This window comes from Paenarthrobacter sp. AR 02 (genome assembly GCF_021538675.1).
Lineage (GTDB): Bacteria > Actinomycetota > Actinomycetes > Actinomycetales > Micrococcaceae > Arthrobacter.
The window spans coordinates 282,683-340,353 of sequence record NZ_JAJUKH010000002.1; the positions used below are offsets into that span (position 1 = coordinate 282,683).

The following is a 57,671-nucleotide window of genomic DNA, read 5'->3' on the forward strand; positions in this document are numbered from 1 at the left end:
CCGACGCCAAATGCAGAGGCTCCACTTACCGTGGGAGTTCACAGCCCAGATAGGGGGACAATCATCCGAGCCTAACCAACCGGTTACCTGAATCGCAGCAAGTTCAGGATTCGAAAATGAGCCGGACACTAAGATACGGTCAAGACCTTGGTTGGTGAGATCCCATCCTGCTCGATCCACGGCGGCTTGAACATCCTTTAGGGGGTTGTCGCTGAGATCATTCTCGATCAAATCGGTGATGTGATCAGCTCGCAGTGTGTTGCGATCGCGGCCAATAAGATACTTGCAGTACTCGGCTACTAATTCCAAGTCCACTCCGCCGACGAATCCTGCTGCGTCCTTGATCGCTTCACGATAGATGAGTGTAGATTCGCTCGTTGTTTGTAGGTCTGCCGCTTCGCGAAGAACAGCACAACTGACAAGGACCATGCTTGCAGCCGGGGCATAGATTTCCTCCGGTATTTTGGACTTAGCGAGTTGGTCTATGATCGCCGCGATGAGCCGGAGGGGGACCGGATCTGAGTTCTTCCAGTTTCCGGCGCTAAAGAGGCACGTTACGATTCTGAGCACGGCCAACTGCACGAATGGTGGCTGGTCCCAGATGTTTTCCACCCACTCAGCACAGCGTCGCTGGCGCCTCCTCTTGACGGCTTCAGCAGAACCTCGATGGTCAAGTGTATCGAGGCGAGTGAGATCGTCTCTTGATGTCACTTCCTCAATTTGGTCGTCACTGTCCTCATCCAAGGCCGCTTCGTTGTCGTCGACTAGTACGTCCGCCCAGACAGGCTCGACAACGGAGGCTGTAGTCCGCGGGCCTTCTGGGAGGCCTAAAATGAACGCCGTCATGCTTGGCCCGTGAACGCGGGTCGCGGCCTCCAGATCCCAGAGCCATGGGCTCTCACGTCCAAATTCACCCACGACGTTCTCGATCGCTTTCGTAGAGGCCACCTGAAGACCCGCGCTGGCCGACGACTTGGACGAGCTCTTTAGGACCTCTTTCAGCTGGTCGAAGTCTTTGCTGAGGTGCTCTAGAGCCCTGTCGCCTTCTTGCCAAATGTCCTTGGACGTTGGGCTGCTGTAAGACTTCACCGGGGACGCGGCCCGCTTGGGTGCTGCCTCGATTTGGGACGGATTCATCACGAAGACGCACGGACCGAAAAAAATCCCCCCGTCAATACTCTGCCGAATCCTAACCCTGCTCACAGCAGCTACGGTGAGACTCACTCGGAATTCGCGCTCGCCCGCTGGCACTGACTCTTGGTATTCCCAGTGATCGAGTTCATGGGAAAAATGTGAAATTTCTAAGTCCACACCTTCGGGGACGATATGCGAGAAGCTCACAACTAAGTCACCCTCGACTATCCGAGCGGAGGTGATCATCGTGCCGACTGATAATTCGCTTTTTGCAGAACTGGTTACCCCAGGAATAAAAGACTCGGCGTCGATTGATGTTCCGGCGGGGACGGTTAGGTCACCGGCGGGACCGATTACGGCGGTCTCGTAGTTCCCGCCCTTTCGCCATGTTCGGAGCAGTGCCGCGCTGGAGAGATTTGGACTACCCATTAGGCAACGGGGCTCAGCATTTCCATCCCACCAAATCACCTTTCCATGCCGGTAGCGGCTTCGTTCCTGCGGCAGCTGGGCCTCGACAGACATCCCACTGCTTTTTGCGAACCCTTCTAGCGTGCTCGGGTTCAGGATCGTCAGGCCTGGTTGTAACAAGAGGGTGGAACTCGTGGGGCTGAAGCGCTCATGTAACGCGCTGACCGCAGCCATTTCTCCGTCTAAGAAGGGCGCGTGAAGACGCAATTCAGACGTGTGTTCGGTTGGTAGCTCATCAATGATGGAGCTGTGGGCTGACGTTACAAACTTGTGGCCCGTGTCAATCGGGTAACCCTGCTCCATCAGCCGTTGAATGAGGCGCCAAGTGCGCGCTGAGGCTTTGCAGGACTCTTCGTCCAACCACGTCGAAACAGAAAGATCCCTTAGCCAATTGCAAATTTCGTGAAGAACAGCGGGGTGACTGACGCCGTCAGCGTTGAAGCGAAGCCAGACTTCATCGTTGTACTGCCAGCCTCCTAGAGTGAGGTTTCCGGACCCGATGGCGATTTGCACGCGTTTCGTACCCGCGAGAATAACGACTTTTGGGTGAAAGGCGGCTGAGGAGGCGACGAGACCCACGTTGTAAGATCTCCCGGCATGCCGAACAGCACGCACATCCGGATTCCAAACGTTGCCGTCTGCAATCACGCTCACACGGGCGCCAGCCGCCAGGCAAGTGCCAAGGACGCGGGTCTCGAAGAAGGCGAGGTCAACATTGAACGTCAAAAAAAGGGCTTCCCTGGCCTGAACTTCACCTGTGCGTTCTTCCTCCAAAAGCATTGGGAACGGGCTAGGAATGTGGTCGACGCGGTTAAGCAAGGTCCATGGCTCCTTGTTCAGTTAAGTGCCAACGCTCGTCTTCATCTCGGATAACGAGATTGACGCCCGAGAGCACACTCATTAGAGGCTCCCATCGGAGAGATACATTGTCGCCACCTTCGTTAGAGTCCTTAAAGATCAGGTCGTCTCTGAAGAAGATTCTTGTCGGGACTCGGGTGATGCCTGATATGGCATCAAACCTGGCTTTCCTCAATGCAATCCTGTTGGCGCGAAGGAGCATTAACCGACACAAATCATGAGCAAAATCGCGCAACTGCCTGTCAGCCCAATCTTCGAGCGCGTTGGAAAACCATGAGGGAGAAAACTCCTGGGATGCGTCTCTTTTTGTTTCAAAGTACGGCCTAACGCCTTCGGGCATTTCCGGGAGACGTGCCGATCCAAGGAAGAGTGTCGCGAGGTGCCTTTCCGGAAGTTTGCGTGACGCGATGCCGTCTACTTCGGCAGGTAGAGCTTGTCCTGTGTGCATCCAGGTATCGGGCAAATCCTCAAGATATTGGCTGACGGTCTGAGTGGGAAGGCTGTCAACGAGCGGTGTGGAGAAGTCGTCACGATGACACAGGCCGGGGATATTCTTCACGAGGTAGGCCCAGAGTGCACGCCAGGCACCAACGGAGCGACTTCGGAGCGACACCCCTTGCCAGGCGCTGGTCACGGGGATCTCTGACAAGAGTCGGTCTTCCCGAACAGCCGGATCGAAGTTGAGCGTGTTTGAAAGGTCCTTCGTAATAAAGTTGGGAGGTGCCATTTCGACCAGTCGGAGAAACATCCTTATCGATTGTTTCCTCTTCCCGTCATCTGTTTCATCAGGGGCTGTCTTTGCGGTAAGAAGCTCTCGAAGCAGTACCCCATCATCCTGGTGGCGGGCACCGCAAATGCACAGATGCGCATGTTCCCGGAGCTCACTCAGGCTAACGCGAGACTTGCCGGCTAGCTCTATCAGACCCGAAAAGCCCCTTCTTATGCGCTTGTGATGGCTCCAGAACATTGAGTCCCCATCAGAAGCTGCGAGGCCAAGTAATTGCTCAGAGGCTTGATACGGACCCCTAAATCCCGTTGTAAGTGCTGCATACTTTCCAGGTTTGGAATGCAACTCTAGGTTGAGGCCTTCATCTGTAATTTTATCGGTCAGATAGTCCGCACCATGGGCCCTGGGTAGCCACGAGTGGTCTTGATCGTGAAGTATCGACACTGCGGCTACAACGGTCTCGGCACGTCTAAGTAGATCCAGACTTTCGACGTCATTCAAGTTTCGGAGCTGCGCTTCACCGGCCACATATCCGTGAAGGCTGTAATATCTGGCATTTCGGGTCACGGTTGTCACACCTGGCAAGAGTTCGGCTACACATCTAAGGACATGTCGTTCGACCGCCAGGGGGTACCTGCCGGCATACCTGCCATCTGTTCCTTCCGACCACTCCGGTCCCTGAACGACGTCCATGGTGATTCAGTACTCCTTGTCCAGATTTTGGTCAAATTACCGCAGGAAGTGCTTTGGTATGTGCAGCACCGAGGTACTTCCTTCTGATAGACGCCGGGCTTTGCTGTTCAAACAGAGATTGTCCAGTTCACGTGTGCTTAGGTACTTATTCTGGCACCCTCACCCGATACGCTGGCGCAGTGAACACATTTGATGGGGGAATCGGCCGCGAAGTACTTCCCGAGGGCCTTTACGAGCTTCTGCACACCACCGGCATCGAGTCTAGGTTGTCGTTGCTGCCCGACGTCGAATCGATCGTTGACGACGTTGACCCGGACGACAGCCCCGAGGTGCTTTCCCGCCATATCGCCGAAGCTGTGAGGAATGCACTGTCCGCCGCGAAGCCGGAAGAACGGGTGGCACTCGCCAACAGGCTCCTGTCACAGCTGCAACCTGACAACCAGGTCACGCCCGGTCCGCGTCAGTTGCTCTCCCTCCATAAGCTCGACGCGCTAAAGCGGCGTCAGCTCAGACGGCCAACCACAAAGCTCAGTGAGTCGGCACTTCTAACGAACGGCAAGGACGAACCGAACCTCGCCGCTGAGCTGAGGGCGGAAATCGAGTCGGCGAACACCGTGGATCTGCTCTGTGCGTTTGTCCGATGGACGGGGCTGCGGCTTCTCGAACCAGCTCTTGAACAACTGAACGAGCGTGGTGTGAAGTTCAGGGTCATCACCACCACCTACATGGGGGCCACAGAACGCCGAGCTATTGATGAGCTGGTCCGACGTTACGGCGCCGAGGTAAAGATCAGCTACGAAACGCAGGCCACTCGTCTCCACGCCAAGGCTTGGCTTTTCAGGCGCAACACTGGTTTTGACACCGCATACGTCGGCAGCTCGAACCTCAGCCGGGCAGCCCTGCTGGATGGTCTGGAATGGAACGTCCGACTCAGCTCAATCGCAACGCCAGATCTGCTCAAGAAGTTCGAGGTCACCTTCGACAGCTATTGGGAGCAGAAGGCCTTCCAGACTTACGGTCCTGACCGCGACGGCGACAAGCTCGACGCTGCTCTTGAACGCAATGGCGGGCAGAGAACGACCGCCCCGCATACCATCACGGGGCTCGAGATCGTTCCGTTCCTTCACCAAGGAGAAATGCTTGAGGATCTCGAAGCTGAAAGGTTAAAGGGGTTCAACCGCAACCTTCTTGTCGCCGCAACAGGCACAGGAAAGACGGTCATCGCTGCACTCGACTACAAAGGCTTATGTGAAGCGGCCGGACGCCCTTTGTCTTTGCTATTCGTGGCACATAGGCAAGAGATTCTCAAGCAGTCCCTTCGTACATACCGCAATGTCTTGCAGGACGGATCCTTTGGTGAGCTTTATGTTGGCGAACACAAACCAGAGCATTGGAAGCATCTTTTCGCCTCAGTACAGTCGCTGGCGTCCCTTGGGGTCCAGACATTCGAGGTCAACCAGTTCGATGTCGTTGTCATCGACGAGTTTCACCACGCCCTGGCACCCACTTATCGCCAGCTGATTGATTACCTGCAGCCCCAGCAACTTCTTGGACTAACCGCAACGCCGGAGCGTGGCGACGGTGGCAACGTAGCTAAAGAGTTCTTTGAGGGGAGAACGGCCAGCGAGCTCCGGCTCTGGGATGCCCTAGACGCGGATCTCCTCGTCCCATTCCACTACTTCGGCGTCTCGGATGACGTAGATCTCAGCCGGCTGGAGTGGAGGCGCGGAAATTACGACACTGGCCAACTCGATCGGCTGTACACGGGCAACGATGCGCGTGCGGCGAAGGTCATTCGCGAGCTTCAAGACAAAGTTGTCGGCACGGAACACATGCGAGCTATTGGCTTTTGCGTGTCAGTCCAGCACGCACACTACATGGCCAGAGTTTTTAACGATGCCGGCATTCGCTCAGTTGCGGTCGACGGCGGAACGGACGAAGTCGCGCGAGCAGACGCTCTTAATCAGTTGCGTAATCGCGAGATCAACTGTATTTTCGCCGTCGATATTTTCAACGAGGGGCTCGATATTCCTGAAGTGGACACGATCCTCATGCTGCGGCCAACGCAGAGCGCCACGATCTTTCTGCAGCAGTTGGGGCGCGGCTTGCGTCGAGCCGACGACAAGGCCGTTCTCACGGTCCTGGACTTTATTGGCCAGCAGCGTCGCGAGTTTCGTTTCGATCTACGCTATGGGGCACTCACCGGCTACGGCCGCAAGCAACTGGAAAAGGCTGTTGAAGAAGAATTCCCTTACCTTCCGTCGGGATCCCAAATTGTGCTGGATCGCGTGGCCCAGAAAGTCGTGCTGGACAACATCAAGGCCCAGCTCCGCTTCAACCGGAACCAATTGGTCGCCGACATCTCCTCTTACGGAGAAGTTGAACTCTCCTCATACCTGCGGAAGTCGGCCAACGACCTGAAGACAATTTACCGCTCAACCCGCGACTCGTGGACTGGCTACCTGCGCCAAGCCCAATTGATTGATGGATTCTCTCCCATTGAATCCGTGCTCAAAGGCATCCATCATCACCAAGCTGATGCTGAAGAGAAGAAGTTGCTCGGACGAATGGCAGCCCTCATCCACGTCGACGATCCGGAACGAGCCGACGCCTACTCCAAACTCGTATCTGCATACGCGCCGCGTTACGAGGACCTGGGTCCGCGTGAGCAGACGTTTGCACGAATGCTGTTCTACACACTTTGGGATGACGGCGGCGGTTTCAAGACGTACGACGACGGACTGGACCACCTTCGTGCCTACGGATTCGTGTGCAGTGAGATTAAGCAAATTGTGAGCCTGGGCGTCGCAAATTCGAGACATGCCGGTAAGGGCCTCGGTGCCGGGCTTCAGCACATTCCGCTGTTGACTCACGCGACGTATCGACGCGAAGAAATCCTCGCGGCCCTGCAGTATGGCTCATTGGAACTGGGGAAGAATGTGCAGCACCGTGAGGGTGTTGCGTGGTGCCCAGCCACAGCCACAGATGCCTTCTTTGTTACCTTGAACAAGGATGACCGAAAACACTCCGCAACCACCATGTACAAGGACTATGCCATTAGTCCGGAGCTGTTTCACTGGGAGTCGCAGAACAGCACAACGCCCTCCAGTCCGGTTGGGCGACGCTACTTGAATAGGAAAGCGAACGGCTCGCATATTCTGATGTTCACCCGAGACGCTGCCGAGGACGAGACCGGATTGACCGTCCCCTATACGTGCCTGGGACAGGTGGACTACGTCCAGCACGCCGGCGAGAAGCCGATCGAGATCACCTGGAAGCTGCACCGTCCGATGCCTGCCGACGTGTTTGCTGCTGCTGCGGCTGTAGCGCAGTAAACGGGCGGACACTGAGCCAGCTCCCGGGAGGCGTTCAAGTTCTTTGCTAGAGGTCAGGACGCAAAAGGATTCCCCAATGTAATCCGTTGAGCCTCCCGTGCCAGCGCTATGGGAAGCTGTCGGGAGTGGACGACAACAAGCTCCAAATTGGCCCTGGTTAGGGAAGTGTACAGCCTTCCATCTGACCCGGACTTGGCGCGGAATGTGGAAGGTTCGATCACTACAACGGCGTCAAATTCCAAGCCCCGTGCTTCTTCCGGGGTCAGGAACGAGTACGTCCGATCCGCGTTGTCCGCCCAGGTCCACTTATCCTTGGGCATCCAACCCGACAGCCTGGCCTCCCGGACCACCCCATCAATGTTTGGAGTGATAACCGCCACCGTGCCATCGGGCCGAGTTTGGGCCAACCGCTGACACTGTTCCAAGGTGATGGACTCGACGGTTCGCCGGATCGCTGCGGCGTTGATAATCCGTGGTGGAATACCACGGCCCAGAGGCGAAGCCTTCCGGAAACCAGATGCCTTCGGGAGGAGTGCTGCGGCAAAGTCTGCAATCGCTTGGGATGTGCGATATCCGGTGTTGATAGTGCTCACGTCCCATTGAGTACCGGGGATACGGGTTGTGATGTCCGACCACGTCTTGACTTGCAGTGAATGGCGCTGCTGCATGTCACCTACCAGCGTCCAGTTGCCGGCGTTCATTTCTTCCAGTATTCGCCACTCGAAGAGGTTCAGATCCTGGGCCTCATCAACCACCACGTGTTCGAAGACTTCACCTGGCTCGAGAAGGACCTGCATATAGGCGAGAAGAGGCCACATCAAGGGGTCCTTACGTGCGCTCTTGAAAGTAGCGGGAAGGTCACCCGCCCAAGCGCGGAATTTCGCCGAACGCCCTTCCAAGTGCATGGTTGTCACGAAGCCGTCGTAGAAAGCACCGAGCGCTTCGAGTCCCTTAATATCACTCCGGCGCGACTTGAGAGCTGCAGCCCTAACAACGTCGTCAGCTCCTTCTGGAACTCTCACGGAATCGACAGGCCGAGGCCGGTATGCATCGGGCTCAAACCCCAGCACTTCAAGGATCAGTCCGTGGACGGAGCTCACCAGAATCCTTCGCTTATCGATCCCTAAATCGGTCGACGCGGTAGATACGTGGGCCTCCCACGCTGGAGTAGGTCCGAGAAGCAAAACTTGCCCAAGGGACCCCTCACGATCCTCGTGTACCATCCAGGCGGCGCGGTGGGTGGCGATAATCGTTTTTCCTGTGCCTGCATGTCCTTGGACTACAAGTGACTTTTCCGTCGTACGGGTAACTAGGTCGTACTGTTCCGGCTGCAGCGTGGCCAGAACAGATGAGAGACCAAGCGATCGAGGTGCGGAGAGGGTTTCCCGAAGAAGCTCCTCCATAGTTGTCGCTGCCGCAAGTGCGGTAACGATGGGTTCTACGGGTTCAGCCAAAGGCATCCGCTTCGATGGTGTTCGCGCGCTGCCAGCGTTGGCTTTAACGCCCGCCAGCCACCTTGAGCCACCTTGAGATTTGGACTGGGGCGGTCTTTCCGCGTCGCTGCTCTGGGGAAATGCTTGGCTTTCCCGTGGACCGATCCAGAGGTCCGCATAATTGCTTAGTCGGCGGATCTTCTGAACAAAACGGCGCTGAACACGGACATTCTTCGATTGCCACGACTTGAGATGTCGGAAGAAGATTTCGGCCGCAGGGGCTGTCCAGCTGATGACAAAAAGGTCACCTTGATCGATGTGCATCGGCCCGATGTAGTAATTTTCGACTTTCCCTGGTTCGTCCCCCTCTATGGAAATGCGACCGGTTAGGGGAGTGAAATCAGTCCTTTTTCGCTGGCGGAGACCGGCAACACGAGGCCTTTCCTGCTTCCCCACCAGTTCGAGGTAGTGGTCGTTCATGGCATTTTCGTACGCGAGGACTTGCTTCTTGTCGTCCACCCGTTAGATCACTTCCAATTGCAGAAGTGCGAGGTTTTCCAGATCCAGGCTGGAATGAGCGCTCTGGGCTATCCTCGCAAGAGAATCGTTGCGTCGCTCCTCGGCTCTGCGTAGTTGTCCCTCAAACATGTGGGCGGTCTGGGGAGTGGACAGAATCAACCGCCCGCTGATCGACCTTTGATGATTCTTGAAGACTTCTTCTGCACGGATTTTGCGCTCAAGGATGAGTGCATCGTTTTCCGACTGACGACGGTCTTGCTCGGCATGGCGTCGCTCTTCCAGGTCTACTAAGAGCTGCTCGGCATACAGATCCGCATTTGCGTGCACGGGGCTAGTGGATGCTGTCAATGTACCCTCAGCCACGCTGGTCATGAATAGGGCTCCGGCTTCGAGGCTCCGTGACTCACCTGTCTCCAGATTGACCGCCTCCACCCACAGTTCACTGGTAGAGCGAAGCCCGGACCAACCGGCCGCCGCCAGAGCCAACAAATATGTGCCCGAAGGGCAGTCTGCACCGGACTTGGCACGAAGGGTCGAAAACCTCGGAATATGGTGGGGCTCGAAGTCGGTGGAGGCCACGCGGACTAGCGGGTGGTGTCCGTTGAGGAGTGATCCGCCCCCTACGCGTGCTTCCTCGGCATCGAGACTCATGACAAGGGGGGTTTTTGCACGCCCTGCCCTTTCTACCCGCGACACTTCTGCTGAGGTCTGACCCTCGTTCCTTCGCCAGCCCACAATTTTATGCAGCATCTCTTGGCTCACGTCGACACGTAGCTGCTTACCTTTGACGTCCACCTTCACAGAACCGCCTCGGAGTCGAGCCCAATCCGCCACAAGATGAGCAAGCTCAGTCTGGCCTAAGTATCGCCCTCGACTGATTCTGTCCTCAACGGAGTTGATGCCGAATTGATCCTCAGCCTGAAGTTTGGACGAATGTTCCTCGAGCTCCGCTGCATCAGCCTTGCCCTGTTCGACGGCGGCAATCGTCTCATTTATCCGTCGTTCCCTTTCGCTCTCCGATAGGCGGAAGTCAACGACGAGCTCATTCAGGCTCTCGAAAGATTCAGCCAGAATAGGCTCCAGCTCACCAATGGAGTGCTCAAAGACACCAACGCGAGCCATCAGTTTTTCCAGAATTCGCGACTCAATAGTTCCTGGAGTCGAAAAATTCAGGATTAGGATCTTGTCGGATTTCTGACCTATGCGGTCCAGACGGCCGATTCGCTGTTCCACCTCCATAGGATTCCAGGGCAGGTCGTAGTTGACGATGAGAGAGCAGAACTCGAAGTCGAGGCCCTCGCTGGCCACCCGGGTGGCGATCACGATATCGAATTCCCCTGCACGGAAGCGCCGCATTATTGATTCACGCTCGTCAGGAGTGACTCCTCCGTGCAGCGCGGCAACACGATGGGTTTGGGACAGCTTCTTGTGCAGGTAACTGAGTGTGTTTCGCGAGAACGTGAAAACGAGGGCGGAACGCCCGCTCATCTCGGAGCTTTGCAGAGCTTTGGAGAACGCATCGAATTTGGTATCGATGCTTTCGAGACGTCGAGCGAGAGCTTGGACGTTCGCTGGGGGGACCTCAGCCGAGAGCAGGCTGCCTCCTCTACCCGCAGCTGGTGAGCCGTCGCCGTCGTTCTCTTCCTCCTTTTCAGATGCCAGAACCTGCCGGGCCGTCGCGGGTAGGCACGAGCTTGCAAGTCTGAGAGGCATCTGCAGGGCAAAAGCGGGAGGCAGATTTCGTTCCTGTGCTAGCTGCCTAAGCCATTCCACATATGCGTCGTAAAATGCTTGTTCCTCAGGCGTCCACTCGACGACAGCGTTTACTGCTTCGCGAACTGACCGGGCTGTGTGCACCTCAGTTTTTCTAGTTCGTGTGATGGCCGAAGATAGACCGTGAAGCTGGTTGCAAGCATCGCGGATAACCGGAGCTGAAGTTACCGAATACTCATCCGTGTTGAGAAGTTCCTCGAGCTTCTTGAAAGCGGCCCGCTCGCGGAGGGCGCGCCCCATTCGAGCGCTGGCTATCTGGCTAAGCCATTTTCGTCGTTCAGCATTGGAGACTTTAGGATTAGTTGCACTCCTTCGCAACGCCTGGAGGGCCTCGTGGTGGTCGATTCGAAGGTCGAGGTCTGCTTTTGTCTCGATTTCTCCGGGCATGATGAGGCGCATCATTGACAGCAGATCGTCATTGCCGAGGTTGAGCGGGGTGGCGCTCAGCAATACCAGGGAACCAGAGACGTCACGGAGGAAGATCCCGAGTTTTAGACTTGCTGTTCCTTGATTGCGCATTTGATGTGCTTCATCGATGATGCACAGATCCAGTGCAAAATTCAGCTCCTCCATTTGCTGGAGACCCTCGAACGTCCGAAATGTTTGGATGGAGACTACAATCGCGAAATTCTGGGGGAGTGTCCCTGTTTCGAGCCTCTCGATGATCCGGCGGAGGTCAGCCGTTCTGTAATGCTCTAGCTCAAAGCCGAAGCGCTCGCTCATTTCACGCTGCCACTTCGGCACAAGCGCGGCCGGGCAAACCACCACAACTCGATTCGCTTGACCACGTGCCGCCATCTCAGTCCATAGCAGACCGGCTTCAATGGTTTTACCCAAGCCAACCTCGTCCGCAATGAGCATCCGCTCCATTGCCGAATCCAAATACCTCAAGACCGGTTTGAACTGGAAAGGGTTGATGATGGTCTTCGTGACGCCGTAGGAAAAAATTGTGTCTGTAACACCCTTATTGAGCTTGGCCCTGGTGACCATAGCTGAGAATGCCTCCGGGGAGGCGGGCGTTTCACGAAGCCAGGACTCCGCGGCAGGAACATCCGGAATCGGTTCTAGGTCTGACTCCGAAACCGTCACCGTTCGGCCGTCCTGACGTATGACGTAAGACCAGCGAGGTCCCGTCAACAAACGCCGCATGATGAGGGTATCTCTGCCGGTGCTCTTCGAAATCGCTCCACCGGAGGCCGGAAATTTGGGAGCGTCAACGTGAAGGGCTTCATCCCACCAAGATTCGAGCCAGTCCATGCCGATGACGCCCAGAGAACTTTCGTCAGCATCCTCGAGACTGACCTGTTCGGGGGGCATTGGCGTCCGACCGGGTACAGCTTGTCCGTCGATGACAAGGGCGTTCATCTCGCCGTTCACTTTTGCCCAGTAGATTCCCGGCCTGAGTGAAACTTCATGGTCGCGGCTGGGCAGGACTCGATATTCGTGGCTCAGGTTCAAGTCTTTTGGTTGAGGGGCCACAAGCAGGATTCTGCCGGCACTTCCGTCATGGAGCAGTCCGAGGTCCGAGATCTGCGGGTGATACCCACAGCTGTTGTCGGCTGTCATGAGCACTCGCTTACAGATGCCGCAGATCTATCCCTGATGAACCCCATGCACAACCCCCATGTCGAGAACGCGAACGTGACTTGGGACCTCGTCGCCAAGATATTTTGATTGTAAATGCAAGTTTTACAGGCCGGTGCTACGGGTGAGCGTGTCGCGGTTCGCTGCGTTCCGAGGCTCAGTCGATGTCCACGGAGACTGTATCTGCCACTCCTATCGGGAGGTGCCCCTGGTGACCGTTGTGCCTACGCAGCTGCGACGGCCTGTCAAGTCAGGCAAAAGACAACGCGCCTGATATAACCTTGTCTAGCGATGATGGGTAGTGGGGAACTTTGGAAGTCGAGTCTTGGTTGTCGGACGCTTGGCCTGCCGACAATTTGCGGGGCCACCGGGACCCTCGCGAGCGCTCGGGTCAGCGACGAGAGTTGGTCGTTTCCTCAACGGCCGACTCGGAAGTTGCCGCTAATTGAAGCCGACGGATGATTCCTGCGACAGGGTGGCGACGCACCCAGGGCGTTAGGCACGGATAACTGAGTCAGTGGCCTTGAAGAGTTGTCTATCGCGCAAGGGATATCGATCACAAGATTTGAAATGAGGCCTTTTGGTTGAGCAGCATGCCGCGGCACAGCGCTATGCGCTCTCATTTACCAGTGGTGCCCTACTTATGCGTGAGGCGGCGATCATTGCGCCGATTTACTTGCGTGAACGCGATTGGGCGAGAGTTCGCGCGGTGGTCTCGGGGGAGAACTTGCTTCAGACTCGTACGGTTGCTTCCGGGTTCAGGCTTGCGCGGGAGGTTATCCAACGGCTCGCCGTGCTGACCGACGACGAAATCAAGCTACTCATCGAGGCGACCTCCACCGAGCGGGGGCATTTGTTGTGGGCGGCGGCGTGCCGTCGATATGACCTGGTCGGAGAGTTTGCTGAGGAAGTCGTACGCGAGCGGTTCCTCTTGCTTACGCCTTCGCTCGATCACAACGATTTCGACAGCTTCGTGCGCAGCAAGTCTTTGTGGCACAGCGAGCTGTCTGAACTCAAGGACTCTACGCGGCTCAAGCTGCGTTCAAACGTGTTCCGGATGCTGAATGAGGCAGGGTTGCTTTCCAGCCGCGGGCTCATACAGTCGGCCATGATGTCCCAACGGGTTGTCAGCGCCTTGTCGGCGCGGACTCCGAATGACCTGCGGTTCTTCCCAACCGCCCATGATGCTGTGGAGAGGGCCCAGCCGTGACAAATTCCGACCTTTCCAAAGAAGAAGAGCACCTGTTCGGCGTTCTAAGCGGCAGACGGTTTCTCCAGATGGAGGGACTGAGCAACGAAGTGCCGTTCTTCATTTACCCCTACGATCCTGAGAATGCACTCGTGGTTTCAGGTGCGAAGAAGCGCATCAAGAACCGCCTGGCCAACAAGGGCATCGTCGTCCGCGAGGTCAACCTCTACGACCTGTCAGTAGAGATTCTCAAGGAACGCGGAGTCTGGGACCGGTTGATCGCGCTCGAACCGGAACAGGAAAAGGACGACTTTCGTGAGTTGCTCCAAGGAATGCTCGACCCGCAACTTCACATTGCGTCCGCGATCAGGGCCAAGCTCGCCGAGGGCGACTTCGACATCTTCTTCCTCACCGGCATCGGCGAGGTCTTCCCCTACATCCGTTCACATAACGTGCTAAACAACTTGCAGAGCGTCGTCACAGGCAAGCCGATGCTCATGTTTTTCCCCGGCCGCTACGAACAGTCCGCCACTCTCGGATCATCGCTCGTACTATTCGGACGACTCCAAGACGACCAGTACTACCGAGCCAAGAACATCTTGGAACAGGAGGTTTAACTCGATGAATCTGCATGCGATCTTCGCCAAAGACGTTCAGCGCCCGATAGAGGGTGTCATCAAAGCTGACGACACCGCGCATTTGGGCACCGAGGTCGACGAGTACGTTCTGACCAACGAAGCGGCCAAAGGTCTGGAACTGCTGCTTGAGGCCTATACGAATTACACCAACGCCAACGGAGTCTGGATCTCGGGCTTCTTCGGTTCCGGTAAGTCGCACCTGTTGAAGTTGCTCGCACACCTCCTCGGTGACGTGGACGGTCAGGACTTCCCGCGAGCCCGCGTCTCCGAGAGCTTCCGAGCAAAGGCGCAGGATGCGTTCCTCCCGGCACTATTGACCAGGGCTGAGAGGATCCCGGCGAAGAGCCTGCTGTTCAATATCGACCAGAAGGCTACCCTCATCACAAAGGATCAGACCGACGCCTTGCTGAAGGTGTTCGTCAAGGTCTTCGATGAGAGCCGCGGCTACTACGGCAGCCAGGGGCACGTCGCCCGGTTCGAGCGCGACTTGGACAACCGTGGCCAGTATGAGGCGTTCAAGGACGCATACGCTCGTATCTCCGGGCGCAGCTGGACGCAGGGACGTGAGGAGGGCGTGCTCGAAGAAGTCAACGTGGCCAAAGCATACGCCGAGGTCAGCGGCCACGCCGACAGCACGCCCACTAACATCCTCACCAAGTACCGCAACGAGTATTCGGTCTCCATCGAGGACTTCGCCGACGAAGTGATGGCGTGGCTGGACAAGCAGGAAGACGACTTCCGGCTGAACTTCTACGTCGATGAAGTCGGCCAGTTCATCGGGACGAACACGCACCTTATGCTCAACCTCCAAACAATCGCCGAGTCGCTAAACACCAAATGCCAGGGCCGTGCCTGGGTGATCGTGACTTCCCAGGAGGACATGGACAAGGTCGTCGGTGACCGCACGAAGCAGCAAGGCAACGACTTCTCCAAGATCCAAGCCCGGTTCGCCACTCGCGTGAAGCTCACCAGCGCCGACGTCGAAGAAGTCATCCGCAAGCGACTGCTGGAGAAGAACGAGGCGGGCGAGGCCGCACTGAATTCGATTTATGCAGAGCAGCACGCCAACTTCAAGACCCTGTTCGACTTCGTCGACGGCGCGAAGACATACCGCAATTACACCGACGAGGCACACTTTGTCGGCACGTACCCGTTCGTCAGTTACCAGTTCCCGCTGTTCCAGGCGGCGATCGAAGGCATCTCCGACCACAACGTGTTCGAGGGCCGCAACAGCTCAGTCGGTGAACGCTCGATGCTCGGCGTCGTGCAGCAGGTCGCCAAGGACATAGGTGATGCGGAGGTGGGCCGGCTGGCGACCTTCGACCACATGTTCGCGGGCATCCGCGCGTCCCTGAAGTCGGCCGCGCAGCGTTCGATCGACGTGGCAGAGCGCAACCTGGACAACGAACTGGCCGTGCGGCTGCTCAAGGCGCTGTTCCTGGTGAAGTACGTCGAGGGCTTCCACGCCACCCCGCGCAACCTGACCGTGCTAGTTTACGACCGTTTCGGACTTGACCTGCCGGCCCTGGCCAAGCAGGTGCAGGAGGCACTGATACTGCTGGAGACGCAGACTTACGTGCAGCGCAACGGCAACGTCTACGAGTACCTGACCAACGAAGAGCAGGTCATCGAAGAAGAGATCAAGAACGTCGACATCGATGCCTCGGATGTCAGCGGCCGGCTCTTCAAAATCATCTCCGGCGACGTTATCCGCACAAGCAAGCTGAGGTACGCCAAGAACGGACAGGATTTCGCCTTCGGGTACAAGCTTGATGATCAGGTGTACGGGCAGCAACGCGAACTGACCATGCACTTCATTACGCCGGAGTACCCATTCGGCCCCGAAGAGACCCGGATGCACAGTGCGGGCAAGGACGAACTGCGCGTCATCCTGGAGCCCGATGAGCGCGCCCTTTCGGACTTGCGCCTGCTGATCAAGACAGAGAAGTACACCAAGCGCAAGCAGACGACTTCGCTGTCCGCAATCGAGGACCAGATCCTGCGCTCGAAGGCGACGCAGAACGTCGAACGCGAGAAGGAACTCATCGAGCGCATCCGCCGCGCAGTTGGTAAGGCGGACCTCGTGATCAACGCCGCCGGCGTAACCTCCTCTTCACAGGACGCCATCGCGCGCGTCACCGATGGCTTCCAGGACCTCATCAGCCGCACTTACACCCAGCTCAGCCTGCTTGGCGGTGTTGCGTACAGCGAGCAGCAGGTTGCTACGTTCGCCGACCCCAACCAGTCAGGCATGTTCGACGATTCGTCGCTGTCGATGCTTGCTGTACCAGGTGACGAGGTGCTTTCGTTCCTGTTGCAACGCGACCGGCTCGGCGAGCAGGTAACTGTCAAGACGATCGTCGATGCATTCCAGGCCAAACCCTACGGATGGGATCTCGCCTCGATCGAGGTCGTCATCGCCTGGCTCGTTGGCAACTCGAAGATCACGGTCACCATCGATGGAAACGTACTTAAGCGGACCGAGGTAGCTGCCGTTCTTCGCAATACGCAGAAGCACTCGCATTCTGTGCTCGCCCCTCAGAAGCTCTTCGACGAGCGCAAGATCGCGACGTTCCGCAAGTTCTGCACCGACTTTTTCGACGAGGCCACCCCACCCAAAGACTCGCTGGAGCTGGCTCGGCACGGCAGCGAAAAGCTCGGGGCAAAGCTCGACGAGTTAAGAGCGCTGGTGAGCGGATCGAAATACCCATTCGTGGAGCAACTGGCTGCCCCCATCGCCCTGCTCGAACAGGCCGTGGGCAAATCTGACGAATGGTACCTGACTGATTTCAGTCATAGCGACGAGTTGCTCGACGCCAAAGAGAACGTCATCGACCCGATTCAGTCGTTCCTGGGCGGCGGCCAGAAAGTCATCTACGACGAGGCCGTCGTACTGCTCACCTCGAACACGAACAACCTCGGATACCTGCCCCCAGGAAGCGAGGCCGACGTCAGGCGACTCCTGGACGATCCCAACGCCTTCCGGGGTAATCGCATGACCCAACTCAAGCAGGCCGCAGACGCCCTTGGGGCGAAAGTCGAGGACACGCGCGACACCCATCGCACGACGATCATCCAGGACATCAAGGGACGCAAGTCCGAGGTACTCACCAGCGCCTACTACGGCAATGCCACGGAAGACGTGCAGCAGCGGGTCACCCGTACAATCGACCAGATCATCACCCGCCTAGGCAGTGAGCGGCAGATCGCTCTCATCCGCGAGCAGGGCAACAGCTTCGAGGAGAAAACCTACCCCGAGCTGCTCGACCAGCTCGCATCCTCTCCACGAACCATCGCCGGCCCTGACAGCCCGGTACCCACTCCGGTCAAGCAGACCATCTCGGTCAAGACGATCAGCGTGCCCGGTGCCCACGGTGTGCTGGAGAACCCAGACGACGTCGACCGCTATCTGGACGCTCTCCGCAGCGCGCTGCTGAATACACTAAACGACGGAAAGAGAATAGCGCTCTGATGGAAACCGCACCCCTAAAGACGTTCGCCACATGGGCTCGCACTGCACTCATCCGCGAGGTCTCAGCCCGCATCTCCGTCGTGCTGGCCTCGGAAGAGCTGCGCCAGGAACAGCCCAACGCCGTCGCCGCCCTGGAGAAGGCCGTCAACGCTGCCGGCGGCAGCGACAAGGGCCGCGACGCAGTCGCGGACAAGGTCGCCTACACCTGGTTCAACCGCATCATCGCGCTGCGGTTCATGGACGCCGAGGGCTACACCGGAATCGGCGTCGTCTCGCCAGAACGGGGCCGCGAAGGAGGGCAGCCCGAGGTTCTCGCCGAGGCCAAGCGTGGGAACATCGACAGCACGGTGGTTACGAACAAGCGCACGGCGGAGACCGTGACTAGTTTGCTCAACGGCACCCGCCGCAGTGACGACCCGCAGGGCGAGGCGTACGCGCTTCTGCTCGCGGAGTACTGCCGCCATTGGAACCGCTCTATGCCGTTCATGTTCGAGCGAGAAGGCGACTACACCGAACTGCTTATCCCCGCGAACCTGCTTGCCGACGATTCGGTCATGGCGCGCGCTGTCGACGTGCTCACTGAGGATGTCTGCCAGGATGTCGAAGTCATCGGCTGGCTATACCAGTTCTACATCTCGGAACGGAGGGGTGAAGTCGTTGCTGGGTTCAAGAAGAACAAGAAAGCTGGCGCTGCCGAGATTCCCGCAGCAACTCAGTTGTTCACTCCGCACTGGCTAGTCCGTTATCTAGTCGAAAACTCCCTCGGACGACTGTGGCTTCTCAACCGGCCTTCCTCGCGGCTGGCGGACCAGATGGACTACTATCTCGCCCCAGTCGACGAGGAGACGGACTACTTGAAGATCTCCAGGCCTGAAGAGCTGAAGATCATTGATCCAGCATGCGGCTCCGGCCATATGCTTACCTATGCGTTCGATCTCCTCTACGCAATCTACGAAGAGGAAGGCTACGCTCCTTCCGACATTCCCAGTCTTATCCTCACTAATAACCTGTACGGAACCGAGATCGATCCCCGCGCAGGAGCGCTGGCTGCTTTTGCACTTGCCATGAAAGCTCGTGCCCGCCAACGCACGTTCTTCGCCAAAGACGTGGAGCTCAACATCCGCGTACTCGAACCGATCTCCTTCACGCCAGCCGAATTGGATGCCCTAGTTACCGACGACGGCAACCGAGCCGACGAAGAAGCATTCTGGAACCAATTCGAATACGCGGATACATTTGGGTCCCTCATCCAGCCGCGGGAGGACTTGCTCGCTCGGCTGCGCTCTGCTCTCGATGCAAACGCCTCCGTCGATGACTTGCTCCTGCATGATCAATTCGATCGTGCGGCCCGAGTGATACTTCAGGCTGATTATCTGTCCCAGCGGTACAGTATTGTCGTCGCCAACCCGCCCTATATGGGATCTGGGAACATGGGTGCAAAGCTATCGGCTGGGGTAAAAGACACATACCCTGACGAGAAGCAGGATTTGTATGCCTGCTTCGTTACCCGGGGCAGCCGTCTAGTACGGAGCCACGGTTTGGTCGCAATGATTACCGGCGACACTTGGATGACAATTAAGACATTCGAGGCCTTCCGAAAGAAACTGTTCGACAGTCATACTTTCCGCGGCTTCTTGCACCTGCATGATGTCTCTAACCATCCGGACATATTTGGAGCAAATGCAGCTTTTGTTCTTTCAAAAGGACACACATCGCGTTATCAATCCATGTTTGTCTACCTTGAACCCTTGAGCGCTGAAGCGAAAAGGACGCAACTGCTCGAAGCAATTCGAAATCCTCAAAGCCCTTGGGCTTTTCGTGTTCGCGGTGAACAACTTGAAAAGATACCGGGGATGCCAATCGTATACAGGCTGTCAAACGCCATGCTGGGTGCTTTTACGCTGGGCAAGCCCCTCAATAAGTTGGCTGCACCAGTTGTGGGCCTCCAAACAGGGGAGAACAATCGCTATATACGCTTCTGGTGGGAAGTGAGCCGCAATCGCAGTGGCTTCGGTTACGCTAACCGCGCTGACGTGCGTGCGAGCGGCCGAAAGTGGTTCCCTTACAACAAGGGAGGAGAATACCGGAAGTGGTGGGGTAACCAAGATTACGTAGTGAACTGGGAAGATGATGGGCGCGAGCTAGAGGCCTTCAAGCCTCGCTCCGTCATTCGCAACCCAGGTCACTATTTCTCGCCGTCAGTTTCTTGGTCGAAAATCAGTTCTGGGGATCCAGCATTTCGTGCTTACCCCGAGGGTTTTATCTTCGACCACGCGGGCACATCTATTTTTGCTCACGACGACTTGACGCGACAACAGTTGCTGGGCATCTGTAATTCCTCGGTCGCTCTGGAGTTGCTCAAAGCCATGGCACCAACGCTGAACTTCGAGGTTGGCATAATCGCAAAGCTGCCCGTGGTGCTACCCGACTCGTCAGGCCCGCTGAATGAGGTAGTCGAGGCACTAGTTACACTGGCCCGCCGCGACTCGAACCAGCTAGAAACCTCCTGGGAGTTTGCGGCTAATCCACTCGTCGGTGAAGGAAACAAAAGCCTTAGCGAGATTGTGGCATCCCACTATGAGGATTGCTACGCAACGATTCTTCGCGGGCAAGAACTCGAGCAACGTAATAACAGAATAGTTGCTGAAATGTACGGCTTGGTCGACGAGGTAAGCACCTCAGTGTCGCTAAACAAGATCTCCCTGAACCGTAACATCGTTGCGCGTTATGGCGAGGAAGAAAGGATAGCAAAGTTCAATTCGGAGACCGTGGGAGCGCTTATTAGCTATGCCGTTGGCTGTATGTTTGGCCGTTACAGCTTGGAGGAACCGGGGTTAATCCTGTCGGACCAGGGTGATAGTTTGCAGAACTTCTTGACCAAGGTTCCCAATCCATCCTTCCTTCCAGATAAGGACAACGTGATCCCGATCGTGGATGGCGAGTGGTTCGAGGACGATATTGTGGCACGTTTCCGGCAATTCCTTCGCGCCGCGTTCGGTGAGGAACTCTTCGAGGAAAATCTACGTTTCGTCGCCGATGCGCTGGGCGTCAAGGACGTGCGGGACTATTTCGTGAAGTCGTTTTACAAAGATCACTGGCAGCGATACAAAAAGCGACCGATTTACTGGATGTTCTCGAGCCCGCGAGGCTCGTTTAACGCACTAGTATACGTGCATCGCTACACACCGTCCACCGTCTCGACTGTGCTCAATGAGTATCTGCGCGAGTTCAAAGGTAAGCTGGACGCCAGCCGCCAGCACCACGAGCGCCTAGTAGCTGGGACTGGCACGCCAAGACAGCAGGCTGCCGCTCAGAAGGAAGTGGACCGTTTGCGGAGCGTCCTGCTCGAACTTGATGAGTACGAGCACGATGTACTGTACCCGCTGGCAACCCAGCAGGTGCAGATCGACCTCGACGACGGCGTGAAGGCGAACTACCCAAAGCTGGGTGCCGCCCTGAAGAAGATCCCCGGGCTAGAGGCCAGCGATGAGTGAGACATCTGGCATCAGGCCCCATCTGGAGCGTCGCTTTGTGACGCAGCGTGTGGTGTTCTGGCACGACCCCGATGGTGAGTACGCCGCTGACCTCGACACGCTCGGCCTGGAGGACGTGCAGACAGTGCGCGTCAATAACGACGAATACGCTGTCAAGAACCGGCTGCTGCACCAGGAGCCCAAGTCGAAGTTCCTTGTCTACCGTTCGGGTCCCGTTCCGGCGGGGATCGGCAATTGGCTGCTGGACTTGGAGCTGGCCTACGGGGTGTTCACAGCTGACCGAACCTCGCTGGTGCAGCAGGAACTCGGACTCACCGCCGAAGGAATTAGCGAGATCGTGCTTGCGCGGGAGACCTTCTTCCTCGTGGCCAAGCGCGTCCAGAGCCTGAAAAAGCTGCTCGACGCTGACGATGACGCCCGGCTACTGCAAGCCAAGATGTCAGCGGTTCTTCTTGGTCAAAGCGAACACAGCCTGCTGGAGATCACGCGGACCCTGCTGATCGAGAACGCCGGCGGTGGGGATGGCAAGTACGGTGCCCTTGCCGAGCACGGCCTCGACGAGTTCTACTGGCAAGGCGTGGCGTCGATCTACGGCTACACGTCGCCGAGCCCGAGCATCGCCGACTTCGTTCTGTGGGTGTTCCGTCAGGCCAACGCCGGCTTCAAGTCTGAACGACCGGGCGGCTTGCGCAACATCCAGCTGGACTTCGGGAGCCTTCGCTACGACCGGCGGAGTCAGGAGGCATTGACGAAGCTCGCAAGGCGCGCAGCACGAGATCTGGACTTTGCCGGCACCATCGAGGACTCAAGCTTCCGCGACCTGCTGGGCAACGACCTTTTCGAGGAAACTGACCGCAAGATCATCAGCGATCTGGCACACGCGGTCGCTGAGCGAACGGTCACAGGCCGCGAGGTTGCAGAGGTGATCCGCAGCCGTCAGAGCAGCATCTGGGCCGAGGGGTACCGAAAGCTGTACACAGCGATCGGCTGCGCCTCGGACCTCCTGACCGCGCTTGGCGCGCTCAAGCTGTCGATGCAGTCACTCGATGAAGGACTGGAGCGATACCTGAGTGAATGGTTCCGCATGGATCAGCTCTACCGGCAGTTCACATATGCCGCCCGCACAGCAGAGTTTGCCGGCCCGCTGGAGGCCCTGCGCATCCAAGTGGAAAAGTTCTATGCCAACAAGTTTCTCTACGAGCTCGGTAACGCCTGGCAACAGCAGGTCGACGGCATCGACCAGTGGCGTTCCACATTGCTCCGGCCCCAAACCTCTTTCTTCACCGACCACGTTGCGCCCATCACGAAGGACGGCCGGCGCAAGGCCGTCGTCATCATCTCGGACGCCCTGCGCTATGAGATTGCTGACGAACTTGGTTCACGCATCCGCCAGGAAGACCGCTACGACGCGGACCTGAAGGCTATGCTCGGGGTGCTGCCCAGCTACACCCAGCTCGGCATGGCGGCACTGCTGCCGCACAGCACGATTGGACACTCCAAGGACGGCGATCCTGTCCTGGCCGACGGTCAGCGCACGGACGGCACCGTGAACCGCAGCAAGCTCCTCGACCCCGTTGACGGGAAAGCGATTCAGGCCGAGAACGTCTTTTCCCTGACCCGGGACGAGCTACGCGAGCTGTACCAGCAGCATCAGGTGCTGTACGTCTATCACAACCGCATTGATGCGACGGGTGACAAGGCAGGCACCGAGCGTCAGGTCTTCGAGGCCGCCGAGGACACGCTTCGCGAACTGGTCGATCTGGTCAAGCGACTGACCAACGCGAACGCGACGAACATCCTTGTCACGGCGGACCACGGCTTCCTGTTCCAGGACACTGCGCTCGAGGACGCCTTCTATCTTTCGACGCTGCCGCAGGGTAACGACATCAAGGTGATCAACCGCCGTTACGTCCTCGGTCACGGCCTAAAGGAAGTCCCCGCGTTCAAGACTTTCACATCAGCCCAGCTGGGCCTCGATGGAGACCTGGATGTGCAGATACCGAAGTCGATTCATCGGCTGCGGCTTCCAGGCGCAGGCTCGCGATTCGTCCACGGCGGTGCAGCCTTGCAGGAGATCGTCGTCCCGGTGCTGGCGATCAATAAGAAGCGCAAGAGCGACGTGCGAACGGTCAACGTCAAGATCATGCCCGAGTCGGACAAGATCACGACAGGCCAGCTGGTCATCAAGCTGTTTCAGACCGAGCCGGTGAGCGAGAAGGTTCGCCCCCTTGTGCTGCGCGCGGGGCTGTATGTCGGCGAGATTCTTATATCGAACCAGCTCTCGCTCACGTTCGACCAGGATTCGGCAGACCAGCGTGACCGCTACCAAAACGCGCACATGCTGCTCAGTCAGGACGCAAACGACTACAACAACCGTCCGGTTGAGTTCCGGCTTGAGGAACTCATCCCGGGCACCAATCAATGGCGCGGTTACGCCAAGGCGATCTACACGCTGAAGCGCTCGTTCGCCTCGGACTTCGATTTCTAAGGAGAGAGCGACTATGAGCGAAGTGAGCGAGGTCAATCCAGGGATCACCGCTGGGGTCACCACATCAGCGGATGCCATCCCGTTGCAGAGCGGCCTGGACCGAAAGATCAATCAGCTCTTCCCCGGCGTAGTAGTCCGCAAGGACCTGGTGAAGGCGGTCAAGGGCAACGCCATCGTGCCCTCCTTCGTGCTGGAGTACCTGCTCGGCCAGTACGCTGCATCCGACGACGAAGCCACCATCCAAGCAGGCATCGATTCGGTGCGTAAAATTCTCGCCGACCATTACGTGAACCGAAACCAGTCAGAACTGGTGAAGTCCACGATCAAGGAGCGCGGACGCCATCGCATCATTGACAAAGTGACCGTCACGCTCAACGAGAAGGATGATGTCTACCAGGCAGAGTTCGCCAACCTTGGCATCAAGGGAGTGCTCGTCGAATCCGCGACGATCAAGGCTCACCCGAAGCTGCTTGTTGGTGGTGTTTGGTGCATCTGCGACATCGAGTACTTCCACAGTGATGACGCCCGCATGGTGCCGTGGATACTGGGGTCGATCAAGCCCATCCAGCTGTCGAAGTTCGACTTCGAGGGTTACCTCGCGGCGCGGAGCGAGTTCACAACCGACGAATGGACTGACTTGCTTGTGCAGTCGATCGGGTTCAATCCCGAACTGTTCGGCCGCCGCGCCAAGCTCATCCAGCTCGTGCGACTCATCCCGTTCGTCGAGCGAAACTACAACCTCGTCGAACTCGGCCCCAAGGGCACCGGCAAGTCGCACATTTTCTCGGAGTTCTCACCCCACGGCATGCTCATCTCGGGTGGCGAAGTCACCGTCCCCAAGCTGTTCGTTAACAACTCCAACGGCCGCATCGGGCTGGTCGGCTACTGGGATGTCGTCGCGTTCGACGAGTTCGCGGGCAAGAAGAAGCGCACCGACAAGGCGCTCGTGGACATCATGAAGAACTACATGGCGAACAAATCGTTCTCCCGCGGCGTCGAGACGCTCGGCGCGGAGGCGTCCATGGTGTTCGTCGGCAACACCTCGCACACCGTGCCTTACATGCTCAAGCACTCCGACCTGTTCGACGAGCTTCCCGAAAGCTACCACGACTCGGCCTACCTTGACCGCCTGCACCACTACATCCCGGGGTGGGAGGTCGACACCATCCGCGGCGAGATGTTCTCCAACGGGTACGGGTTCGTTGTCGACTACATCGCCGAGGTGCTCAAGTCGATGCGTTCGGCGGACTACTCCGACCGCTACCAGCAGCACTTCACACTGTCCTCTGACATTTCGACACGAGACCGCGACGCCATCCACAAGACCTTCTCCGGGCTGATGAAGATCCTGTACCCCCATGGGGAAGCCTCGCCCGAAGAAGTCGAAGAGATTCTGCAGTTTGCCATCGAGGGCCGCAAGCGCGTCAAAGACCAGATCCTTCGGATCGACTCAACGATGGCAGCCGTGAAGTTCGGCTATCTCGACAAAGCGGGTACATGGCATTCAATCTCCACGCTTGAAGAGGATGAGTACCCGGAGTACTACTATCCTGAGCGCCAGGTAAGCACTGACCCTGAAGAAGCAGCGGCCTATCCAACTGGACCCGCCGCGACTTCCGCGGAAGACGATCAACCAATTACGCCCGAGCCTGTCACCGAAAAACCGCTCTTTGCGGGCCACCAAGAGTTCCAAGAGAACCAGCGCGGAGTCTCGTTCGAAACTCTCTTGGTACCGTACCTGCGCGGAGCCACGCAGATCACCATTACTGACCCTTACATCCGGCAGTTCCACCAGGCCCGTAATCTGATGGAACTAATCGAGTGCATCGCGGTCACCAAGGACGCGGCCGACGAATTCCACGTGCAGCTGCATACCTCGGAAGCCACAGACGGCGTTGACAAACAGCGAAAACAGCTTGAGCTGCTGCTAAAGGTCAAACAGGCCGCGGCAGTTGCAGGAATCAAAGTAGATGTTAATTTCTTCAGCAATATCCATGACCGCTCCATAGTCACCGACACTGGATGGCGAATCGTCTTAGGCCGAGGGCTCGACATCTTTCAGTATGTTAATGGGGATTCTTTCGACCTTCCGTCCAGACTCCAGACCTATAGGCAGGTAAAAGCTTTTGGTATCACCTATATTCGAGAAACATCTTGATGCAATGGAATTTGCCATTGTAGCCAACTGGTCCAGTCGCGAGTTGCGACGTTCGTAAAGACTACAATTGCCTGCTGTGCGCTGAAGCCGACTGTTGGAGTGCTGCGCCGTACCCGTCAACTTGGTCGGCCACCAGCTTTACGTCCTGGCCAACCCGCAGAGGCCCGAGGAGTAAGGGCGGGGCAGCCAAGGTAACCCGCCGCATCCAACGCCGCCTGCTACGGGAAGCCTGCGGTGTGCTTCCGGTAGTCGCAGCCATCAAGCACGGTACGTAGATAAGGCACAGATCAAGCCCGGTACCCGGTCGCCCACGACACACTAGTGGTCCCAGGTTTGGCCAGGCCCTCAGACTCTCATTCATCACCGGCGCCGGCAACCTCGACGTCGTGGCAGCCTTCACGGGGGCGGAGGGCGCGGACGGGCTTTCGCCGATCTTCGCCGGCGCGGCCATCCTCTGCCTTTCCTACTCGGGTTCGAGGCCTTTTCGACCTTCGCTGAAGAAGCCAAGGACCCGAAGCGCAACCTGCCCAAGGCCATCATGCTCACGGTGCTGGCCGATGTCATCTTCCTCGGTCTGGCTTACACCAGCAACCTCGTACTGCCGGTCAGCACCTTCAACGACGTCGACCTTTTTCACCGCCGACTACCGCGCAGGCAGCCTCGGCTCCGCCCTAACCTCGCACGCTTCCGGCTCGCGGATCACCCACTCGATGGGCCGGATCGGCGTCTTCCCGGCAGCCCTTGGCAAGTCGCATGCCCGCTTCGGCACGCCGTTCCTGCCCGTGCTCCTGACCTTGGCCGTCTCACTGCTGGCCCTTGTTTTGAATCTGCCGACCATTTCATCGCTCATCAGCTTCGGCGCGCTCGTCGAAATTTCGGTGGTGAACCTCGCGGTGATCAAGGACTACTACTTCGACCAGAAGTAACGCGGAGCTCGCAGCGCCATCCACAACCTGGTGCTGCCTGCTATTGGGTTCGCCCTCACGGTCTGGTTGTGGACGAGCTTGAGTAGCCTGTCGCTCGTGTTCGGCCTTGCGTGGGCGGCCGTTGGCTTGGCTTGGATCGCCTACCCGGCGCGCCGATTCCGTCGCCTGGCACCGAAGCTGGACTTGAAGGAAGCGTAGGTCCCGGGTTGGGTTTTCCGATGCGATCCGCGCTAGGGGCATGCCCCCAAGGCGCACTGACATGTCGTTGTGGTCGTTTTCGAGGGCGGGTCTACCCAACGTGTCTGCATCACGGTATGACGCTGCTCAAGCGCTTGCTGTTCTCCGCTAAGCGGGCTCAGGCTGAATCGAGCTGGAAGGCCTTTGCGACCTCGCTGATCGTTAGTTCGTGGCGCAACTTACACGCACTGTTCTGATTGGCAAATAGGCCCTTCCGCCAAAAGGCCTCGGATACATCAATGGTCTTATCCCACGAAACGGGCACCACATATTCGTTCAAATCCGGCCCGTCAGGTTCTGCCTCGAGGGAGTGGAGTCCGTAGTCAGCATGCAGGTCGAGATCTACGAAGCGCTTCTCCACCCCATTGACGTTAAAGGTTGCTTGACGTGCAGCGGATGCGGTTCCAGAGACGGTTCCGACTCCCACGTAGCCGCTACCCGGAATACAAACGAAGACCCGTGCTCCGATAGGTAGCTTCCTAAGAGAGCGTGAGTACCATTCGCCGCCGCCGGCAGATACAAAACCATAGGTGCGGGCGTCCAGCCAACTCCGTGTGTTGTTCTCTAAGCCAAAAGCGACGTAATAGTCTCTCCCGTTCCATGGTGCCTTGGTTGATGCACGCTTTCCGCCGGCACTTTGGAGATCTTGGTGGGCACCCTCGATAAGCCAGGTACGTGCAAGGTAGGAATTGCCCTCATCTGCAAAGTACCGAAAAAGCATCACATTTATAGGAACCGAGTATGAACCGCTCAAGTACTGGACGATGCGTTCTGTACTGTCGTCCAAATCGCCGGCAACGATGGTAATGAAGTGCGCTTCGTTCAGGTCATCGGGCGTTGGAGTGCCTCCGAATCTATCAGCGAACGCAACGTCGAAATCACCGTCGGGATTGTGCTTCTGGAATATCTCTCGCACGTCGTCGTTGGATAGATGTTGAACCCACGAGGCGTAGTCCAGAGCTTGGGCGACGACTTCGCGTGGGGTCCTGTCACGTTTGAGCTCAATGATGTGGACTGATCCTTCGACGTCAATCCCGACGATGTCAATGAACTTGCCATAGCTCGTAAGAACCTGGTGACCCAGGATGAGAAGCTCTGTTTCCAAGATGGCCGGGTCGTCAAGAATGAGCTGTTCCAGCCGCGATTCGTAGGGCATCCTCGAGGGAGAAAGCTGCCTCGCTCTGTCTGTAACTCGCCAAAGCCCAATCTCGAGTGGCATGGCTTTCCTTTCCCGGGGTCAGAAGTTGATATGAGCTTAGCCGCCAAAGGCCCAGTCTGCCGTTAAGGAGAGAGTCGTAGACCGACGGAGGTGGTTCGACGTCGTGGGGGCCTAGCGCAATTGCCCCGCAACTACCTTCGCGTCCAAGCCAACCCACCCAGGATCGATGAATAGTGCCGCGTCAGCCACGGAAGGCCCACCACAAACAAGCGTGCCTGCCCCGTCACACCTGCAGTGCGCTTAGGGTAGCCCCACTCAAAGCAAGGGCATGTCCAGAAATGAGAAATCCAACCCGTACCCCGTTGACCACAAGACGGAAGTGATTCCATCATCGGCCACGTTCAACGAAGCGGCCTCTACTGGCAACCCTCCGTCGTCAGGGACTAGCGGCTGGTCCGGCGCATCGATCCCGGCTGCCGCAATGAACGCATAAATAGCAGTCGGCATGCGGTTGTTGAACCCGGACTAGACCGTGGCGAGGCGTTCGGAGAGTTCGCCGCCGAAGGTGATGGCGCTGTCGTCGATGGACTCCAGGCGGCGGTGCCGGTGCATAACCACGACGGCCGAGTTCGCGGAGGTGGATGTCGTGGTCGCCTTCGGTGCCGGCGAGCAGGTGTGTGCACGCCAGACGGGCGGAGGGGGAGGGGAGCGCCTCGCGGTTGAGGGCTTTTATGCCGAAGTCTGGGCCGTATTTGCCGGTTTCGGAGCCAGCAGAGGATGTCGGGGCCGTGGTGTTGGCGGGGAGCGACCGGGGACTAAGGGCGCGCACGAGGCGAATGAGTGTGTGGCTGTCTTCAGACCAAGGCCGTCACATATTGACTGTGACCCGCCTCACCGTCACACTAAATGAACGCTATTCATTTCACGTTCACAAGACCAGAGGCGTCCACCACGCGCCCACGAGTCAACCCCCAGCACTTCAGGATCTCGGCGACCCCGTCGATCCGGTTGCCGCTACGAAGTTCTGCAGCGTCGCAGCTTCCAAGCACACCAGCATCAGCATCAAGGATCCCCAATGACCCCCACGTTTGAAACTGATACACCGGCAGGCGAGAAGCCTGTGGGGCCCGCGTCCACGGAGTCAGCGAACCAGGGTTGGCGCCGTGTCCTCGGCGTTCCCTCCCTGGTCCTGCTGGGCTTGGTTTACATGGTGCCGCTGACTATCTTCAGCACCTACGGCATCGTCGTGGAACTGACTGGCGGGCGACTCTCGGCTGCCTATGCCGTGACCCTGGTGGTCATGCTCTTCACGGCGCGATCGTACGGCCGGATGTCGCAGGCGTTCCCGTTCGGGGGATCCGCGTACACCTATGCGACTCGATCCTTCGGGCCGGGCCTTGGCTTCATGGCCGGGTGGTCGCTCCTGCTGGACTATTTGCTGCTGCCGATGATCAACTACCTGCTGATCGGCATCTACATGGAAGCCGCATTCCCGGCTATCCCGGCCTCGGTGTTCATGATCGTCTCCATCCTTGCGGTTACCGTGCTGAACATCCTCGGCATTACTGCGATTGCCAAGGCCAATTTTGTGGTGGTGGGACTACAAGCGCTCTTCATCGTGTTGTTCGTCGCCCTAGGGCTTTCCTCAATCACGGGAACCGGCAACGTTGATCTTCTGGCGCCCTTCACCGGGGCCGAAGGTGCAGAGGGACTTTCGCCTGTCTTCGCCGGCTCCGCTATCCTCTGCCTCTCCTACTTGGGGTTCGACGCCGTTTCAACCTTCGCGGAGGAAACCAAGGATCCGAAGCGGAACCTGCCCCGCGCCATCATGATCACCACAATCCTGGCCGGCATGATCTTCCTGGGACTCGCGTACATCAGCCACCTGGTTCTCCCCGTCAGCACCTTCAACGACGTGAACTCGGCGGCCATCGAGGTCATTGGCGCAGCGGGCGGCGAGTTGCTGGTTGCCTTCTTCACGGCTGCCTACATTGCCGGCAGCCTCGGATCAGCATTGACCTCACAGGCCTCGGTCTCACGAATCATTCATTCCATGGGCCGCAGCGGAGTGTTCCCGGCTGCCTTGGGGCGGTTGCACGAACGATTCCGGACTCCCGTCCTGCCGATCCTTTTGACCTCCGCCGTGTCGCTACTGGCCTTCGTATTGGACCTTTTGACCATCTCATCGCTGATCAGCTTCGGAGCGCTCGTAGCGTTCTCCGTGGTCAACCTTGCCGTCATCAAGCACTACTACTTCGACCAAAAGGCCCGCGGAACTCGCGGCGTGATCCATAACCTTGTGCTTCCGGGCATTGGGTTTGTACTCACGATCTGGCTATGGACGAGTCTGAGTGGCTTGTCGATCGGATTCGGTCTGGCATGGGCTGCCGTTGGCTTGGTCTGGCTCGCCTACTTGACGCGTGGTTTCCGCAGGCCTGCGCCGCAGCTGGACCTGAAGGAGGCGTAAGGTTCCTGAGCGGAACCTCAGAGGATCTTCGCCAGTCGGGTGCATTCCTCCCACAGCCTCCTTCGCGCCGCCGGGTCCGACCCCATGCCCGGCGTCGGCAGTTCCTTGCGCTTGGCCCAGAGTTTGCCGGACACCGCAGCAGTCTCCGGCGAAGTGGCCAGCCAAAAGGGCGTATCAGCCGCTTCCTCGGCAGGCTTGCCCAACGTGTTTGTCAGCCATCGGAAGGGTCCGCCAACGTCCTGCAGCAGCCCCGTGTTCTTAACCAGGCCCGGGTGCACGGCATTCACCACAACGTTTGAGCCCCGAAGGCGCTCCGCGAACTCCTGCGTTAACAGAACCCGGCCAAGCATCGTCGGTGGGGTAGCGCGCATGTAGCTGTACTTGCGCTTGGTGGTCTGAAGGTCGTCGAAATCCATCGTGGTAACCGACGGCCCGCCCGAATACTTCGACGCGATATTGACCACCCGCGACGTCCAGGCATCGTCCGCATTTGCCCCGCGTTTCAGCGAATCCACGAGCAGATTGGTGAGCAGGAAATAGCCCATTACGTTGGTGGCGAAAGTGACTTCGAGGCCGTCCGGGGTCACTTGGCGTTCCTTACGGAACACGCCAGCAGCGTTAACCAGCACGTTGAGTTTTTGATGACGGGAATGGAACTCGTCAACTGCCGACCGGATTGAGGCCTGGATAGAGAGGTCACACGCAAGCGGCTCCAGCGCCGCGTTAGGGACTACAGCCTGGATGTCGCGAATCGCGTCTTCTGCCCGCGCTTCTGAACGGCCAAGCACGACGACGGTCCCTCCTTCGCGGGCCAGCGCCATAGCGATGGCCTTGCCAAGGCCGCCCGTAGCGCCCGACACAAGGGACACTCGCCCATTCATTGATGCCATAGCAGGATCACAGCACTTCCGGACATGTTTGGCGAGGGCTTTTGGGTGCAGGTTTGCCTATTTCTTGGGCTGCTTTGCCCTGGATGCCTTGGGCGTTTTGGGCGGCAACTTCGCCACGTTCTCAAACGCCTTGGCCACCCATTCCGCAGTTTGCTCGGCGTCGTCCTGCCACGACTCCGGAAGTCCGACGTAACCGCCCATTGGACGTTCTGCGGGACCAAAGGGTTGCGTCTGGTGATTGGACTCCAGTTCCTGCTGGTCGGCCTCGGAGAGCTTCACGCCGATGGTGGGCCCAAACAAGCCGGCGAACATGTTGCCGTGAACGAAAGCGCCGAGATTCCCGAACATCGGCTTGACCTCCACGTCTGAATCTTCGGGGACGGCCGAGCGGAAGCGTTCTTTGTCCGCCTCTGAGGGCTTGGGCATTTGCATGGATCGTCCTCCTGGGAGCGTTTTGACTGAGTGGGAACAGTGTTCAAAGGCCGGAGATTCGTTCAGCGATAAATCTGGCGTCTAAACCCACACCACCGACTATCGCTGAATAGTGCCGCGTGAGCCAGGGCAGCCCGACGACGAACAGTCCAGCTGCCTCCATCACCCCACCCACGTGCTTCGGGTAGCCCCACTCATCAACCACCGGCATGTCAACGAAGCTGAAGTCGAGCTTGTACCCGGTTGCCCACAGGACGGACGTGATGTCGGCGTCGGCCAGGTTCAGCTGTGCCGGCTCCGTAGGCAGCCAATCATCCGCGGCTAAAGGTGGCTGCGAGGGCGCATCAATCCCCGCTGCCGCAATGTAAGCATCAATCGCCTTTCGCGACCGCTGTCCAAACACGGACTCGACTGTGGCCAAGCGTTCGGGGAGGTCGTCGCTGAAGGTGATGCCGCCGTCGTCGATTGCTTCAACATGGCCATGCAAGTGCATGCCGCGGCGGCCGAGTTCGCGGAGGTGGATGCTGTGGCCGCCGTCGATGCCCGAGAGCAGAGGGTTGGGTGCGAATCGCAGGGAGGGGGAGGGGAGCGCCCCGGTGGTAAGGGCGTTGATTCCGTAGTCGGGGCCGTGCTTACCGGTTTCGAGCATCCAGTAGATGAGGTCTTGGCCTCGGTATCGGCGGGGCGCTTCAGGGACGACTGAAACTGCGAGGTGGACGTCGCGTCCGGCGGCGTGGAGTTCCTCGGCGATTTGCCCACCTGACTGCCCGGTGCCGACGACCAGCACGGCGCCTTCGGGCAGTTGCTCGGGATTGCGGTAGTCGTGAGTGTGCAGCTGGGTTACACCGCTTGGGAGCTTCGCGGCGAGAGCCGGGATCTTGGGAACTTGGTAGGCGCCCATTGCAAGAACAACGTTGCGCGCCTGCAAGCTGCCCAGAGACGTCTCAATCTGGAAGCCTCCGTTCGAGGTCGGGGATAACTTGGTCGCGTCGACGCCGGTGTGAACCGGCGCTGTGATCAGCTCCGCATACCGCCTGAAGAGGTTCACCGCGGCATCGCGGGGGATGAACGCGTCCCGGTCGTCGCCGTCGTACGGCATCCCAGGGAGGTCAAGCGAAAGGTTGGGAGTGTTCATGTAGAAGCCGTCCCAACGATCCTGGAAGGCACCGCCCAGTGAATCCCGTCGCTCAAGGATTTGATGCTCGACGCCGAACTGCGTGAGCCAGTAGCTCGTCGTGAGGCCCGCCTGGCCTGCGCCGATGATGACCGTGTCAGGTGTCGGTCCCATGGGGTGAACGTTACGCTTGCGGGCGGCGTTTGGGGATGGGGGAAGAAGGTTTTGAGAAGACAACCAGGACCACGGCGTGCCTGATAGCGACTGCCGCTCCGGCGATTTCCAGCTGGGTGATCAAGGAAAGGCTCCAGGGTGTACGCAAAGGCGACGAGCGGCAGTAACGCCCAAGTGGGGGTGTCCCGACCACACCTGATGGATAAATGTTTCCCAGCACTAGCCATCTGCTCAAAACTCTGTAGACTTGACGGTGTTGTTGTGTTTGGCATTTGGTAGTTCAGGCAGTCCCCACGATCCTTCCGGATCGTGACTTTCTGAAGTAACTGTGGAGAACACCCCACACCCGGAGACCCGAAAGTCGGGACAATCTCCACCTTCAGTAAGGACTGAAAAAATGGCTACAGGTACCGTAAAATGGTTCAACTCCGAAAAGGGCTTCGGCTTCATCTCTCCTGAAGATGGCAGCCAGGACGTTTTCGCTCACTACTCTGCGATCAACTCCTCGGGCTACCGCTCCCTCGAAGAGAACCAGAAGGTTTCCTTCGACGTCGAGCAGGGCCCCAAGGGTCCCCAGGCAGTAAACATCCAGGCTATCTAGTCTTCGGATAACTCAGAAGCACGGCCGGTCACTGACCGGCCGTGCTTTTTTGTCTGCCCAAGTGGGCCTTTACACAAATTTCGTCATCCGTGACCAGACAAAGACGGACACCAGGGCAACAATGAGCAAGCCCCCGGCCATGGCGGCCAGGCCGAGTTCGAGCTGCACTGGGAATGGCGGGCGTGGACTGAACCCACCCCAGTAGTTGAAGACGCCCTCTGCAGCGGCGGTAAGAATATTTCGTGGATCGTAGGGCCCAGCGAAAGGTGCCACCATAAGCAGCCCGCCGGCAGCCAAGCTCGGTATCAGCATGCTTCTGGCCGCGAGTCCGACAAACAGACCCAGTAGCCCGAACATGATTGCCGTAGACGCGCTGAATGCAATTTGGACGGCGGGGCTTCCAACAGCCAGTGTTGCAACAGGGTAGGGAAAGCTGCGATCGACGGAGGGTAGAAAGGCCGCTCTGACGATAGGCGCTACAGCAAGGCTCAACGTCGCCGCAACCAGGACCGCAGCCAAGGAAACGGCCACAACAATAGCCGCTTTGGCAACGACGTATGGCGTTGCGCCTTGTGTGACCACTCGATCCTTCAAAATACGACGGCGGGCGTCGCCGGCCGCTACGCCACACCCGTACACGAAAAAGAGTAGCGGGATGACCAAGAAGGTGATCATTTCAAGTCCGGTTCCGACTCCATTCGTTCCTTCGAGGGCTTGGTAAGCAAGGTAGGCCCTTTCATAGTCATAGCGAAGTGGATTGTCCACCAGCTTCTGACCGTCCTGAACCACCAAGCTCATGGGCTGTTCCATGGCCTGAGCCAGGGACAGTCCGTTGGCTGATGCTTGTGCCGCCGTCGCCTCGAGACGAGTCATGCTGGCACCGACGTTGCTGACACTCCCGGTGAATGCGAATACGAGAGCCAAAAGGAGACCAGCGAGGGGAAGCAAGAGCATTCTGCTCCAGTGCTGATACCTCAGTTCGGTCCTCATGGAACGAAGTAGGCTATTCATCAAACTCATCGATCTTGGAAGCTTCGTTGCCTGGATCTCGATGGATCTTGCCACGTCGAATGGTGAACTCAGATGAGGCAACGCTGCGGTAGAACGCGGATTCGTGATCTGAAATCAGTACACAGTTGGTGTCGGCGCTGGACTCCAGCAATTGCAGCAGGCCCTCTCGACCGGATTTATCCAGGCCAGACAGCGGTTCATCCAACAAGATGCATGGTTTCAGTGCTGCGAAAGCCGCTGCTATCTTGATCTTTTTTCTTTGTCCGAGAGAGTAGTTTGCAGATCTCTTCCTGAGAAGATCATTATTGAAGAACATCCGAACTGCAGGAGTTTCCTCAATGACTTCTGAAGATGCATCTAGAAGGGCCCGCAGATTCTGCAAACCTGTGAGTCGCCCGTGCAATGTGGAATCATCAAAGGCTACGGCAATGTTCTTCAACAATGATTCGCTATGCCAGAGAATGCTTCCTTGGTATCGTTCAAGCCCAGCCAAACACTTCAGCAAGGTGGTCTTGCCGCTCCCGTTTTCACCCCGAAGCACGTATATGCCGCTTGAGGGAATAGTTAATGATATGTTGTGCAACACGTTTATTCGGCCGTACCGTTTGGAAAGATCTGTTATGCGTAACATGAGTCCTCGTTTATGGAGGGGCCGGCCGCTCAGGACCGGCCCCTTTGGGCACTAAGTCCGTTGACTAGCCCTGCCACGCATACCAGGCGCCGTCGCCATATACGTTTGCGCTCTGGATGACGGTTGAGTGATAAATGTTGACATTTCCCCAAGGCGTGGGGGTGCCTACGCCTGCGTCGGTCAATGCTCTGAAGGAGTGCTGCCAGTTGCTCACATAACTTCGATTGATGCCCAGTGCCTGAACCGTGTTGAACCCGAAGCACCAACGCGTTGATAGCCGTAGCTACTCGTCACCCGGCTCCAGTCGTAGTAGAAGTCCACGTTTTCCTCCGTGAAGAGCATCCAGTTTCCGGCGTAAAGACTGGCGCGGCGCGATCCGACAGCTGTTGTTGAATATGTCGGTTCGCCCTTCTTGAGACTCAAGTGATTTGTGGTTCCGTCGCTTGATGCAGATCTAGGTGCGGTGACGTCTTTGAGTGTCTGCGTGCTGTCGGGCTCATCAGCTGCATGGGCCGGAGTCGCCAGGGTTGCGATGAATACTGACATGCATATTGCTGTGATGCTGGTGCGAATTTTCATGATCTTGTGTCCCCCAATGGACGTGATCTCAAGGGCCACTCGGGCCTACTTGATTGAACGTTGACCAACACCCTTTCGGGAGTTGAGCTTGGTTGAGTGCATTAACGGGTTGCTGCAGGAAAATCACTTCTACTTTTGCGGTTGCTGTTCCGCTAGTCGGTCAAGTGATTGAGCAATACCCTCAACCTCATATCTGAATTTGTCAAATGGGTACGTTGGGGTCAGCTCAAACAATCCAAGGATTGTTTCTCTGCGATCACTGGGCTTGCAACGCATTCACCACCTAGGGCCGACACGCCACCACCTACTTTTGGCTAAATCGCCACCTAGAACGCCCGAAAACGGTCTGTGCAAGAACGAATTACCACCTAGTTCAGTTTTCTCTCCTTATACGTCGACGAGAGCTGCATGAGTAGATTCATAAAAGAAGGTGAGGGCGAAATGTGACTCTCGAGCTTCGACGATCTGGCGGCTTTACGGTGGTGATCGGGTGCATCGCTTCTGCGCGCCGGGCGGTGGTAGCTCGCTGCTCTGCGGTCAACACCTCACGTGCCGCACCCTCGACGAAGACCAGAAGGGTTCCTTCGACTCAAAAGCACGGCCGGTCACTGACCGGCCGTGCTTTTTTGTCTGCCCATACGAATATATGTACTAGTAGCTAATAACCAGTTAGAACACATATCCACATAGCGAATTACACCCGTGTAATTTGACCTCGGCCCTCCGTAGCGTTGAACCCAAGCAACCACCACGGGAGGGATCCGGATGGACACCTTAAGCACTGGCCAACATGCCTCACACCACCTAGACGAGGCGGCCGAGCACCTAGTTTTGCCTAAATCGCCACCTAGAAGCCCCCAAAATGGCCTGTGCAAGGCCGTTTTGCCACCTAGTCCTGTTTCCTCGATCTAGCCTGCGAAGTGAGCCGCATGTCGGGCGTCCACAGAAACAGAAGGTCAGGTCGAGTGTTCGATTCAGAGGTTCAACGAATCCTCGATTTTGTTGCACGCGGCATAGGAGTGCGCGTTGTCGGCGCCCCTGGAAGCGGCAAGACCGCCGTCGTCAATAACGTGATCGCCAACCTGGAGAAGACGGGCGTCGCTGTCCACTTCATCAGTGGAATGCGTACTCACCGCGGCATCCCGTTCTCGGCCATCAAAGGACTGGGCCTGGACATGCGTCCCGGCCGCAGCGGGGTCTTTGATATCGCGGACGTTTTCGCCGCCCAGTTGGCGAAACCGGGGAAGCACCTGATGGTGGCTGACGACATCCACCTGGTAGACAACGAGTCCCTGGCAGTCCTGGAAGCCGTCCGCCGTCGATCGGACTGCCCCATGGTGGCCACCGCTCCCGACACGTGGGCGTTTTCAAAGGGCCAACTCGCTGTCCTCAACCAGGGCCGCGAGGCTCACCTGCAGCTGGACCCTCTCCACTACGAGCAGGTCCACATGCTGATTGCGCAGGTTCTTGGCGCGCCCGCGGATGCGGAGGCAACAGCCAGCATCCTCACCAAGTCCGCGGGAAATCCCCGACTCATTGTCCGGATAGCCGAGACAGCCTCGCTGAGCGATCTCCTCGTGCTGAAGGACAAGCAATGGCGTATGACCAGCGGCTCCCTGTGGAACGAACACCTCCGGGGGACTTTGGAAGCGCTGCTGTCTGAGCTCACCGCCGAGGAGTTCACTGCGCTCCACATCATGGCGATACTGGGCACGGCGCGCATCGACATCCTCCAGAAGGTGGTCAGCCTCGAAATCCTGGAGAACCTCGAGCGCCGCGGATTTCTGTCCGTCATGAACGATCACCACAGCGGGGCGATCGCCGCTATCAGTCCTCCGGTCATCGCCGACTATTTCCGTGGGCAGAAAATGCTCCGTGACCGGCACCTGCTGCGCAGCAAAATCGCAGGGATACTTGAGACCGCACCCCAGACGACCGGTGAAAACTCGTCGACGAGTGATTGCCTCACTCAGCTGCTTGCCGGCCTCCGCTTGGAAAAGGGCGACGACGACGCCGTCACCGCGCGCCATTTCCACGACCACAACGCAGCTCGTGAACGCACCCGCTTCGAACGATGGGAGGGCAACAAGACGGCGGCGAACGCGGTGGCGCTCCTTCGCACCTATTGGGGGGCGCCCGTCAACATTCAACGCGCCACTCGCGTCTGTGCGGAAACACTAACCGCCGACGCCGAGGCAACAGACATGCTGTTTCTCACCATTACCGAGGCGATGCTCGCTATCCATACGGGCCGAGGCCCGGGCGCCGCCGTCGAAATTCTCCAAGCCTTGGCCGCAACTAACCCTGAGTATGAGTCGGACGTTACAAATGCCATCGCCTTTCTCACTGCATCCCATGGTCGCATTCAGCGCAGCGGGGAGCAGCTGACGGAAGACCCCGATTCGCAGTCGGGGATGCGGAACCTGGTGTGCGGGCTGCTGGAGCTGTACCGGCTCCGGCCCGACGCTGCCATCAGGGCCGTCGAGGGTGAGGGCGATGAGGATGCCTTCCCGCATCTCCGCCCCTTCATCCGAGGTTTCGCAATGTTCGCCGCGGGAAGGGTGGACGAGTCCCTTGTTTTCGCCTTGGAGTGGCGTGCCGAAGCCCGCAGGAACCTGGATCAGTTTGGCGTAGTTACCAGCAGCTACATCGCTGCCCACGGGTTGCTGTACCGCGGGAACTTCGAAGAAGCCGAGTACCTCATGAGCAGCGTCTTCGCCATGGGCCGGCCCGGGTTCGTGGTCGACTCCCTGTACGACGCCATGCTGCGGCTTGCCGGACTGAGGCACGCAACCAACGTGGTCTCACCGGCTTTCTCCATCGCCGCACAGGCACGGGAAGACATGCACGATACCGGCCCGCTTCCCGGTATTGGCAAAGGCGCCTACGAACTCATCGCCCACAGCAGCGCCCAACCCGCAACGTTCGATCGCAAAGCAACCAAGCTCATCAAGCGCCAACTGAAGAGCGGCTATGTTCTGGAAGCCATGATGACGGCGTTGCTGTGCACATGCCTGTGCCCGGGGCGGCCAGTACTGGACCTGCTGCAGAAGATCCTCAGGGAGAGCGGCATAACCATCCACGACAACCTCCTGGCCATTGCCGCCGCAGTTGTTGAAGGGGACCACCAGCTGCTGGGTCTCCTCCTCAAGCACTACGAACCCGATCCCGACACCTACCAAATAGGGATGCTGCTCCGCGGCGCCCTCAAACGCCACGTCGTCGAAGGTGACAGTGTTGCAGCCGATGCTCTTGCCCAGGCCTCCTCGATGTTCGCGGTTCGGTTCCCGTCGGCCAACGAGCAACTGTCCTTCAACACCTTCAGGACTACGCCGCTCACCGAGAGGGAGATCGAGGTGGCAGTACTGGCGGGACATCGCTCGAATGTCGAAATTGGCGAACACCTGGGCATCAGCGCCAGAACGGTGGAGAACCACATTTCCAACGCACTCAGGAAAACGGGTGCAACGTCGCGGAACAGTCTCTTCATGCTCGTGGGGAATTCACTTCCACCGCGCTGACCCGGGATACGCTCGGAGTAACGCACCTTTTGTGGCGTACAGACTCCCAACGCGTGAAGGGTTTTCGTGAGCAATTCCCCGGCCTTGGCCCGCAGGCTCGGCACCTTCGACGCCTCACTCATCGGCCTCGGTTCCATGATCGGTGCCGGCGTGTTCGCTGCGTTCACGCCCGCTGCGGCTGCTGCAGGTTCGGGGCTGCTGGTGGGCTTGGTAGTTGCAGCCTTCGTGGCGTTCTGCAACGCCACATCGTCCGCTCAACTGGCCGCGGCCTACCCGACATCGGGTGGTACCTACGTCTATGGTCGCGAGCGACTCGGACCGTGGTACGGGTTCCTGGCCGGTTGGGGCTTCATCATCGGGAAAACAGCCAGCGCCGCAGCAATGGCTATGACGTTCGCTGCCTACGCCGCACCCCAAGGCTGGGAACGCCCGGTGGCGATTGCCGCCGTCGTACTCCTGACGGCCGTGAACTATCACGGGGTGACCCGAACAGCGGGTCTGACCCGGATCTTGGTGGTTGGCGTGCTGATTGCACTGGCCATCGCGGTAGGTGCGGTGTGGGCTGGGTCAAGGCCCGACTTCGGCAACCTGGTGGTGGAGGGGCTGCTGGCGCACGGTTGGTACGGGATTCTGCAGTCGGCCGGGCTGCTGTTCTTTGCCTTCGCCGGTTATGCGCGGATTGCAACGATGGGCGAGGAAGTTCGGGAGCCGCGCCGCACCATCCCACGGGCCATCAGCATCGCGCTTGGCATCACGATCCTGGTTTATGCGGTCATCGCGGTCACGCTGCTGGCTGCGCTCGGTCCCGACGGAACCGCGGGCAATACGACGCCGCTCGCCGCCGCCGTCGAACAAGGAACCTTTGCGTGGGCTGCTCCCGTGGTCCGGGTCGGAGCTGCGGTCGCTTCACTCGGGGCTCTCCTGGCACTTATCGCCGGGCTCGGTAGAACCAGTCTGGCGATGGCTCGTGAGCATGACCTGCCGCACGCGCTCGCCGCCGTGCACCCGAAGTACAAAGTGCCGCACCGCGCCGAGCTGATGCTGGCGGGGGTCATTTGCGTCATCATCGCCATTGCCGACCTGCGGGGTGCCATCGGGTTCTCTTCGTTCGGGGTGCTGCTCTACTACTTGGTAGCCAACATCGCGGCGTTCACCCAGCCGGCTGAGGATCGTCGGTACCCGAAGGCCCTACAAGTTGCTGGTGCTGTGGCGTGTGTGGTCCTGGTTGCGACCCTGCCGCCGCTGTCTGTGGGGCTCGGTGTTCTGATGTTCGTGGTGGGCATCGTGTATCGGTTGCTGCGGCTTCGGCGGGCTGGGCACGACTCCACCTGGGGGTAATTGGGGTGGAGCCGTCCATTACCGGATTTCAGGACTAGGTGTTGGGAGGGGACTCTTGCGCGCTCTCGGCATCTCTAGCCATGTACTTGTAGAGGCTCAGAACAGCCACCATTAGGGCGCAGACCGCAGCGACAAGGCCTATGATCTCCTGAATCGGCACGGCAAGGGGCGGGCTCAGAGCTACAGAATTTGCAAAACCCGCGCTGGCGAAGATGCCTGCCCTGAGTACAAGGAACCGGTCCGGATTCATGAAGTGAAGTGCGAATGGTCCTAGGACACCAAGGAGCAGCAATCCGATCATTACTGAGCTGAGAAGGATACTGGGGTTGAGCTTTGACAAGCCGGCGGGTGGTGGATTGAGCCCGAGTATGACTGTTGAAAGGCCCGAGCATACTGCGACTGCTAAGCCCAGAATGCGCAGTGCAGGCGAGAAGTCGTGACTCAGCATGAGGCAGTAGCCCGGATGTTGTTCAGTGCTGGGAAGATTCCGAAGGACTTGGACAACCTTTCGACGTTACTAAAGTTCAATGCGTCCTCGCTCAGAGCCGTTAGTGATATTAGGAACTCGCGCCCAAACACCGAAGTTGGTCGCGGCTTCGGCGGGCTGGGCACGACTCCACCTGGGGGTAATCGGGTGGAGCCGTGCCGTAATGCCTCCGACGCCGGGGCGGGTGGGGTTTCCCGCCGGACACCGGGATCCCGCCCCAGAGGCACAAGAAGAGACTAGGGGTGGATTTTGGGAATAGGTGTTGGGAAGCGGCAACTAGGTGCTGAGCACGCCCGATTTGTGTGGTTCATGGCCCAAGATGAGTGGAGATTTGGCGTCCCTAGGTGCTGGGGCTCGACGACCTGTGCCACGATGGTCCGATGATTGGGGAGAGTCTATTGGCTGGCAGGGCGGAACTCTTGAAGTTCCTAGGGAGAGAAATTGCGGCGCTCGGCGGGGGCCGCCGCCTGATTGCCATCGACGGCGCCGACGGTAGCGGCAAGACGACGTTCGCGGAGGAACTCGCATCCTCGGTTAGGGGCCGGCCGGTTGTGACCATTCACCTGGACGATTTCCTCAACCTGCAGGAAGTCCGGCACCGGCGAGGACAGACATCGCCGGAAGGGTTCTGGCTGGACACCTACGACTACGCGGCCTTCCAAGACAACGTTCTGACTCCGCTGCGAAGGAGCGGGGACGGAAAGTATCGGCCGGCCGTCACGGATGCCCGTCAGAACCAGAGACTTGAGTTACCACTACGGGAAGCGCCGGAGGAATCTTTGGTGCTGGTCGAGGGGATGTTCCTTCACCGGGACGAATTGAGGGGCCAGTGGGACTACTCGATCTTCCTCGATGTCCCTTTCACCGAAACAGCACGACGTATGTCCGTGCGGGACGGCGGCAACCCTGACCCCGAGCACCCGTCCATGCGCCGGTATGTCGGCGGCCAGCGTCTCTACTTCGAGGCCGCGGAACCGTGGACGCGCGCAACCAGGGTTGTCGACAACACTCAGCCGGACGAACCCAGATTGCTACCCGGAGGTGAGGCGTCGAAGCGCCGACGCTGATCGGCTAAGCCCGCGCGTGCTTCCGTCGCGTGGCGACGGACGTCCCAACCCCACGCTCCTCACCGACACCCGCACCCGCACCCGTCCCCAGACCACGGACCGTCCACCCGGCGCTCCGCCAAGCCTCAGCGTCCAGGACGTTTCGAGCGTCAAGCACCATCCGGCGTCGTACAAGTGATCCGGCTACCGAGGGTGACAGCGAGACGTATTCGTCCCATTCCGTGAGCAGCAGCACCAGCTCGGCACCTTCCAGGGCGCGTTTGGTAGATGCCTCGAAGCGGATCTGCGGGTAGCGGATCCAGGCATTGTTGATGGCTTTGGGGTCGGTGACGGTGACGTGCGCGCCGGCGGCAGCGAGTTGTTGGGCGACGTCCAGGGCGGGGGAGTCGCGGATGTCGTCGGTGTCGGGCTTGAACGCGGCGCCGAGGATAGTCACGGTGCGGCCGGACAGGAAGCCGCGGCACATTTCCCGGGCGATCTCCACCGCGCGGGAGCGCTGGTCGAGGTTCACCGAATCCACCAACGCCATCCACTCATCCACTGACGGCACGGATAGCTCACGTGCCTGGGCCCGGAACGACCGGATGTCCTTGGGCAGGCAGCCGCCGCCGAAGCCGAGCCCGGCGTGCAGGTACCTGTTGCCGATGCGCGGATCCAGTCCCATCGCCTCGCTGAGTTCGCTGACGTCCGCGCCCGAAGCGTCGCACAGCTCAGCCATGGCGTTGATGAAGCTGACCTTCGTGGCCAGGAACGCGTTCGACGCCGACTTGATCAGTTCCGCCGTCGCAAAATTGCACACCAAGCGCGGGATGCCGGCGCTGATCAGCGGCTCGTAGACGGCGTCGAGCACGGCGGTGACTGGAGCCCCGGCCGCGGCATCCTTGCCACCCGGGACGCCGTAGACCAGTCGGTCGGGGACCAACGAATCCTTGACGGCGGTGCCCTGGCGCAGGAACTCGGGGTTCCAGCCGAGCAGTACGTCCGAGCGTCGTGCCAGCAGCTCGCGCAGCTTCTCCACCGTGCCTACCGGCACCGTCGATTTCCCGACGACGGCGGCCCCCTTTGCCAGGTGCGGCAGGAGGCTCTTCGTGGCGCCCATGAGGTAGGAGAGGTCCGCGGTATCCGAGGTTTTGGACTGGGGAGTGCCTACACAGAGGAAGTGAACTTCGGCATCCGCGGCGAGAGCGAAGTCCGTGGTGAACTGGAGCCGGCCGGTGGTGCGGCCGTCGCTCAGGAGTTCGTCCAGGCCGGGTTCGTGGAAGGGGGCCAGTGCCTTGTTGAGCTGTTCAACTTTGGAGGAATCGACGTCGATACCCACCACAGTGTGGCCCATCGAAGCGAGCGTTGCTGCGTGGACTGCGCCGAGGTAGCCGCAGCCGATCACGGAAATCTTCATGAAGTGGGTCCTTTGCTTGAGGTCAATTCGGTGGGGCCGTTTTCCCGCGAGAAAGAGGCGATGACTTCGGTGTAATGGCGGACCAGGTCGGCGCTGAGCACAGGCCACGTCCTGCCCTGGACAGACGCGGCTGCTGCCGTTGCGAACGCGCGGCGCTTGGCGTCGTCGCCCATCAGATCCTGCACGTAATCGCGCAGCTGGGTGAGGTTCCCGGGCTCGTAGAGCCAGCCGGTGCGCGAGTTCTCCACGAGGTCCAAGGGGCCGCCGCGTCCGGTAGCCACCACGGGAACGCCCGACGCCATGGCTTCCTGGATGGTTTGGCAGAAGGTTTCGAACTCGCCGGGATGGACGAACAGGTCAAAGGAGGCAACAGCTTCGGCCAGGGCATCCCCGCCAAGGAAGCCCGTAAATACAGCGCCCGGCAGCGCAGCTTCAAGGGAGGCGCGCTGCGGGCCATCGCCCACAATCACCAGCTTCGTGTTCGGCAGATCAGCGAGCACGGCGAGGTCCTCAACCTGTTTCTCCACGGCGAGCCGGCCGACGTAGCCGATGATGCGGTGACCGTCGGGCGCTACTTGGCTGCGCCACGCCGTCGAACGTTTAGCGGGGTTGAAGCGCGCGGTATCCACACCGCGACGCCACATATCCACGCGCAGGATGCCGCGACCGCGCAACTGGTTCAGCGCGAATGTGGACGGCACAAGGGTTCGGGTTGCCAGGAGGTGGATGTTGTCCACACGGTTCCATGCCCAGTTCTCCAGGAACGGCACGCCATAGCGGGCGGCGTAGCTGGGAACCTCGGTTTGATAGATCGCCATGCTCGGGATGCCGAGTTGGTGGGCGGCCTGCACGGCGCGCCAGCCGAGGACGAACGGGGAGGCGAGGTGCACCACGTCGGGCGAGAAATCGGCAAGGATTCGCTTGACCCGATTCACACCACCCAACGCGACCCGCACATTCGTGTAGCCAGCCAGCGGCACCGAGGGAAGCCGGTGCACATACGCACCCTTCTCGACGCTCGAAACATCAGTGTCCGACGTCGACGGCGCGATCACCATCACCTCATCCCCGCGCTCTTGCAGATGCTCCAGCACCCGCAGTATCGAGTGGGTTACCCCATTCATCAATGGCAGGAATGATTCGGCGACGATTGCGATCCTCACGCCTTCAACGGTGGTCGGGGCGGTTGGCGGTGCGGGTGCGGGCGGGTGGCCTGTGGAGGAAGAGTTGGTTAACAGGCGGTTCTTAGTTTTGTCCGGGCCCGCTTGTAGACTCCCTTTAACGGACGCGCTCAGGCGTCCTTTATCTGGGGGTTCTGCCATGGTTGCTGCTGGGGATAATCCGCGCGCGCATTTTAAGGTTTCGCGACCGGGCTTAAGACGGCGAGGTGGGGTACGACGACGGCGCCGGGCAGCGGCGGGAACTGTCGCCGTCGGACTGGCGCTGGGGCTGTTGTCGGGAACCTTGGGTTCGCCCGCTGTAGCGGACGATCTCACCCGCGTTGTCCCCGTCGGCGAGCGTCCAACGGGTATAGCCGTGAATCCGGCCACCAACAAGGCGTATGTGGCCACCTTTGACGGTGTCGAGGTGGTTGACGGCGAGCTCTCCGGTGGCCTCCTGTACACGGGGGACATGCCGGTGGACGTCGCGGTGAACCCCGTGACGAACAAGGTTTTCGTCAGCGAAATCGGTGGTGCCGTGGCCGTGGTCGATGGTGCCAGTCGCGCAGTGACCTCAGTTCCCGTCGGTGCGAACCCGGGCAGGCTTGCAGTGAACCCGGTGACGAACAAGACCTACGTCGCATGGCAGAACGGCGTGAAAGTGATCGACGGTGCCACTCTCACCGCCACTGCTTTGCCGGTAGCCGGCGCCCAGGAGATCGCGGTGAACTCGACCACCGGCAAGGTCTACATTTTGGGTGGCGGAGTCATCAAAGTGATTGGCGCTGGTGGTGTGGTGACCTCTACCATCAGCATCGGCGCCGGCGGCATCTTGGATCTAGCCATCAACGAAACCACGAACAAGATCTACTTCACCACCCTGGGCAAGTATGGTGCTGGGGTCCGCGTGATTGACGGCATGACGGACACCATTACTGACACGATTCCGACCACAAACAACGTGGGCAAACTGGCAGTGAACCCGGTGACCAACACCGTATACGTCGCTGGGGACAGCGAGGGCATCGACGGGTTCGTGCAGGTCATTGACCCAGCCACAAAGACACAGGTCGCCAAACTGCGAACCCCCTCTCGTGTCACCGACATTCTGGTCAACTCCAGAGGCAACAAGGCTTACGCGCTCCTGCAAGGGAGGGGAGTCACCGTGGTGGATGGCGAAAACCGCTTCTCCGCCGTGTTCTCCGGACAGGATCCCCTGGACGCCGCGGTCAACCCGAACACCGGCAAGGTCTACGTCTCCAACAACGGAAGTGCCTCCGTGTCCGTGATTGACGGCTCTGTTGCAGCGCCCGTTAAGAACGACTTCAACGGTGATTCGCATCCTGACGTGTTGGCGCGCGACGTATCCGGCGCGCTGTGGCTGTACCCGGGCAACGGATCGGGCGGCTGGCTCCAGCGCGTCCAAGTCGGCCAAGGCTGGAACGTGATGACGGCCCTGATCGCGCCGGGAGACTTCAACGGCGACTCGTTTGCCGACGTTTTGGCGCGCGACGGCGGGGGTCTCCTGTGGCTATACCCGGGCAACGGTGCAGGCGGGCTCGGAACCCGGGTGCTGGTTGGTAGCGGTTGGGAAAACATGAGCGCCATCGAGCCCATCAACTTCTTTGGCGCCGGCTTTGGGGACGTCGTGGCCCGCGACCGTGGTGGGGCCTTGTGGCTGTACCGGGGCGACGGAAAGGGTGGCTGGTTGCCCCGGATGTGGGTTGATTCGGGCTGGTCGGCATTGTCTGAAATCACTGGCGCCGACGACTTCAACGGCGACGGCGTCACCGACCTCGTGGCCCGCGACAGCGCTGGGACCTTGTGGTTGTACCCGCCCAAGGGAACCAGCGGATGGCTGCCCCGCCAGGTCACCGGTCAAGGTTGGAACGCGATGAACTCACTGGTTGGACCCGGCGATTTCGACGGCGACGGGCGGGCTGATCTGCTGGCCCGGGACTCCAGCGGTGGGCTGTGGTTGTACTCCGGTCAAGGAGGATCGGCATGGCCCACGGCGAAGCAGGTTGGGGCTGGGTGGAATGTGATGACGGCACTTCTTTGACGCCGGCAACTCGAGGAGGCTCCTGCGCCTTGGGTTGTGCACATGTCGGGCCCTCCATTGTCCGTCGAAACTCAACCTACCGTGGACTCAAGAGGTGGAGCCGCCGCCTACCCAACCGCTCAAGGCGGCGATCTATACTCGAATATCCGAGGACCGCGCCGGCGGAGGGCTCGGGGTGGCGAGTCAAGTGGCGGATTGCCGCGCGTTCGCAGAAGCGCATGGGGTCCTCGTGACAGAAGTATTCACGGATAACAGTCTAGGCGGCGTACTCAGGCAGGCCGCGCCCGGGCTTCCGTAAAATGCTGGACGCCGTAGCGGCCGGAAGAGTGGACGTGGTGCAGGCATGGCACCCAGCCCGTCTAACCCTGAGCCTCCTTGAGTTGGAGGAATACATCGACCTGTCCGATAAGTCCCGTGTGCCCTGCCCCGCAGCAGCTTCGATATCGCGCTTTTCACGCAGGATTCTCAATCTCGTGTTGCTCGCTCTGGTAAGCGCCAAGGGCCTCAAAGCGTGCATCCCATTGACTGACGATATCGTTCGCCTCGGCTACAAAGTGCTCGGAGTTGTGCAAGTTTTGGACGGCCTGCCTTAGCTTCGAGCTGTACTGAGTAGGGTCGTCGTCGAAGGTCCAGCCTGAACCTTCGTCAGTTGCCCTGATGGAGAGCATCGCCTCGCTGATGCCGTACCTCAGATCGGCAAGCAATGGCGTCAATCGTGGTTCGCGCTCGACTAAGCGAATTGCGGCGGTAACGTGAGGGTCGAGTGCAATGGTCAGACGGTGGTAGTTCCTTGCTTCGTTCAGGCGTTTGTCGCTCAGGGGTGCAATCTCTGACCCCAGCTTCGCCCAGACCGAGAGGAATTGGCCACTAAGTCCACGTTGTTGGCGGTAGACGCGACTTGCTCGCTGCGTTAGTTCTGCCCACGCAGCATTCCACTGGCGACGAGCTACGGGGTCGAAGTCGACAGCGTTAACCCAGTCCGGGAGGAGGGTGTTGATCTCACCGATTACTTGATCAACGGTGGCTTGCTCGTCCTGTTCCTCCGTCTGCTCCCTGCTTCGCAGGTCGGCCTGTGCCTCTTCCTGGAGTTGCATGATACGTAGCGCGAGTTGGTTGACTGCGGTGAGTACCTCGGGGGCTCCTTCCCCCATTAGGCGATACTTAGTCCAATCGACATATTGCGTGCGCGCAAGGAGCGCAAGAACTTCGTCATCACTGTCTTCTCGCATGTCGGGAACGTTTATCAGCAGTATGGGTAGCAGGAGCTTGGCGAAACCTCGACTCGTGGATTCGCCCACGAACGTCAGGAGCTCCCTACGACACTCTGGGCTCTTCACAAACTTTGGCGTTACCACCGCGATGAAGAAAGGGGCCGTACCTAAAGCGTCGCCAATCTTAGTACGCCATGCTTCGCCCCAACTGAGGCTGTTTCGATCGAGAAAGATCTGCAAATCATTCCCACTTGAAACCGCATATTCGTTAGCTATCTGCTGGGCCAGCCGACGGACATAACCGGACATCCTGTCGTCGTCCTCGTGAGTGTAGCTCCAAAAAGCTTCGTATTCTGAGTCCATGAGTTGACTATAGCCGCGCAGTTAAGAGCAGGATTCCGTGTAGCGGCGCGTTCGGTAGGACAGCGAGAAGACAGAAGAATAGGCGGGGCTTGTATTGCGTTCAACGTTGCCAGGCCTGCCTGGTATGTGAGCAGCTCAGTCCCTAGTCCGACGGTCTCCGCCCCGCGCCCGCTTCAAATCCTTCCGCAGCCCACGGTTATCCGCCCGTAGTTCCCGATTGTGCTGCGTGAGGCCATGGTTGTCCTCTGTCAGTCCACGATTCTGAGCTTCCAACTCCAGCACGAGCTTCACGCCGGCCAGGTTCAGCCCCTCATCCAGCAACACCCCGATCCGGCGCAGGGTCGCCAGGTTCCGTTCGCTGTAGCGGCGGGTGCCGCCGTCGGTCCTCTCGGGGGTGATCAGGCCCTTGCGCTCGTATTGACGGATGTTCTGCTGTCCTGTGCCAACGAGTTCCGCCGCCACCGAGATCGCGTAGACGCCACGGGCGTCCCGGTCATCAGCGCCACCAATGCCGCCGTCGGACGCGGCGGCGCCCGATCCGCCGTCGTGCTCCCCAACGGAACTGTCCGAAGCAGCCATTCGCAACCTCTCCAAAATTCTTCCGAAAACCTACTTGCACCACTCTCTCACCGGTGCTATAAAAAATCTATACCAGCCAACACAGATCTGGAAGGCTGGACCAACAGAAAAGTCAGCATCAAGATCTAAGGAGTGAGAACAAAATGCTGATGCGCACTGACCCGTTCCGCGAATTCGACAGGCTCGCCCAACAGGTTTTTGGCACAACAGCACGCCCCGCCGGCATGCCGATGGACGCCTGGCAGGAAGGCGAAGAGTTTGTGGTCGCTTTCGATCTGCCTGGTGTGAATCCTGAATCGGTGGACCTCGACGTCGAGCGCAACGTCCTGACCGTTAAGGCAGAACGGAAGTCGCCAGCGGGCGAGAACACCGAACTGATCGCCGCCGAACGCCCCCAAGGCGTTTTCAGCCGCCAACTGATCCTGGGCGACACCCTGGACACCGACGGCGTCAAGGCCAGCTACGACGCAGGTGTGCTGACACTCCGCATCCCCGTCGCCGAGAAGGCCAAGCCCCGGCGCATCGAAATCACGTCCAACGAGCAACGACAGGAAATCAACGCGTAATCCACCCTCTCCGCTGAGGGCTCGCCCGGGGGTGGCCCTCAGCGGAGCGCAGGACGGGAGCTTCGGATCGGCCGCAGCATCGGAAAATGGGCGCAGGCTTCGCGCCACGCCACAGCGCTTGACGCGCAGAGGAAAACGCGGCCCCTGACGTCGCCTCCCGATCGGATGGCCCTCGGCTTCGTGCCGGGGGCCATCTCCCATCCACCGCATCCCACCCGGAACCAGCAGTGAATACCCAGCCAGACCACTACGCCACCCTGCACGTGACGCCCGATGCCACCCCGCGCGAGATCGCACGCGCCTACCGGGCGCTGCTGCGCACCCACCACCCGGACACGCGCCAAGCAACCGACGACGGCGGCACCCCCTCAGCGGGCGACGTTCAGGAACTGCATGCCATCATGCAGGCGTACGTCGTTTTGTCGGACCCAGGAAAGCGGGCGGCTTACGACCGTACGCGGCGGACCGGCGCTCCCTCGAGTGATCGGGGAACGCCCGTGAAAGTCCGCGTGCACCGAACATCGAAATCTGCGCAGGCTCAGACCTCGGAGCAGAGTCCGCTGGCATTTGGCCCACCCCGCTGGGAGCCCCTTCCACGAAGCACCCGACTTCCAAGGAGAGATTCATGAGCGCATGGCGTCCCTACGACGGCCACATCATTCCCGCGTTCTACGAACGGTTCGAGAAACGCTGGGGAAGAGGGACTGCACCTTTCCTTGACCCTGAAGTTCTGGAGCAACCCATGCCTCGCGCCCAGTGGATCAACCCCGATACGGGCGCGGCCGTGGCGGTCGTTCCTATCTGGACCGACGACCCCGAGCACAGATCCTTCGGCGTCTTCTACCTACCGCCAGCCGGCGATATTTGGATGCTGCGGCCTGGACCCACCACGTTCCTGGAACCCAGCGGAGGAGCGAGTCGAGAGCAGGTGACACTCCGGAACGACGCGTTCAAGAAGGCCGTCAACCATGCCAAGGAGTTCATCTACGGGCCACAGTTGTAAGGGCGTGCCTCGCGAGGGCGGCTATCCCTGCAGGACGTCCGGCAGTTCGTCCACGTAGACCGATTGCGGCGGTTCGAAGTAGATCACCAGAACTTTCTCGCCCACGGCAAAGACACTCGTCTTGTCGAATGGGTAGGCGAAGAACGCGCTTGTCCCGCCATGGAAGGGAAGCATGACTTCGCCAATGGTTCCAGGCGCGACGGTGCCTGTGACCCTGCCGATCTTTCCGGTCAGACTTCGATCTACCGCTCTAGGCATCTGGTGCCTTGGCGGAGGGAGACGGTGCGGGTGGTGCCTTCACCGGAGCTGGGCGGGGAGAAGGAGCAGGCGTTTCCTTGCCCCGCAGCGCCGAAGCAAGCGACGGCAGGAAGTTCCCCACCTGGGACAGGATTCCACCCACCATACTGTTCAGCCCCTCGCCACCATTGAGTACCGTCAGCTGCCCAATCCGTGAGAACGGTTCAGCAGCTGCCGACACGATCGCGGGCATATTCTCCGCGATCTGCTGCGAGATGACGGCATCCTGGTTGGTTTCGAGCGCTTCACCGCGTGCCTTGATGCCTTCAGCTTCAGCCAGCGCCTTGGCCTTCACTGCGGAGGCGGCCGCATTGCCGCGTGCCGTCGTCGCCGCTGCCTCGGCTTCACCCGTGACGCGAGTTGCGCCTGCCATGGCTGCCGCTGCTCCTGCGTTGGCCTGGGCTTCGAGCTCGACCCGTCGGGCGTTGGCTTGCGCCTCGAGTTCGGTGCGCTTGGCCAAAGCTTCCGCGGCGCTGATGTCAGCGGCCTTCTTGGCCTCGGCGTCGGTACGCTGGGCGTATGCCCGGGCATCGGCGGGCTTACGGATGGTGGTCTGCAGTTTCTGCTCTTCGCGATCGGCCTCAAGCTTGGCCACTTCGGTCTCCTGAACCACCACCTGCTGCCGGGCGGTAGCGTCAGCGAGCGGCCCGGCTTGCGCAGCCTGGGCGCGTGCCTGTTCCGCGTTCGCCTGTGCTGCGGATTGCTTGATGGCGGAAAGGCTCTGTGCGTCCGCGATCAGGGCAGCGGCTTCCGCTTCCTTCTCTGCAGCTTCCCGGTTGCTGGTGGCCTCCGCTATGCGGGCCTCCATCTTGACCTGCGCGATGTGCGGCTTCGCCAGGTTCTGGATATAGCCGGTGGGATCCTGCAGGTCCTTGATCTGGAGTGAGTCCACCACCAGGCCCAGCTTCTCCATCTCCACGCCACTCGCACTGCGAACCAATGAAGCCAGCTTGTCGCGCTCGCGGATGATTTCCTCCACAGTCATGCTGCCGATGATCGAGCGCAGGTGACCTTCGAACACGTTGTAGACCTGGCTCTCCATCTTCGGCTGCTGTCCCAGGAACCGCCGGGCAGCGTTGGCGATGAACGGGGGAGCGTCGCCGATCTTGTAGATCACCACACCGTCCACGATCACTTGGATGCCCTGCGAGGTCACGCACGAGACCTTGAGTTCAGTTTCATTCAGGGTCAGGGCCAGGCTGCGAACGGTCTGCAACCCCGGGACCACCAAGGCGCCCTTTCCGGTGACGATCTTGAAGTCCATGCCGTCCGTATTTTCCAGTGTTCCGCGCGTAAGGCCCGAGATGATGAGGGCCTCGTTCGGTTCCGCCACCTTCCACATCGCCTTCGTGGCCAGCCAAATGAAGCCGATCACGAGTACGACGCCCAGAATGATGGCGATCAGCGGGAAGAAAGCTGCGAGGTCGTCCATTGACCTTGTCCCTTCAGACGGTGTGAGCGACACACTTTGGTTGACCCCCAATAGGCCAAATGGTTGCTCGTGTACACAGTCTTGTTCCGCCGAAGCGGGGAGTCCAGCACATTTGTGCGTCATTTGTGCGGCAACCCGGCGGGTTCAAAGTGCCGAGATGTCGCCCCTCGGCGGGAGGGCAGGAAGGGGGGAACAAAAGAAGGCTGGTGCAGCCTGGGAAAAGATCCGAAGGTGGCTGCACCAGCTGCTAGTACGACTTTCCGTTTAGAAGTTGTGACACCTATCCATTGGCCGCTCCTAGTTCCCGGCTTCGTTTGTTTCCGGGTCTTTCAACATCAGTTGGGGGCCGTCATCCGCCCCGGCGAGAACACCTCCCATCTTACGGCGACCCATAGGAAAAAGCGCAGGAATTCGCGGTATTTCGGGGGAGTCTGACGGGCGAGTGCTGCCCACCGTGGCACGATAGATCACGATGAAACTGCGCGCTGATCAGACCGGAAACCGTGGCCTCCCCATGCCCCTTTGGCTGCAGGGCGGTTTGGAAGCGGCTCAGGCGGCGTTCATTTCGGCCATTGTTGTGGTGTTGCCGCTGGTGGGGGTGTGGGCGACCGACGGTTTTCAGGACCGCAACGTCGACACCCTGGCCCGCCTGGCCGGCCAGGCCTGGCTGCTGATCCACGGTGTTCCGCTTGGACTGGCACACGTCGACATGGGCACGGCGGCGCAACCGGGATCTGGCCTGTTGTCCTTGCACCCGCTGGGGCTGACGCTCATCCCGTTCCTGCTTGCCTGGCGTGCGGGCCGGCGACTGGCCCGTGCCTCGTACACGGACCAGCTGTGGCAGGCGTTCATGGGCGCGTTCGTGGTGTACGCGGCGTTCGGGATGGCTACCGGGTTCGTGTGCCGCACCCCGGAAGTGGTCATCAACCTCTGGTACGCCATGACCATCCCGCTGATTTCCTTCGCCCTGGGCATGATCGTCGGTGCCCGGCGTGAGGCTGGTTCGTGGAGCCGGCTGATTGGCGTGGACGCCGTCGCTTGGCTTTCGAAAACCAGTCAGCATTCACGCTGGGCGGGCTCGTATGTCGGCTCCGGGTTGAAGGCCGGTTTTGTGGCGATCATGGCCGCCGTGAGCTTGTCGGCGGTACTGCTGGCTGCCACCATCGTGTGGCATTGGACAGACATTATTGCCGTCTACGAGGGCATCCAGGCCGGCGCGTTGGGCGGCGCCGTGCTCACCATTGCGCAGCTCGGGTTCCTGCCGAACCTGGTGATCTTTGCGCTTTCGTGGTCCTCCGGCGCGGGCTTCTCCCTGGGTGTCGGCTCCACGGCAGGTCCACTGGGCACCACGGTTGGACCGCTCCCGGCAGTCCCTATCCTGGGTGGTCTCCCGGCCGGGCAGCTCGACTTCGGCTCGGCCGCCCTGGCACTGCCGGTAGTGGCCGGGATCTTGGCAGGGTGGTGGTTCCTGCGCGAAGGCGAGAACCACTTCGACGAATGGCTCTCCATCAAAATCAAAGCCCGCTGGTTCACGGCCGCGGCATCAACGCTGTTCCTCGGCGCGTTCATCGGCGCTGTGGCAGGGCTTCTCGGCGGCGCGATGGCGTGGATCGCCCGCGGTTCTGCCGGAATTGGCCGGCTCACGGAAATCGGACCCCACCCGCTGTGGACGGCAGTCTGGCTGGCCGCCGAAGTGGGGATCGGCGTCGTGATCGGGTACGCCGTGGGGCCATGGCTGGAACGCAGCCAGAAGCAGCGCGAGGCGAACCTCGACGAAGCAGCGTACGACGACGAACACGCCTAAGCGGTCAGCGGCCGCCAAGCGGACGCCGGGCTACCGCATCGGCCCCGGCATGGAGTTTTCCAGCTGGGTCAGGCACTGCGACTTCGCGGTTTCCGTGAGCGCACTGCGGGAGCAATCCTGGTAAGTGCTGACCTGCTTGAAGAAAAGCACGGACGTCAGGATGAGCAGGCACATCACGGCGGTAACGATCAAGCCGGAGATGGTCCCGAACAGGATCAGGCGGGGCTGCTTGAACTTCACTGTCCGCACCAGCACCACAACGCCCAACACCCCGGCGGCGAGCGTGAGGATGGCGCTCAGCCAGACGTAATCCACGTTCAGGGAGAACACGAAGAACGCGCCCAAGGCCGACAAAAGGAAGGCGCGGAACAGGATTTGGGTCACGCCGAGCGCGGACTTTTCGGCCTCGGAGCGGGATTGCTGGCTCGGCTTGGGACCGACGTCGGGATTCATGTTTTCCAGCCTACGCGAGCCGCCCATAAGCTAGTGCAATGCGCATTGTTGTCCTCGTCTCCGGTACCGGTTCCAATCTTCAGGCAGTCATCGACGCCGTGAAGTCGGGTGAACTGGACGTCGAGATCGCCGCTGTGGGTGCGGACCGGCCCGACACCTACGGCGTGGAGCGTTCCGACGAAGCAGGCATCGAGACGTTCGTGGTGAACTTCAACTCCTTCGAAACCCGCGCGGAGTGGGACGCAGCCTTGCGCGACAAGGTGCTTTCCTACAGCCCGGATGTGGTGGTTTCCTCCGGTTTCATGCGGATCGTGAGCGCTGACTTCATCGATGCTTTCGGCGGCAAGTACGTCAACACGCACCCGGCGCTGCTCCCGTCCTTCCCGGGCGCCCACGGTGTCCGCGATGCGATGGCCTACGGCGTGAAGGTCACCGGCTGCACCGTCCACTGGGCCGACGCCGGCGTGGACACGGGCCCCATCATTGCACAGGAGGCCGTCTCTGTGCTTCCGGATGACACCGAAGAAACCCTGCACGAGCGCATCAAGATCGTGGAGCGCCGACTGCTGGTCCAGACGCTGCGGGACCTCGCGGCCCACTAGCCCGCACCCGCACCCGCCCGGGTCAGGAGAGCTCGCGTCAGGAGAGCTCGCGCTGCTTGGTCTCCGGGGCGAAGAACGCCATCCACAGCACCGACAGGAGCACCAGGCCGCCGGCGAGGGCAAAGGACGTCGCCAAACCGAACACCGGCCAGAAGAACGACGCAAACACCAAGGGCCCAAAGCCCGCGCCGATGCGGGAGAACGTCGAAGCCCACCCGAAGCCGGAGCCGCGAAGCTCGGTGGGATACAGCTCGGACACGTAGGCGTACAGCACGGGGATGGCCACCTGGACCACGAACCCGAACACCAGCAGCCAGAACACCGCAGCCGAGGGAACGTCCACCACGAGCGCCACGATCACCAGCGTCACCGCGGACAGGGGACCGGTGATGGCCAGGATCCACTTGCGGCCCACCCGCTCCACCAGGAGCGCAGCAACCACCACGCCCAAAAGCCCGACGGCGGCCATACCCGCCGTCGTCACGAACGCTTTGTATTCCTCGAACCCGGCGCCGATGAGAATGCGCGGCATCCACGTCAGCGACAGGTAGTAGACCAGGAGCACGGAGAAGAACAGGGCCCAGGCCGTGGTGGTGATCTTCCAGTTGAACTGCCAGATCTTCTGAAGCTGCGACCATGCACTGCCGGCGGAGAGCCGGGGTGCGGCCTCCGGCTCGGGCAGGCTGTAGGCGCGGGGTTCAGCCCCTGTGGCGTCGACCAAGCCGTCGATCACAGCCGCAGCTTCAGCGCGACGGCCCTTCCGGATCAGGAACAACGGCGATTCGGGGACCGATCGGCGCACCCAGAACACGAGCAACGCGGGCAGCACCATGATCAGCATGGTGAGCCGCCAGTCCCCGAAAGCCGCCACCAGCCAGGCGGACAGGAAACCACACAGTGCTGCCCCCACCGGCCACCAACCATCCATGGCGGTAAGGACTTTGCCTCTTTGCTTGCGCGGCGTGAACTCACCCACCAGGGCGTAGTCCACCGGGATGCAGCCGCCGAGGCCGAAGCCGGCCATGAAGCGGAAGAGGCAGAACCACACGATGTCCGGCGAAAACGCGCCCAGAACGGTGAAGATGCTGAAGATCAGGAGGGTGGCCGTGAAGGCCTTTTTCCGCCCAATGGTGTCGGCAATAGTGCCCCAAGCGAACGCACCCACGGCCATGCCAATCAGGTTGGCGGTACCGATCCACGCAGCGTCGGCCGGCTGCAGCGACCAGTGCTTGGACAGCAGGGGGATCAGGATGCCGTTAAGCGTGACGTCCCAGGCATCGAACATGAACCCGAGGCCACCGATCAGGAAAATCTTGCCTTGGACCTTCCAGCGCCATGGCAGTTCCTGCACCACTTGTTCGCCGCTGGGCACGGTTGTGTACGTATTCATAGGGCCTCCTGCATGCAACTTTAGGCCCTGCCGGGCAACACGTTTGGCCTGGCGGCCGACGTTACTTCTGGTTCTCGATGGCCCTTCGCAGGAAACCGCCCGCTTCCTCAAGCGCGCCCTTCGCAGCGGAGGCTTCGATTCCCGTGAGGAGCACCAGAATTGCCGCCTTAACAGAGCCGCCCACGGAGTCCAACGCCGCAGCCGCTTCCGCCGCGGAAACACCGGTGGCGTGCTGAACGGTCCGCTGTGACCGGGCGAGCAATTTTTCGTTGGTGGCACGCAAGTCAACCATGAGGTTTCCGTAGGTCTTGCCGAGCTTGACCATCACCAACGTGCTGATCATGTTGAGGACAAGTTTCTGGGCGGTGCCCGAGTTCAGCCTTGTCGAGCCCGCGATGAACTCCGGACCCACAACAACCTCGATCGCAGCATCCGCCACATGGCTCACGGCCGATCCCTTATTGCAGGCCAGCGACGCCGTGAAGGCACCGTGCTTCCGGGCCTCCTCAAGCGCGCCGATCACGTACGGCGTCCTACCGGAGGCGGTGATACCGACGACGGCGTCCGCTTCCGTCACGTTGATGTCGTGCAGGTCCCGAGCGCCGGCCGTTGCGTTGTCCTCGGCGTACTCCACCGGGTGCTGGATCGCTTTGGCGCCACCGGCGATCAATCCGACGACCAGCCCCGGCGGTGTGCCGAACGTTGGCGGGCACTCGCTCGCATCGAGCACACCCAGCCGCCCGGCTGTCCCGGCGC

At 59.7% G+C, this 57,671-nt stretch carries 40 protein-coding genes and 1 pseudogene (2 of these 41 running past the window's edge); 20 read left to right on the forward strand and 21 right to left on the reverse strand.

Annotated features, from left to right (window positions below):
• Together LRQ04_RS07540 and LRQ04_RS07545 are read right to left on the reverse strand one after the other, a co-directional pair.
• Positions 1–2,382 carry the 5' portion of a hypothetical protein gene (locus tag LRQ04_RS07540; RefSeq protein WP_235519127.1) on the reverse strand. Its footprint begins 246 nt before the window's first position, so only the first 2,382 of its 2,628 coding nucleotides appear in the window; its start codon is at positions 2,380–2,382; the stop codon falls past the left edge of the window.
• Between the two features lie 31 nt (positions 2,383–2,413).
• Positions 2,414–3,880: a hypothetical protein gene (locus tag LRQ04_RS07545; RefSeq protein WP_235519128.1), complete on the reverse strand. Its 1,467-nt coding sequence runs from the start codon at positions 3,878–3,880 to the stop codon at positions 2,414–2,416.
• A gap of 266 nt (positions 3,881–4,146) precedes the next feature.
• Between LRQ04_RS07545 and LRQ04_RS07550 the strand changes: the two genes are divergently transcribed.
• Positions 4,147–7,215, forward strand: coding sequence for a DUF3427 domain-containing protein (locus LRQ04_RS07550; protein ID WP_374198926.1), 3,069 nt, complete (start codon positions 4,147–4,149; stop codon positions 7,213–7,215).
• Positions 7,216–7,268: 53 nt separating this feature from the next.
• Here the strand turns inward: LRQ04_RS07550 and LRQ04_RS07555 are convergent, their stop codons facing one another.
• Together LRQ04_RS07555 and LRQ04_RS07560 are read right to left on the reverse strand one after the other, a co-directional pair.
• Positions 7,269–9,128 (reverse strand): AAA family ATPase, encoded by a 1,860-nt coding sequence (locus tag LRQ04_RS07555; RefSeq protein WP_235519130.1) that lies wholly within the window; start codon positions 9,126–9,128, stop codon positions 7,269–7,271.
• Positions 9,129–9,170: 42 nt separating this feature from the next.
• Positions 9,171–12,506, reverse strand: coding sequence for a DEAD/DEAH box helicase (locus LRQ04_RS07560; RefSeq protein ID WP_235519131.1), 3,336 nt, complete (start codon positions 12,504–12,506; stop codon positions 9,171–9,173).
• 598 nt (positions 12,507–13,104) lie between these two features.
• Between LRQ04_RS07560 and LRQ04_RS07565 the strand changes: the two genes are divergently transcribed.
• The 6 genes from LRQ04_RS07565 to brxL all read left to right on the forward strand — a co-directional run bounded on the left by LRQ04_RS07565 (position 13,105) and on the right by brxL (position 25,963).
• Positions 13,105–13,734, forward strand: a complete 630-nt coding sequence (locus tag LRQ04_RS07565; protein ID WP_235519132.1) for a DUF1819 family protein — start codon at positions 13,105–13,107, stop codon at positions 13,732–13,734.
• Between the two features lie 68 nt (positions 13,735–13,802).
• Positions 13,803–14,330, forward strand: a complete 528-nt coding sequence (locus LRQ04_RS07570; protein ID WP_255774025.1) for a DUF1788 domain-containing protein — start codon at positions 13,803–13,805, stop codon at positions 14,328–14,330.
• A gap of 4 nt (positions 14,331–14,334) precedes the next feature.
• Positions 14,335–17,823, forward strand: a complete 3,489-nt coding sequence (gene brxC / locus LRQ04_RS07575) for a BREX system P-loop protein BrxC (RefSeq protein WP_235519134.1) — start codon at positions 14,335–14,337, stop codon at positions 17,821–17,823.
• Positions 17,823–21,317 (forward strand): BREX-1 system adenine-specific DNA-methyltransferase PglX, encoded by a 3,495-nt coding sequence (gene pglX, locus LRQ04_RS07580; RefSeq protein WP_235519135.1) that lies wholly within the window; start codon positions 17,823–17,825, stop codon positions 21,315–21,317. Before brxC ends, pglX begins: the two co-directional genes overlap by 1 nt.
• The gene (gene pglZ / locus LRQ04_RS07585; RefSeq protein ID WP_235519136.1) at positions 21,310–23,805 is read left to right on the forward strand and encodes a BREX-1 system phosphatase PglZ type A; all 2,496 of its coding nucleotides are present in this window, start codon (positions 21,310–21,312) and stop codon (positions 23,803–23,805) included. The genes pglX and pglZ overlap by 8 nt, the downstream gene beginning before the upstream one ends.
• 13 nt (positions 23,806–23,818) lie before the next feature.
• The gene (brxL, locus tag LRQ04_RS07590) at positions 23,819–25,963 is read left to right on the forward strand and encodes a BREX system Lon protease-like protein BrxL (RefSeq protein ID WP_235519137.1); all 2,145 of its coding nucleotides are present in this window, start codon (positions 23,819–23,821) and stop codon (positions 25,961–25,963) included.
• A 463-nt stretch (positions 25,964–26,426) separates the two neighbouring features.
• Here the strand turns inward: brxL and LRQ04_RS07595 are convergent, their stop codons facing one another.
• Positions 26,427–26,600, reverse strand: a complete 174-nt coding sequence (locus LRQ04_RS07595) for a hypothetical protein (protein ID WP_235519138.1) — start codon at positions 26,598–26,600, stop codon at positions 26,427–26,429.
• Positions 26,601–26,673: 73 nt separating this feature from the next.
• Here LRQ04_RS07595 and LRQ04_RS07600 point away from each other — a divergent pair, with 73 nt between their 5' ends.
• Positions 26,674–26,889 carry a hypothetical protein gene (locus LRQ04_RS07600; protein ID WP_235519139.1) on the forward strand — a complete coding sequence of 72 codons (216 nt, stop codon included), beginning with the start codon at positions 26,674–26,676 and terminating at the stop codon, positions 26,887–26,889.
• A gap of 355 nt (positions 26,890–27,244) precedes the next feature.
• Here the strand turns inward: LRQ04_RS07600 and LRQ04_RS07605 are convergent, their stop codons facing one another.
• Positions 27,245–28,345 carry an endonuclease NucS domain-containing protein gene (locus tag LRQ04_RS07605; protein ID WP_235519140.1) on the reverse strand — a complete coding sequence of 367 codons (1,101 nt, stop codon included), beginning with the start codon at positions 28,343–28,345 and terminating at the stop codon, positions 27,245–27,247.
• Positions 28,346–29,360: 1,015 nt separating this feature from the next.
• Between LRQ04_RS07605 and LRQ04_RS07610 the strand changes: the two genes are divergently transcribed.
• Positions 29,361–30,752 (forward strand): APC family permease, encoded by a 1,392-nt coding sequence (locus LRQ04_RS07610; RefSeq protein ID WP_235519141.1) that lies wholly within the window; start codon positions 29,361–29,363, stop codon positions 30,750–30,752.
• A 17-nt stretch (positions 30,753–30,769) separates the two neighbouring features.
• Here LRQ04_RS07610 and LRQ04_RS07615 read toward each other — a convergent pair whose 3' ends face one another.
• Genes LRQ04_RS07615 through LRQ04_RS07625 form a run of 3 tightly spaced genes read right to left on the reverse strand, consistent with a single transcriptional unit; the run spans position 30,770 to position 33,362 of the window.
• Positions 30,770–31,642: an SDR family NAD(P)-dependent oxidoreductase gene (locus tag LRQ04_RS07615; protein WP_255773972.1), complete on the reverse strand. Its 873-nt coding sequence runs from the start codon at positions 31,640–31,642 to the stop codon at positions 30,770–30,772.
• Between the two features lie 57 nt (positions 31,643–31,699).
• The gene (locus tag LRQ04_RS07620) at positions 31,700–32,074 is read right to left on the reverse strand and encodes a TfoX/Sxy family protein (protein WP_235519143.1); all 375 of its coding nucleotides are present in this window, start codon (positions 32,072–32,074) and stop codon (positions 31,700–31,702) included.
• Between the two features lie 43 nt (positions 32,075–32,117).
• A complete protein-coding gene (locus LRQ04_RS07625; RefSeq protein WP_235519144.1) occupies positions 32,118–33,362 on the reverse strand; it encodes an NAD(P)/FAD-dependent oxidoreductase in 1,245 nt (414 codons plus the stop codon).
• Between the two features lie 397 nt (positions 33,363–33,759).
• Between LRQ04_RS07625 and LRQ04_RS07630 the strand changes: the two genes are divergently transcribed.
• Positions 33,760–33,963, forward strand: a complete 204-nt coding sequence (locus LRQ04_RS07630; RefSeq protein ID WP_011773907.1) for a cold-shock protein — start codon at positions 33,760–33,762, stop codon at positions 33,961–33,963.
• 69 nt (positions 33,964–34,032) lie between these two features.
• Here LRQ04_RS07630 and LRQ04_RS07635 read toward each other — a convergent pair whose 3' ends face one another.
• The 3 genes from LRQ04_RS07635 to LRQ04_RS07645 form a co-directional block, all read right to left on the reverse strand.
• Complete coding sequence (locus LRQ04_RS07635; RefSeq protein WP_235519145.1) at positions 34,033–34,773, reverse strand: hypothetical protein; 741 nt, start codon at positions 34,771–34,773, stop codon at positions 34,033–34,035.
• A gap of 193 nt (positions 34,774–34,966) precedes the next feature.
• Entirely contained in the window at positions 34,967–35,605 is a 639-nt protein-coding gene (locus LRQ04_RS07640) for an ATP-binding cassette domain-containing protein (protein ID WP_235519146.1), read from the reverse strand.
• 210 nt (positions 35,606–35,815) lie between these two features.
• Positions 35,816–36,223: a hypothetical protein gene (locus tag LRQ04_RS07645; RefSeq protein WP_235519147.1), complete on the reverse strand. Its 408-nt coding sequence runs from the start codon at positions 36,221–36,223 to the stop codon at positions 35,816–35,818.
• Positions 36,224–37,149: 926 nt separating this feature from the next.
• Between LRQ04_RS07645 and LRQ04_RS07650 the strand changes: the two genes are divergently transcribed.
• From LRQ04_RS07650 to LRQ04_RS07660, 3 genes are all read left to right on the forward strand, one after another.
• On the forward strand, positions 37,150–39,705 hold the full coding sequence (locus LRQ04_RS07650) for a LuxR C-terminal-related transcriptional regulator (protein ID WP_235519148.1): 2,556 nt from the start codon (positions 37,150–37,152) through the stop codon (positions 39,703–39,705).
• Between the two features lie 66 nt (positions 39,706–39,771).
• A complete protein-coding gene (locus tag LRQ04_RS07655; RefSeq protein ID WP_235519149.1) occupies positions 39,772–41,043 on the forward strand; it encodes an APC family permease in 1,272 nt (423 codons plus the stop codon).
• A gap of 906 nt (positions 41,044–41,949) precedes the next feature.
• Entirely contained in the window at positions 41,950–42,597 is a 648-nt protein-coding gene (locus LRQ04_RS07660) for a uridine kinase (protein WP_235519150.1), read from the forward strand.
• Between the two features lie 4 nt (positions 42,598–42,601).
• Here the strand turns inward: LRQ04_RS07660 and LRQ04_RS07665 are convergent, their stop codons facing one another.
• On the reverse strand, positions 42,602–43,993 hold the full coding sequence (locus LRQ04_RS07665; protein WP_235519151.1) for a UDP-glucose/GDP-mannose dehydrogenase family protein: 1,392 nt from the start codon (positions 43,991–43,993) through the stop codon (positions 42,602–42,604).
• Positions 43,990–45,156, reverse strand: coding sequence for a glycosyltransferase family 1 protein (locus LRQ04_RS07670; protein ID WP_235519152.1), 1,167 nt, complete (start codon positions 45,154–45,156; stop codon positions 43,990–43,992). The genes LRQ04_RS07665 and LRQ04_RS07670 overlap by 4 nt, the downstream gene beginning before the upstream one ends.
• A 301-nt stretch (positions 45,157–45,457) precedes the next feature.
• On the opposite strand from LRQ04_RS07670, the gene LRQ04_RS07675 reads away from it, so the two are divergent.
• A complete protein-coding gene (locus tag LRQ04_RS07675) occupies positions 45,458–47,215 on the forward strand; it encodes an FG-GAP-like repeat-containing protein (RefSeq protein ID WP_235519153.1) in 1,758 nt (585 codons plus the stop codon).
• 281 nt (positions 47,216–47,496) lie between these two features.
• A pseudogene (locus LRQ04_RS20750) lies at positions 47,497–47,619 on the forward strand (recombinase family protein); the annotation flags it as partial.
• Between the two features lie 48 nt (positions 47,620–47,667).
• On the opposite strand, the gene LRQ04_RS07680 reads toward LRQ04_RS20750, so the two are convergent.
• Both LRQ04_RS07680 and LRQ04_RS07685 read right to left on the reverse strand, forming a co-directional pair.
• Positions 47,668–48,789 (reverse strand): toll/interleukin-1 receptor domain-containing protein, encoded by a 1,122-nt coding sequence (locus tag LRQ04_RS07680; RefSeq protein WP_235519154.1) that lies wholly within the window; start codon positions 48,787–48,789, stop codon positions 47,668–47,670.
• 135 nt (positions 48,790–48,924) lie between these two features.
• Positions 48,925–49,368, reverse strand: a complete 444-nt coding sequence (locus tag LRQ04_RS07685; RefSeq protein WP_255773973.1) for a MerR family transcriptional regulator — start codon at positions 49,366–49,368, stop codon at positions 48,925–48,927.
• A 143-nt stretch (positions 49,369–49,511) separates the two neighbouring features.
• Between LRQ04_RS07685 and LRQ04_RS07690 the strand changes: the two genes are divergently transcribed.
• From LRQ04_RS07690 to LRQ04_RS07700, 3 genes are all read left to right on the forward strand, one after another.
• A complete protein-coding gene (locus LRQ04_RS07690; RefSeq protein ID WP_235519155.1) occupies positions 49,512–49,934 on the forward strand; it encodes an Hsp20/alpha crystallin family protein in 423 nt (140 codons plus the stop codon).
• A gap of 227 nt (positions 49,935–50,161) precedes the next feature.
• Entirely contained in the window at positions 50,162–50,563 is a 402-nt protein-coding gene (locus LRQ04_RS07695) for a J domain-containing protein (RefSeq protein ID WP_235519156.1), read from the forward strand.
• Positions 50,560–50,937 carry a hypothetical protein gene (locus LRQ04_RS07700; RefSeq protein WP_235519157.1) on the forward strand — a complete coding sequence of 126 codons (378 nt, stop codon included), beginning with the start codon at positions 50,560–50,562 and terminating at the stop codon, positions 50,935–50,937. Before LRQ04_RS07695 ends, LRQ04_RS07700 begins: the two co-directional genes overlap by 4 nt.
• Before the next feature lie 21 nt (positions 50,938–50,958).
• On the opposite strand, the gene LRQ04_RS07705 is transcribed toward LRQ04_RS07700, so the two are convergent.
• Entirely contained in the window at positions 50,959–51,195 is a 237-nt protein-coding gene (locus tag LRQ04_RS07705) for a hypothetical protein (protein ID WP_235519158.1), read from the reverse strand.
• Complete coding sequence (locus LRQ04_RS07710; RefSeq protein WP_235519159.1) at positions 51,188–52,666, reverse strand: flotillin family protein; 1,479 nt, start codon at positions 52,664–52,666, stop codon at positions 51,188–51,190. The genes LRQ04_RS07705 and LRQ04_RS07710 overlap by 8 nt, the downstream gene beginning before the upstream one ends.
• A gap of 472 nt (positions 52,667–53,138) precedes the next feature.
• On the opposite strand from LRQ04_RS07710, the gene LRQ04_RS07715 reads away from it, so the two are divergent.
• Positions 53,139–54,470, forward strand: a complete 1,332-nt coding sequence (locus LRQ04_RS07715) for a DUF6350 family protein (protein ID WP_235519160.1) — start codon at positions 53,139–53,141, stop codon at positions 54,468–54,470.
• A 30-nt stretch (positions 54,471–54,500) separates the two neighbouring features.
• On the opposite strand, the gene LRQ04_RS07720 is transcribed toward LRQ04_RS07715, so the two are convergent.
• Positions 54,501–54,950 (reverse strand): hypothetical protein, encoded by a 450-nt coding sequence (locus tag LRQ04_RS07720; RefSeq protein ID WP_235519161.1) that lies wholly within the window; start codon positions 54,948–54,950, stop codon positions 54,501–54,503.
• A gap of 11 nt (positions 54,951–54,961) precedes the next feature.
• Here LRQ04_RS07720 and purN point away from each other — a divergent pair, with 11 nt between their 5' ends.
• On the forward strand, positions 54,962–55,525 hold the full coding sequence (gene purN, locus LRQ04_RS07725) for a phosphoribosylglycinamide formyltransferase (RefSeq protein WP_235519162.1): 564 nt from the start codon (positions 54,962–54,964) through the stop codon (positions 55,523–55,525).
• A gap of 37 nt (positions 55,526–55,562) precedes the next feature.
• Here the strand turns inward: purN and LRQ04_RS07730 are convergent, their stop codons facing one another.
• A complete protein-coding gene (locus LRQ04_RS07730; RefSeq protein WP_235519163.1) occupies positions 55,563–56,915 on the reverse strand; it encodes an MFS transporter in 1,353 nt (450 codons plus the stop codon).
• Between the two features lie 61 nt (positions 56,916–56,976).
• On the reverse strand, positions 56,977–57,671 hold the 3' portion of the coding sequence (gene murQ / locus LRQ04_RS07735) for an N-acetylmuramic acid 6-phosphate etherase (protein WP_235519164.1). Its footprint extends 256 nt past the window's final position; 695 of the gene's 951 nt are visible here — the last part of the coding sequence; its start codon lies off the right edge, out of view; its stop codon occupies positions 56,977–56,979.

Excerpts from the sequence above, each read along its gene's own strand:
- LRQ04_RS07710 (WP_235519159.1), bottom strand. The coding sequence starts at position 52,666 with ATGGACGACCTCGCAGCTTTCTTCCCGCTGATCGCCATCATTCTGGGC.
- LRQ04_RS07640 (WP_235519146.1), bottom strand. The coding sequence starts at position 35,605 with ATGTTACGCATAACAGATCTTTCCAAACGGTACGGCCGAATAAACGTG.
- LRQ04_RS07610 (WP_235519141.1), top strand. The coding sequence starts at position 29,361 with ATGACCCCCACGTTTGAAACTGATACACCGGCAGGCGAGAAGCCTGTG.
- LRQ04_RS07555 (WP_235519130.1), bottom strand. The coding sequence starts at position 9,128 with ATGAACGACCACTACCTCGAACTGGTGGGGAAGCAGGAAAGGCCTCGT.
- LRQ04_RS07715 (WP_235519160.1), top strand. The coding sequence starts at position 53,139 with ATGAAACTGCGCGCTGATCAGACCGGAAACCGTGGCCTCCCCATGCCC.
- LRQ04_RS07630 (WP_011773907.1), top strand. The coding sequence starts at position 33,760 with ATGGCTACAGGTACCGTAAAATGGTTCAACTCCGAAAAGGGCTTCGGC.
- brxL (WP_235519137.1), top strand. The coding sequence starts at position 23,819 with ATGAGCGAAGTGAGCGAGGTCAATCCAGGGATCACCGCTGGGGTCACC.
- LRQ04_RS07605 (WP_235519140.1), bottom strand. The coding sequence starts at position 28,345 with ATGCCACTCGAGATTGGGCTTTGGCGAGTTACAGACAGAGCGAGGCAG.
- LRQ04_RS07560 (WP_235519131.1), bottom strand. The coding sequence starts at position 12,506 with ATGACAGCCGACAACAGCTGTGGGTATCACCCGCAGATCTCGGACCTC.
- LRQ04_RS07570 (WP_255774025.1), top strand. The coding sequence starts at position 13,803 with ATGGAGGGACTGAGCAACGAAGTGCCGTTCTTCATTTACCCCTACGAT.
- LRQ04_RS07700 (WP_235519157.1), top strand. The coding sequence starts at position 50,560 with ATGAGCGCATGGCGTCCCTACGACGGCCACATCATTCCCGCGTTCTAC.
- purN (WP_235519162.1), top strand. The coding sequence starts at position 54,962 with ATGCGCATTGTTGTCCTCGTCTCCGGTACCGGTTCCAATCTTCAGGCA.
- pglX (WP_235519135.1), top strand. The coding sequence starts at position 17,823 with ATGGAAACCGCACCCCTAAAGACGTTCGCCACATGGGCTCGCACTGCA.
- LRQ04_RS07545 (WP_235519128.1), bottom strand. The coding sequence starts at position 3,880 with ATGGACGTCGTTCAGGGACCGGAGTGGTCGGAAGGAACAGATGGCAGG.
- LRQ04_RS07635 (WP_235519145.1), bottom strand. The coding sequence starts at position 34,773 with ATGGAACAGCCCATGAGCTTGGTGGTTCAGGACGGTCAGAAGCTGGTG.
- LRQ04_RS07730 (WP_235519163.1), bottom strand. The coding sequence starts at position 56,915 with ATGAATACGTACACAACCGTGCCCAGCGGCGAACAAGTGGTGCAGGAA.
- LRQ04_RS07720 (WP_235519161.1), bottom strand. The coding sequence starts at position 54,950 with ATGGGCGGCTCGCGTAGGCTGGAAAACATGAATCCCGACGTCGGTCCC.
- LRQ04_RS07615 (WP_255773972.1), bottom strand. The coding sequence starts at position 31,642 with ATGGCATCAATGAATGGGCGAGTGTCCCTTGTGTCGGGCGCTACGGGC.
- LRQ04_RS07680 (WP_235519154.1), bottom strand. The coding sequence starts at position 48,789 with ATGGACTCAGAATACGAAGCTTTTTGGAGCTACACTCACGAGGACGAC.
- LRQ04_RS07665 (WP_235519151.1), bottom strand. The coding sequence starts at position 43,993 with ATGAAGATTTCCGTGATCGGCTGCGGCTACCTCGGCGCAGTCCACGCA.
- LRQ04_RS07685 (WP_255773973.1), bottom strand. The coding sequence starts at position 49,368 with ATGGCTGCTTCGGACAGTTCCGTTGGGGAGCACGACGGCGGATCGGGC.
- LRQ04_RS07620 (WP_235519143.1), bottom strand. The coding sequence starts at position 32,074 with ATGCAAATGCCCAAGCCCTCAGAGGCGGACAAAGAACGCTTCCGCTCG.
- LRQ04_RS07705 (WP_235519158.1), bottom strand. The coding sequence starts at position 51,195 with ATGCCTAGAGCGGTAGATCGAAGTCTGACCGGAAAGATCGGCAGGGTC.
- brxC (WP_235519134.1), top strand. The coding sequence starts at position 14,335 with ATGAATCTGCATGCGATCTTCGCCAAAGACGTTCAGCGCCCGATAGAG.
- LRQ04_RS07625 (WP_235519144.1), bottom strand. The coding sequence starts at position 33,362 with ATGGGACCGACACCTGACACGGTCATCATCGGCGCAGGCCAGGCGGGC.
- LRQ04_RS07600 (WP_235519139.1), top strand. The coding sequence starts at position 26,674 with ATGGGCCGGATCGGCGTCTTCCCGGCAGCCCTTGGCAAGTCGCATGCC.
- LRQ04_RS07690 (WP_235519155.1), top strand. The coding sequence starts at position 49,512 with ATGCTGATGCGCACTGACCCGTTCCGCGAATTCGACAGGCTCGCCCAA.
- pglZ (WP_235519136.1), top strand. The coding sequence starts at position 21,310 with ATGAGTGAGACATCTGGCATCAGGCCCCATCTGGAGCGTCGCTTTGTG.